General features: G+C 65.5%; 55 protein-coding genes and 2 tRNA genes (1 of these 57 only partly in view). 22 read left to right on the plus strand and 35 right to left on the minus strand.

The window, feature by feature from the left end:
- The coding region (locus P0R31_RS08090) for an OmpA family protein (RefSeq protein WP_275513621.1) at positions 1-1,628 on the plus strand (1,628 nt) is incomplete at its 5' end.
- Between the two features lie 50 nt (positions 1,629-1,678).
- Here P0R31_RS08090 and P0R31_RS08095 read toward each other — a convergent pair.
- Positions 1,679-2,635 (minus strand): homocysteine S-methyltransferase family protein, encoded by a 957-nt coding sequence (locus tag P0R31_RS08095; protein WP_275513622.1) that lies wholly within the window; start codon positions 2,633-2,635, stop codon positions 1,679-1,681.
- 232 nt (positions 2,636-2,867) lie between these two features.
- Between P0R31_RS08095 and P0R31_RS08100 the strand changes: the two genes are divergently transcribed.
- Positions 2,868-3,488, plus strand: coding sequence for a TetR/AcrR family transcriptional regulator (locus P0R31_RS08100; RefSeq protein WP_275513623.1), 621 nt, complete (start codon positions 2,868-2,870; stop codon positions 3,486-3,488).
- 90 nt (positions 3,489-3,578) lie between these two features.
- On the opposite strand, the gene P0R31_RS08105 is transcribed toward P0R31_RS08100, so the two are convergent.
- The 8 genes from P0R31_RS08105 to P0R31_RS08140 all read right to left on the minus strand — a co-directional run bounded on the left by P0R31_RS08105 (position 3,579) and on the right by P0R31_RS08140 (position 11,778).
- Complete coding sequence (locus P0R31_RS08105) at positions 3,579-5,336, minus strand: alkaline phosphatase (RefSeq protein ID WP_275513624.1); 1,758 nt, start codon at positions 5,334-5,336, stop codon at positions 3,579-3,581.
- A gap of 114 nt (positions 5,337-5,450) precedes the next feature.
- Positions 5,451-6,788: an argininosuccinate synthase gene (argG, locus tag P0R31_RS08110; protein WP_275513625.1), complete on the minus strand. Its 1,338-nt coding sequence runs from the start codon at positions 6,786-6,788 to the stop codon at positions 5,451-5,453.
- Positions 6,789-6,880: 92 nt separating this feature from the next.
- The gene (locus P0R31_RS08115) at positions 6,881-7,657 is read right to left on the minus strand and encodes a phosphatase PAP2 family protein (RefSeq protein ID WP_275513626.1); all 777 of its coding nucleotides are present in this window, start codon (positions 7,655-7,657) and stop codon (positions 6,881-6,883) included.
- A 132-nt stretch (positions 7,658-7,789) separates the two neighbouring features.
- Positions 7,790-8,284, minus strand: coding sequence for a hypothetical protein (locus P0R31_RS08120; protein WP_275513627.1), 495 nt, complete (start codon positions 8,282-8,284; stop codon positions 7,790-7,792).
- Between the two features lies 1 nt (position 8,285).
- Complete coding sequence (locus tag P0R31_RS08125) at positions 8,286-8,741, minus strand: hypothetical protein (RefSeq protein WP_275513628.1); 456 nt, start codon at positions 8,739-8,741, stop codon at positions 8,286-8,288.
- Positions 8,742-8,782: 41 nt separating this feature from the next.
- Positions 8,783-9,985 carry a 23S rRNA (adenine(2503)-C(2))-methyltransferase RlmN gene (gene rlmN / locus P0R31_RS08130; protein WP_275513629.1) on the minus strand — a complete coding sequence of 401 codons (1,203 nt, stop codon included), beginning with the start codon at positions 9,983-9,985 and terminating at the stop codon, positions 8,783-8,785.
- Between the two features lie 168 nt (positions 9,986-10,153).
- The gene (locus P0R31_RS08135; RefSeq protein WP_275513630.1) at positions 10,154-10,822 is read right to left on the minus strand and encodes an invasion associated locus B family protein; all 669 of its coding nucleotides are present in this window, start codon (positions 10,820-10,822) and stop codon (positions 10,154-10,156) included.
- Between the two features lie 116 nt (positions 10,823-10,938).
- A complete protein-coding gene (locus P0R31_RS08140) occupies positions 10,939-11,778 on the minus strand; it encodes an SDR family oxidoreductase (protein WP_275513631.1) in 840 nt (279 codons plus the stop codon).
- A gap of 222 nt (positions 11,779-12,000) precedes the next feature.
- On the opposite strand from P0R31_RS08140, the gene P0R31_RS08145 reads away from it, so the two are divergent.
- Positions 12,001-12,975 carry an NADPH:quinone oxidoreductase family protein gene (locus tag P0R31_RS08145; RefSeq protein WP_275513632.1) on the plus strand — a complete coding sequence of 325 codons (975 nt, stop codon included), beginning with the start codon at positions 12,001-12,003 and terminating at the stop codon, positions 12,973-12,975.
- Between the two features lie 29 nt (positions 12,976-13,004).
- On the opposite strand, the gene P0R31_RS08150 is transcribed toward P0R31_RS08145, so the two are convergent.
- Positions 13,005-13,397 carry a YkvA family protein gene (locus P0R31_RS08150; RefSeq protein WP_275513633.1) on the minus strand — a complete coding sequence of 131 codons (393 nt, stop codon included), beginning with the start codon at positions 13,395-13,397 and terminating at the stop codon, positions 13,005-13,007.
- A 100-nt stretch (positions 13,398-13,497) separates the two neighbouring features.
- Positions 13,498-13,788: a 4a-hydroxytetrahydrobiopterin dehydratase gene (locus P0R31_RS08155; protein ID WP_275513634.1), complete on the minus strand. Its 291-nt coding sequence runs from the start codon at positions 13,786-13,788 to the stop codon at positions 13,498-13,500.
- A 152-nt stretch (positions 13,789-13,940) separates the two neighbouring features.
- Here P0R31_RS08155 and P0R31_RS08160 point away from each other — a divergent pair, with 152 nt between their 5' ends.
- The 3 genes from P0R31_RS08160 to P0R31_RS08170 all read left to right on the plus strand — a co-directional run bounded on the left by P0R31_RS08160 (position 13,941) and on the right by P0R31_RS08170 (position 17,918).
- Positions 13,941-15,386: a TAXI family TRAP transporter solute-binding subunit gene (locus P0R31_RS08160; RefSeq protein WP_275513635.1), complete on the plus strand. Its 1,446-nt coding sequence runs from the start codon at positions 13,941-13,943 to the stop codon at positions 15,384-15,386.
- 170 nt (positions 15,387-15,556) lie between these two features.
- On the plus strand, positions 15,557-17,098 hold the full coding sequence (locus tag P0R31_RS08165) for an alkaline phosphatase D family protein (RefSeq protein WP_275513636.1): 1,542 nt from the start codon (positions 15,557-15,559) through the stop codon (positions 17,096-17,098).
- Between the two features lie 199 nt (positions 17,099-17,297).
- The gene (locus tag P0R31_RS08170; RefSeq protein ID WP_275513637.1) at positions 17,298-17,918 is read left to right on the plus strand and encodes a hypothetical protein; all 621 of its coding nucleotides are present in this window, start codon (positions 17,298-17,300) and stop codon (positions 17,916-17,918) included.
- A gap of 4 nt (positions 17,919-17,922) precedes the next feature.
- Here P0R31_RS08170 and P0R31_RS08175 read toward each other — a convergent pair whose 3' ends face one another.
- Positions 17,923-18,297: a response regulator gene (locus P0R31_RS08175; RefSeq protein WP_275513638.1), complete on the minus strand. Its 375-nt coding sequence runs from the start codon at positions 18,295-18,297 to the stop codon at positions 17,923-17,925.
- Positions 18,298-18,476: 179 nt separating this feature from the next.
- Between P0R31_RS08175 and P0R31_RS08180 the strand changes: the two genes are divergently transcribed.
- From P0R31_RS08180 to P0R31_RS08205, 6 genes are all read left to right on the plus strand, one after another.
- Entirely contained in the window at positions 18,477-19,241 is a 765-nt protein-coding gene (locus tag P0R31_RS08180; protein WP_275513639.1) for a Crp/Fnr family transcriptional regulator, read from the plus strand.
- A 77-nt stretch (positions 19,242-19,318) separates the two neighbouring features.
- Positions 19,319-20,035, plus strand: coding sequence for a prolipoprotein diacylglyceryl transferase (locus tag P0R31_RS08185; protein ID WP_275513640.1), 717 nt, complete (start codon positions 19,319-19,321; stop codon positions 20,033-20,035).
- Positions 20,032-21,474, plus strand: coding sequence for a radical SAM protein (locus P0R31_RS08190; RefSeq protein ID WP_275513641.1), 1,443 nt, complete (start codon positions 20,032-20,034; stop codon positions 21,472-21,474). Before P0R31_RS08185 ends, P0R31_RS08190 begins: the two co-directional genes overlap by 4 nt.
- Positions 21,471-21,767: a hypothetical protein gene (locus P0R31_RS08195; RefSeq protein ID WP_275513642.1), complete on the plus strand. Its 297-nt coding sequence runs from the start codon at positions 21,471-21,473 to the stop codon at positions 21,765-21,767. The genes P0R31_RS08190 and P0R31_RS08195 overlap by 4 nt, the downstream gene beginning before the upstream one ends.
- Positions 21,768-22,005: 238 nt before the next feature.
- Positions 22,006-23,832, plus strand: a complete 1,827-nt coding sequence (typA, locus tag P0R31_RS08200; RefSeq protein ID WP_036002847.1) for a translational GTPase TypA — start codon at positions 22,006-22,008, stop codon at positions 23,830-23,832.
- 174 nt (positions 23,833-24,006) lie between these two features.
- Positions 24,007-25,254, plus strand: a complete 1,248-nt coding sequence (locus P0R31_RS08205) for a flavin monoamine oxidase family protein (protein ID WP_275513643.1) — start codon at positions 24,007-24,009, stop codon at positions 25,252-25,254.
- Between the two features lie 23 nt (positions 25,255-25,277).
- On the opposite strand, the gene P0R31_RS08210 is transcribed toward P0R31_RS08205, so the two are convergent.
- From P0R31_RS08210 to P0R31_RS08225, 4 genes are read right to left on the minus strand one after another with little or no spacing between them, the layout of a single operon-like run.
- On the minus strand, positions 25,278-25,685 hold the full coding sequence (locus P0R31_RS08210; RefSeq protein ID WP_275513644.1) for a thiol-disulfide oxidoreductase DCC family protein: 408 nt from the start codon (positions 25,683-25,685) through the stop codon (positions 25,278-25,280).
- Positions 25,686-25,745: 60 nt separating this feature from the next.
- Positions 25,746-27,065, minus strand: coding sequence for an SDR family oxidoreductase (locus P0R31_RS08215; protein ID WP_275513645.1), 1,320 nt, complete (start codon positions 27,063-27,065; stop codon positions 25,746-25,748).
- Between the two features lie 8 nt (positions 27,066-27,073).
- Positions 27,074-27,541: a DUF2269 family protein gene (locus P0R31_RS08220; protein ID WP_275513646.1), complete on the minus strand. Its 468-nt coding sequence runs from the start codon at positions 27,539-27,541 to the stop codon at positions 27,074-27,076.
- A complete protein-coding gene (locus P0R31_RS08225; RefSeq protein WP_275513647.1) occupies positions 27,538-28,437 on the minus strand; it encodes an alpha/beta hydrolase family protein in 900 nt (299 codons plus the stop codon). The genes P0R31_RS08220 and P0R31_RS08225 overlap by 4 nt, the downstream gene beginning before the upstream one ends.
- 267 nt (positions 28,438-28,704) lie before the next feature.
- Here P0R31_RS08225 and P0R31_RS08230 point away from each other — a divergent pair, with 267 nt between their 5' ends.
- Together P0R31_RS08230 and ppa are read left to right on the plus strand one after the other, a co-directional pair.
- Positions 28,705-29,214 (plus strand): GNAT family N-acetyltransferase, encoded by a 510-nt coding sequence (locus P0R31_RS08230; protein WP_024338772.1) that lies wholly within the window; start codon positions 28,705-28,707, stop codon positions 29,212-29,214.
- Positions 29,215-29,393: 179 nt separating this feature from the next.
- Positions 29,394-29,930: an inorganic diphosphatase gene (ppa, locus tag P0R31_RS08235; RefSeq protein WP_036002867.1), complete on the plus strand. Its 537-nt coding sequence runs from the start codon at positions 29,394-29,396 to the stop codon at positions 29,928-29,930.
- Positions 29,931-30,038: 108 nt separating this feature from the next.
- Here the strand turns inward: ppa and folD are convergent, their stop codons facing one another.
- From folD to P0R31_RS08250, 3 genes are read right to left on the minus strand one after another with little or no spacing between them, the layout of a single operon-like run.
- Positions 30,039-30,923 (minus strand): bifunctional methylenetetrahydrofolate dehydrogenase/methenyltetrahydrofolate cyclohydrolase FolD, encoded by an 885-nt coding sequence (gene folD, locus P0R31_RS08240; protein WP_275513648.1) that lies wholly within the window; start codon positions 30,921-30,923, stop codon positions 30,039-30,041.
- A gap of 10 nt (positions 30,924-30,933) precedes the next feature.
- On the minus strand, positions 30,934-31,284 hold the full coding sequence (locus P0R31_RS08245; protein WP_275513649.1) for a DUF167 domain-containing protein: 351 nt from the start codon (positions 31,282-31,284) through the stop codon (positions 30,934-30,936).
- Positions 31,285-31,299: 15 nt separating this feature from the next.
- Complete coding sequence (locus tag P0R31_RS08250) at positions 31,300-31,590, minus strand: YggT family protein (protein ID WP_036002872.1); 291 nt, start codon at positions 31,588-31,590, stop codon at positions 31,300-31,302.
- A 204-nt stretch (positions 31,591-31,794) separates the two neighbouring features.
- Here P0R31_RS08250 and P0R31_RS08255 point away from each other — a divergent pair.
- Positions 31,795-31,870, plus strand: a tRNA-Ala gene (locus P0R31_RS08255).
- A 104-nt stretch (positions 31,871-31,974) separates the two neighbouring features.
- On the opposite strand, the gene P0R31_RS08260 is transcribed toward P0R31_RS08255, so the two are convergent.
- The 7 genes from P0R31_RS08260 to P0R31_RS08290 all read right to left on the minus strand — a co-directional run bounded on the left by P0R31_RS08260 (position 31,975) and on the right by P0R31_RS08290 (position 39,759).
- Complete coding sequence (locus P0R31_RS08260; protein ID WP_275513650.1) at positions 31,975-32,787, minus strand: enoyl-CoA hydratase; 813 nt, start codon at positions 32,785-32,787, stop codon at positions 31,975-31,977.
- Between the two features lie 150 nt (positions 32,788-32,937).
- The gene (locus P0R31_RS08265; RefSeq protein WP_275513651.1) at positions 32,938-33,732 is read right to left on the minus strand and encodes a glutamine amidotransferase; all 795 of its coding nucleotides are present in this window, start codon (positions 33,730-33,732) and stop codon (positions 32,938-32,940) included.
- 129 nt (positions 33,733-33,861) lie between these two features.
- Complete coding sequence (locus tag P0R31_RS08270) at positions 33,862-34,641, minus strand: SDR family NAD(P)-dependent oxidoreductase (RefSeq protein WP_275513652.1); 780 nt, start codon at positions 34,639-34,641, stop codon at positions 33,862-33,864.
- Positions 34,642-34,830: 189 nt separating this feature from the next.
- Positions 34,831-35,352, minus strand: coding sequence for a TerB family tellurite resistance protein (locus tag P0R31_RS08275; RefSeq protein ID WP_275513653.1), 522 nt, complete (start codon positions 35,350-35,352; stop codon positions 34,831-34,833).
- Between the two features lie 179 nt (positions 35,353-35,531).
- Positions 35,532-36,941 carry an adenylate/guanylate cyclase domain-containing protein gene (locus P0R31_RS08280; protein WP_275513654.1) on the minus strand — a complete coding sequence of 470 codons (1,410 nt, stop codon included), beginning with the start codon at positions 36,939-36,941 and terminating at the stop codon, positions 35,532-35,534.
- A gap of 50 nt (positions 36,942-36,991) precedes the next feature.
- The gene (locus P0R31_RS08285) at positions 36,992-38,362 is read right to left on the minus strand and encodes a cytochrome P450 (protein ID WP_275513655.1); all 1,371 of its coding nucleotides are present in this window, start codon (positions 38,360-38,362) and stop codon (positions 36,992-36,994) included.
- A gap of 35 nt (positions 38,363-38,397) precedes the next feature.
- Entirely contained in the window at positions 38,398-39,759 is a 1,362-nt protein-coding gene (locus tag P0R31_RS08290) for a hydrolase (RefSeq protein WP_275513656.1), read from the minus strand.
- 137 nt (positions 39,760-39,896) lie between these two features.
- On the opposite strand from P0R31_RS08290, the gene P0R31_RS08295 reads away from it, so the two are divergent.
- On the plus strand, positions 39,897-41,585 hold the full coding sequence (locus P0R31_RS08295) for an MFS transporter (protein ID WP_275513657.1): 1,689 nt from the start codon (positions 39,897-39,899) through the stop codon (positions 41,583-41,585).
- 117 nt (positions 41,586-41,702) lie between these two features.
- On the opposite strand, the gene P0R31_RS08300 is transcribed toward P0R31_RS08295, so the two are convergent.
- Entirely contained in the window at positions 41,703-41,918 is a 216-nt protein-coding gene (locus P0R31_RS08300; RefSeq protein ID WP_275513658.1) for a cysteine rich repeat-containing protein, read from the minus strand.
- A gap of 133 nt (positions 41,919-42,051) precedes the next feature.
- Complete coding sequence (locus tag P0R31_RS08305) at positions 42,052-42,345, minus strand: hypothetical protein (RefSeq protein ID WP_275513659.1); 294 nt, start codon at positions 42,343-42,345, stop codon at positions 42,052-42,054.
- A gap of 252 nt (positions 42,346-42,597) precedes the next feature.
- Between P0R31_RS08305 and P0R31_RS08310 the strand changes: the two genes are divergently transcribed.
- Positions 42,598-43,653, plus strand: a complete 1,056-nt coding sequence (locus P0R31_RS08310) for a polysaccharide deacetylase family protein (RefSeq protein ID WP_275513660.1) — start codon at positions 42,598-42,600, stop codon at positions 43,651-43,653.
- 72 nt (positions 43,654-43,725) lie between these two features.
- On the opposite strand, the gene P0R31_RS08315 is transcribed toward P0R31_RS08310, so the two are convergent.
- The 5 genes from P0R31_RS08315 to P0R31_RS08335 form a co-directional block, all read right to left on the minus strand.
- On the minus strand, positions 43,726-44,118 hold the full coding sequence (locus P0R31_RS08315; RefSeq protein WP_275513661.1) for a hypothetical protein: 393 nt from the start codon (positions 44,116-44,118) through the stop codon (positions 43,726-43,728).
- 141 nt (positions 44,119-44,259) lie between these two features.
- Positions 44,260-44,335 (minus strand) — tRNA-Thr (locus P0R31_RS08320).
- Positions 44,336-44,434: 99 nt separating this feature from the next.
- Positions 44,435-46,234: a heme biosynthesis protein HemY gene (locus tag P0R31_RS08325; protein ID WP_275513662.1), complete on the minus strand. Its 1,800-nt coding sequence runs from the start codon at positions 46,232-46,234 to the stop codon at positions 44,435-44,437.
- 36 nt (positions 46,235-46,270) lie between these two features.
- Entirely contained in the window at positions 46,271-47,491 is a 1,221-nt protein-coding gene (locus tag P0R31_RS08330) for a COG4223 family protein (RefSeq protein WP_275513663.1), read from the minus strand.
- A 63-nt stretch (positions 47,492-47,554) separates the two neighbouring features.
- Complete coding sequence (locus P0R31_RS08335) at positions 47,555-48,301, minus strand: uroporphyrinogen-III synthase (protein WP_275513664.1); 747 nt, start codon at positions 48,299-48,301, stop codon at positions 47,555-47,557.
- Positions 48,302-48,458: 157 nt separating this feature from the next.
- Between P0R31_RS08335 and tsaD the strand changes: the two genes are divergently transcribed.
- Genes tsaD through P0R31_RS08350 form a run of 3 tightly spaced genes read left to right on the plus strand, consistent with a single transcriptional unit; the run spans position 48,459 to position 50,925 of the window.
- The gene (gene tsaD / locus P0R31_RS08340) at positions 48,459-49,526 is read left to right on the plus strand and encodes a tRNA (adenosine(37)-N6)-threonylcarbamoyltransferase complex transferase subunit TsaD (protein ID WP_275513866.1); all 1,068 of its coding nucleotides are present in this window, start codon (positions 48,459-48,461) and stop codon (positions 49,524-49,526) included.
- 2 nt (positions 49,527-49,528) lie between these two features.
- Complete coding sequence (locus P0R31_RS08345; protein WP_275513665.1) at positions 49,529-50,509, plus strand: NAD(P)H-dependent glycerol-3-phosphate dehydrogenase; 981 nt, start codon at positions 49,529-49,531, stop codon at positions 50,507-50,509.
- 2 nt (positions 50,510-50,511) lie between these two features.
- A complete protein-coding gene (locus P0R31_RS08350) occupies positions 50,512-50,925 on the plus strand; it encodes an EVE domain-containing protein (protein ID WP_275513666.1) in 414 nt (137 codons plus the stop codon).
- Positions 50,926-50,996: 71 nt separating this feature from the next.
- On the opposite strand, the gene P0R31_RS08355 is transcribed toward P0R31_RS08350, so the two are convergent.
- Positions 50,997-52,112, minus strand: coding sequence for an adenylate/guanylate cyclase domain-containing protein (locus tag P0R31_RS08355; protein WP_275513867.1), 1,116 nt, complete (start codon positions 52,110-52,112; stop codon positions 50,997-50,999).
- A 101-nt stretch (positions 52,113-52,213) separates the two neighbouring features.
- Here P0R31_RS08355 and P0R31_RS08360 point away from each other — a divergent pair, with 101 nt between their 5' ends.
- Entirely contained in the window at positions 52,214-52,669 is a 456-nt protein-coding gene (locus P0R31_RS08360) for an SRPBCC family protein (RefSeq protein ID WP_275513667.1), read from the plus strand.
- Positions 52,670-52,715: 46 nt separating this feature from the next.
- On the opposite strand, the gene P0R31_RS08365 is transcribed toward P0R31_RS08360, so the two are convergent.
- Positions 52,716-53,885, minus strand: coding sequence for a DNA topoisomerase IB (locus tag P0R31_RS08365; protein WP_225174083.1), 1,170 nt, complete (start codon positions 53,883-53,885; stop codon positions 52,716-52,718).
- A gap of 391 nt (positions 53,886-54,276) precedes the next feature.
- Here P0R31_RS08365 and acs point away from each other — a divergent pair, with 391 nt between their 5' ends.
- Positions 54,277-55,038, plus strand: partial view of an acetate--CoA ligase gene (gene acs / locus P0R31_RS08370; protein WP_275513668.1) — the start only. It continues 1,185 nt past the right edge of the window; the window shows 762 of its 1,947 coding nt (coding positions 1-762); its start codon is at positions 54,277-54,279; its stop codon lies beyond the right edge, outside the window.

The raw sequence follows: 55,038 nt of genomic DNA on the forward strand, positions 1-55,038 counted from the left end.
CTCCTGCAGCGGCTCCGCCGGCCCGGCCAACTCCTGCGCCTGCGCCTGCGCCGACGGCAACACCGCCTGCTCCGACAGCCGCGCCCCCGGCCCGCCCCGGCGCGCCGGCTCCAACGGCGACACCAACACCGACGACGACACCTGCGCCAACCGCAACGACGGCTCCCGGCAGCACGCCCGGCGCACCGCCGGCTGGTCGCCCCGGTGCACCTCCGCCCGGCGTACGTCCTGGCGCGCCGCCGCCCCCGGCGGGATCACCCGCACCCGGCGCCACGCCCGCTCCAACGGCAACGCCCGCTCCAACGGCAACGCCCGCGCCCGGCAGCACGCCGCCGCCGCCCGGACGTCCGGGGTCGGCAACGCCCGCGCCAGGCGCAACCCCGGCCCCGACGGCGACGCCAGCCCCGGGACAGCAGGGTGGAACGCCTCCTGCCGGCGCGCCCGCCGCCGGGACTCCGGCTGCGCCGCCGCAGGCTGGTGCGCCGGCCCGGCCCCCGGCACCTCCCGCCGGCGCCGCGGCTCCGACCGTGGTGCCCGGCACGCCTGCCGCAGCGCCGCCGCCCGACCGGGCACAATACAGACCGCCGACGGTTGCGCCGGCTTTCCGGGCCGCGCCGACAGTCGCAGCGCCCTTGCCGCCGCCGCCGCGTCCGCAGCAGCGTGACCTGACGCCGCTCGCGATCGGCGCGGGCGTGGTGGCGGGCGCCGTGATCGGCGCCACCATCGCCGATCTCCATAGCCAGCGGCGCGAGGTCGTCGAAGGCGGCCGCACCGTCTACACCGAGCCGGACCGCATCATCATCCGCGATCCGGGCGGACAGGCCTATGTCCGCGGCAACGATCTCTATCGCTTCCGCTATGGCGCCCGTGACATCCGCACCGACACCGTCGGCGGCGAAACCCGCACCGTCGTGATCCGCCCCGATGGCAGCGAGGTGATCACCGTGGTCGGGCCGGACGGCTCGCTGCTGCGTCGTATCCGCCGGGACCCGCGCGGACGCGAGATCGTGATCATCGACAACACCTACCGCGATCCGCGGGCAGTCGGCGGCTTCTACGTCGACGTGCCGCCGCCGGTGGTCAGCATTCCCTATGATCGCTACATCGTCGACGCCCAGGAGGCCTCGCCGCAGGTGATCTACGAGACGATGCGGGCTCCGCCGGTGCAGCGGATCGATCGGCGCTACTCGCTCGACGAGATCCGCTACAGCCCGAATGTTCGCATGCAGATGCCGAGCATCGACGTCAACACGATCAACTTCGAGACGGGATCGTGGACCATTCCGCCGGACCAGGCGGCGCGGCTGCAAGTGATCGCCGACGGCATCAACCAGGCGCTCCAGGCCAACCCGCAGGAGGTGTTCCTGATCGAGGGTCACACCGATGCGGTCGGCAACGAGGTCGACAATCTGTCGCTGTCCGACCGCCGCGCACAGGCCGCAGCCGAATTGCTGACGCAGCAATTCAATGTGCCCGCGGAGAACCTGACGTCGCAGGGTTATGGCGAGCAATATCTGAAGGAGCAGACGCAAGGCTCGAGCCTGATCAACCGGCGGGTCACCGTCCGCCGCATCACGCCGTTGCTCAACGGCGGCCAGGCCAATGCGGCGCCTCCGCCGCGCCAGTAAGTCCTTCGCAAGAAGACAATGGCCGGGAGCGATCCCGGCCATTTTTCTTGTCACGCCGTCATTGCTTCCGACGGCAGACATGCCTCACAAACCGCGGCAACATGCCGGTGATCGGTGCCGCAACAGCCGCCGAGAATGCGCATGCCGGGGAATGCGCGCCTGAGCAAATGGTAGCGGCGGCCGAGATCTGCGGGATCACCACTGTCTAGCGCCTCCGATTCGTCGAGCTCGGCGTGGCTCTTGGCCGATGCATTGGCTCTGATGCCGTGGATGCGCTGAACCCACGCCTCGCCTGCGGCGAGAGCACTCTCGAAGTGAGTTGGGTGCGCGCAATTGATCAGGAAGTATTCGCAGGCACGTTCAGTTGCGTCGTCGACCGCCTCGATCGCCTCGCGCAGCGACTCTCCCCGGACGAGGCGACCATCGGTTTCGACCGTGAAAGAGATCGCGACCGGAATGTCCTGCCTCTTGGCTGCACGGACCACGCCCACGGCTTCGTTGATGCTGTTCAGCGTGAATGCAGTCACCATGTCGGCGCCGGCGTCGGCGAAGGCCGCGATCTGGCCCGAGTGGTAGGCTTCCGCCTCCGCCGCGTCCATGTTGCCGGCCTTGTAGCCGTCGCCTCGCGGACCGATCGCGCCGTTGATGACGAAAGGCATGCCGGGCAACTCCCAGGCGCCGCGCAATTCGTCGAGGAAGCGGATGGCGCGCATGTTGATGGCCGCGAGCCTGGCCGCATCATAGCCGAGCTTGGCGCCCCAATCAGGGTTGGCGCGCCAGGTCGGACTGTCGAGGACAAAGCCGAGCCCATGCTGCCGCGCGACGCGCAGATAGGCCTCGTAGTACTGCCTCAAATGCGCGCGGCCATCCGCGCTGTCGAGCAGCACGAATGCCGCAAAATGGGGCAGCTCCAGCCCGTGCTGAAAGATAAGAGTTGTTTCCATGCCGCCGTCGGTCAGGAAAATGCCGCCGCCGCGCTGCGGCAGACCATGTCTGTATCTGGCCATCGATCGCTCCATCATGTGGACGGGCCCGCTCCCATCACTCGGTCGCGCCAGGCCCGTGTTCGGTCGCGGCATTTGGTGCCGCATAATGTCGCGTCGCTCTAGAAGGCGCGTAGTGCGGCTGAACTTCCGCCCGCAAGCTGAGACAAATCAAAGATTTGCACGAGTCACGCGGAGAGGCGCTTGGCCCTGAGGGGCCAATTTCCGCACCTTCGGTACAGTTCTGGAGACATCGATGGGAAAGGGCGAAGCGACGCGCGAGCGCATTCTCGAGATCGCGGAAGCGGCGGTGCTGGCAAAGGGCTTCGGCGCCACCTCGATCGAGGAGGTCATTGCCGAGGCCGGACTGACCAAGAGCGGCTTCTTCTATCACTTCAGGGACAAGAACGCGCTCGCACGGGAGATGCTGCGCCGCTACGTGGATACGAATGATCGCCTGTTCGACGAGATCTTCAGGCGCGGACGCGAGCTCTCCGACGACCCGCTGCAGTCGTTCCTGATCTCGCTGAAACTGCTCGCCGAAGTCATGGCCGATCTGCCGAACGGCCATCCCGGCTGCCTGATCGCCAGCATCTGCTACCAGGAGCGCTTATTCGACCGCGATGTTCGCGATCTGACTGCGCAATCGGTCCGGAGCTGGAATGCGCACTTCCGCGAGATTCTCGACGGCATCGCCGCGGTCCATCCGCCCCGCGAGCCGATCGACCTCGACGATCTCGCGGAGATGATCTCGTGCGTGGTCGACGGCGCAATCATCATGTCCAAGACGCTCAACGACCCGAAGCGGCTGGAGCGGCAGATCATGCTCTTCCGCAGCTGCGTGAAGCTGGTCTTCACGCCGCCTCACGCGTCGTGAGATTCACAGAACGTGAGCGAACCAGGGCGGCCGCCCTGCCGTGCTCGCCCGCGGCAGGAGCTGTGCCGAGGTCGGCAATCCAACCTTCCATCATTGTCGCGCAGCCAATCCCAGCGCATCGGCCATGACACGGAACACTTCGGTGTTGTCCATCGAGCCATACACGCGCTCGCTCCCCGGGCCCGTCGCCGTGACAATGACGTCCTCGCCCGAATGCACGCTGGCGCCGACCAGCGACGACAGATTTCCGGGGCGCAGCACCGCGCCCGGGACCTCCTTGTATTTGTCGTTGGCCTTGAAGGTACCGTCGTCGCCAGCCTTGACGGTCGGCTCGTTGGGGTTGTCGAGCTTCGGACGGAACGTCTCGTAGTGATCTGGCAGGCTCGCCGAGAAGATGGCAAGCCGCCGGCTCACGTCGACTCGTGACGGATACCCCTCCGCATCCGGCGCGGGATAGTTGGGAAATCCAGCCTGATCATAGACCCCGACGCGCTCGCGCAAGGGCACGTTGGGCGTCGTGCCCATGTCGTCATTCACCGTGCCGACGAGGCTGTTGGGATGGTTGTGATCGGCCAGCACCAGGATCAGGGTGTCGTCACCGCGTGCGCGCGCCCATTCGCGCGTCTGACGCACCGCGTTGTCGAGCATGATCGTGTCGTAGACGGCGCGTTCCATGTCGAGCAAATGCGCGTATTTGTCGATCATTCCGGATTCGACCATCAGGAAGAAACCGCTCTCGTTCTTCGAGAGGATTTTCAACGCCGCCTGCACCTGCTCGGTCAGATCAGGCTGCTCGGGGAATTTCTTGACGCCGCCGCCCTTGAGGAATTTGCGATCCAACGCGCCGTCCATGTTGCCGGTCGCGAACAGGCCGAGCAGCTTGCTCGTCTCTTGCTTGGCGGCGGAGGCGCTGAGCTCGCCCGCGGTGGTCGCCACCTGATAGCCGGCATCGCGAAACTTCGCGATATAGTCGGTCTCGTCCTTGCGCTTGGAGCCGGCAGCCGACTTCGGCAAAAAATTCGCGCTGCCGCCACCCATCATCACATCCGGCTTTGCCGCGAAGAACTGATCGACGATGTCGTCATAGGCGGCACGCCGGCGGGTGTGCGCGACCATCGCCGCCGGCGTCGCGTCTTCGATCTCGGTATTGGTGACCACACCGATCGCCATGCCGAGCCGCCTTTTGGCGAGGCTGGTGATGGTTTCGACCTTGGGATCGTCGAGCGGGCTTGCGCTGCGGTCGGCGTAGACGCCGAGGGCATTGACGGCGCTCTTGTGCCCGGTCGCATAGGCGCTGGCCGAGTTCGCGGAATCCGTGATGATCGAGTCCGAGCCGGCAGTTGCCACCAGGGCCATATGGGGCATGTCGTCGATGGCGAGCTTGCCGCGGCTCTTGCCTTCCGAAATACCCTTGGACAGGATTCGCGCGGCGACCCGATGCGCCGGCGACATGCCGTCGCCGATGAACAGGATGACGTTCTTCGCCTTGCGCGGGCCGGTGTCGTAGACCGTCCATGTGACGCTGCGCTGGCGCGTGCCGTCGCTCACGTCCACGTTTATGCTGCCCGGCTTGGTCAGTGTGACGTCGCGCAGGACCAGGGCCGACTGCTCCTTGCCGTCCTCGCGCTCGACGAAGGTTCCGGAGCGGCCGAACGCCGCCGCATAATCCGCGCCGTTCACCGTCACCTTCAACTTGGCGGGATCGACCAGCCCGGGGAGCTCGACCTTGAAGTCGAACTTGGCTCCCGCCAGGATCTCGGCGCGATCGATGGGATAGATCGTCTGCGCCGACGATGATGATGTCCAACAGAGAACAATGAGAGAGGCGAGTGCCGATCCCCTGACCATGTGCGATGCTCCGCAATCCCGTTTCCAACAGTGGAAGCGTAGCGGCCGAGAATGACAGCGTCATTAAGCTCGGAGCCCGGACGGAGCGAAGCGCAATCCGGGCTACGGAAAGCCTCAGCCCTTGTCGCTCTCGAGCCGGAAGATCTGCGAGCCTTCGCTGCCCGACAACAGGCCGGTCTTGGAATAGAGACCGAGCTTGGTGCGGGTGTCGGCGATGTCGAGGTTGCGCATGGTGAGCTGGCCGATGCGGTCGGCCGGCGTGAAGGCGGCGTCCTCCACCTTCTCCATGCTCAGCCGCTCCGGCGCATAGGTAAGGTTGGGGCTCTCGGTGTTGAGGATCGAATAATCGTTGCCGCGGCGCAGCTCGAGCGTGACTTCGCCGGTGACGGCGCGGGCGACCCAGCGCTGCGCGGTCTCGCGCAGCATCAGCGCCTGCGAATCGAACCAGCGGCCCTGATAGAGCAGGCGTCCCAGGCGCATGCCGCTGATGCGGTACTGCTCGATCGTGTCCTCGTTGTGGATGCCGGTGACGAGGCGCTCATAGGCGATGTGCAGCAGCGCCATGCCGGGCGCCTCATAGATGCCGCGGCTCTTGGCCTCGATGATGCGGTTCTCGATCTGGTCGCTCATGCCGAGGCCATGGCGGCCACCGATCGCATTCGCCTCGAGGAACAGCGCGACCGGATCGGAGAAGGTCTGGCCGTTCAGGGCGGTCGGCTGACCTTCCTCGAAACGCACCACGACCTTCTCGGCCTTGACGGCACAATCGTCGCGCCAGAACGGCACGCCCATGATCGGGTTGACGATCTTGATACCGCTGTCGAGGCTCTCGAGATCCTTCGCCTCGTGCGTGGCGCCGAGCAGATTGCTGTCGGTCGAATATGCCTTCTCGGCGCTCATCTTGTAGGCGAAGCCCTGCGCGGTCATGAACGCAGACATCTCGGCGCGGCCGCCGAGCTCGTCGATGAACTGCTGGTCGAGCCAGGGCTTGTAGATCTTCAAGCCGGGATTGGTGAGCAGGCCGTAGCGGTAGAAGCGCTCGATGTCGTTGCCCTTGAAGGTCGAGCCGTCGCCCCAGATGTTGACGCCGTCCTCCTTCATGGCCGCGACCAGCATCGTGCCGGTGACGGCGCGCCCAAGCGGCGTGGTGTTGAAATAGGTGATGCCGCCGGTCGAGATATGGAAGGCGCCGGACTGGATCGCGGCGATGCCCTCGTGGACCAGTTGCGTGCGGCAATCGACCAGGCGCGCGTTCTCGGCGCCGAACTCCAGCGCCTTGCGCGGGATCTCGTTGTAGTCGGCTTCATCCGGCTGGCCGAGATTGGCGGTGTAGGCGTAGCAGCGCGCCCCCTTCTGCTTCATCCAGAGCAGCGCCGCAGACGTGTCGAGGCCGCCCGAAAAAGCGATGCCGACTTTCTCACCCTTGGGCAGGCTTTTCAGGATCGTGGTCATGGGGCTTCCAATCGGGTCTCGAGCTGATGTGGACGGGTGCGTTCGACCGCGCGAATATCAAATTTCGCAGGGCTCGGCACCCCTTTAATGGCTCAAACCGAGGGCTCGGGCCCGGTCTTGCGGCCGAACAGGCGCTGGCGGAGCCGGTAAGCGGGCATGTTCAGCCGGGTCAGGGCGGCATCCACCGCCTCGTCCGAGAACCGCGTCCGCGGCCAGCGGTAGATCAGCGCATAGGCGAACCAGATCACCAAGAAAGTGACAAGGCCGGCGATGGCGACGTCGGTGAAGAAGTGCCCGCCGAAGGCCATGCGCAGTCCGCTGGTGAGGGCGCCGAACACCACGGCGGCGGCATAGGCGAGCGGACGCCACGCCGGCGGCGCCAGCGCGGCCGGCGCCAGCGTCCAGAAGGCCGTCGCGCCCTCGCCGGAGAAGAACGAGCAGTTGCGCGCGCAGCCGCCGCGCGGATCCCACCACGGCACGAATTGCTGGTCGCCGGCAAATTCCGTCACCACCACGGGACGCGGCCGACCCCAATAGGTCTTGAAGGTCAGGTTCGTGAGAATGCCGGCTGACATCGTCAGCGTCACCAGCAGGAAGATGACCGTGCGCCCCCGCACCATCAGCGGCCGGTCGGGCCGGATCATCTTGACCACGAGCGCGACGATGGAGGGAAGGGCGAAGGCCCAGGCGATCCACATCGCCGCATCGCGCGCAAAGCCGGCCCACCCGTTCAGCTTGAGCGGAAACGTCTTGGTCTCCGCGTCGAAGAACAGCGAAGCGAGCTTGAGGTCGAGCTCCGGATAGAGGCCGAAGACGACGCCGATCACGAGCCACAGCGCCAGGGCGATGAAGAGTCCGGTACGGTTCATGGCGCGCGGTTTAGCGGAGTGGGAAGAGGTTGGAAACCCTTGCGACGGTCATTCCGGGATGGCGCGTAAGCGCCAGACCCGGAATTCGAGATTCCGGGTTCGATGCTTCGCATCGCCCCGGAATGACGGAGCCTACCGCGCATCCGGCCTTGAATTCGATGGCAGCGGTGGCGGCGGCTTGCGCGGGGGCGGCGGGATGCGCCAAGCACCGGCGTTGCGACCAGCGATCAACCAGTAGACGACGCCGGCAACGATGCCGGCCCCAGTCATGATTTCGAGATGGCGCCGCACGATGCCCTCGAACTGCAGCGTATCGGCGTGGAAGGGAACAAGGCCGAGATAGCAGGCGAGGCCGACGAGGCCCCCGCCGACGGCATAGGCGATTGCACTGCGGATGTAGAGCGCCTCGGTGATCGCGACGATCACCGCCGCCGGCACCAGTGCAAAGCCCGACACGAAGATGAACCCAAAGCCGAGCAGGATGTCGATCGTGCCCTGATCGACGGGACCGGCGCCGAGATCGGCGAATTCCGGAAACAGCAGCGCGACGACGATGATCATGCCGCCGACGAAACAGGCGGCGAGAAAGCCGATGAAGATGACGACGAGTCGGCCGATCAGGGACATGCTAGTCCCGGGCCAATGCTACAGACCGCACCTTGGAACTCCAGTCGCCGGCACGACAGCCTGCAAGTCGCCAGAACACATATCCCGCAGCCATCCCCGCAACGGTGACAATCAACAATTCGCTAAGATTCAGCCCATGACAAAATGACCTCATTTGTACGAGGTCATACCGCGAGCACATGACGTCCAGCATGAGCGCTCCGAAACCCGCAGCAAGAACATAGAACCACGCACTACGGATTCTGAGCGTCTCCGTCAGAATCAGCGCTACGAGGGTGGGCAGCAGCGCATTCCAACAAAGACCTAGAGTATAGAACGCGACCACCAACAAGTAGACGGCCGGTGGGCTCCAAATCTCGGTCTTGAAGTAATAGTCAAAATTGCTGAAGTCAGAGAGAACTTTCCCGGCCAACAGGATGTGCAGGGCCACAAAATTGCCGGCGACAAATGCCGCCAAGATTGCCGACGCTCGTCGGAGCGACGCCATCGGGAAAACCCTCAATCCGTCATCGCCATGGCGCGCAGCGCCTGGCGCTCGCGCGCCGAGAGCTTTTCAGTTTCCGACTTGAGCTGGCCGCAGGCGGCGAGGATGTCGCGGCCGCGCGGGGTGCGCACCGGCGAGGAATAGCCGGCATTGAAGATGTACTCGGAGAACTTTTCGATCTGGTCCCAGTCGGAGCATTCATAGGCGGTGCCGGGCCAGGGATTGAACGGGATCAGATTGATCTTGGCCGGGATGCCCTTGAGCATCTTCACCAGCAGCTTGGCATCGTCGAGCGAATCGTTGACGCCCTTGAGCATCACATATTCGAACGTGATGCGGCGCGCGTTCGAAGCGCCGGGATAGTCGCGGCAGGCCTGCAACAGCTCCTTGATCGGATATTTGCGGTTGAGCGGCACCAGCTCGTTGCGCAACTCGTCGCGCACCGCGTGCAGCGAGATCGCAAGCATGACGCCGATCTCCTCGCCGGCACGCACGATGTTCGGCACCACGCCCGAGGTCGACAGCGTGATGCGGCGGCGGGAGATGCCGATGCCCTCGTTGTCGCCGACGATCAGAAGCGCATCGCGCACCGCGTCGAAATTGTAGAGCGGCTCGCCCATGCCCATCATCACGATGTTGGTGACGCGCCGCGTGCCGTCCTCGCGATCGGCCCAGTCGTTGAGACGGTCGCGCGCGACCATCACCTGCCCGACGATCTCGCCAGCGGTGAGGTTGCGCACCAGGCGCTGGGTGCCGGTGTGGCAGAAGGCGCAGTTCAGCGTGCAGCCCACCTGCGAGGAAACACAGAGCGTGCCGCGGTCGGTCTCGGGGATGTAGACGCACTCGACTTCATGCGCCTTCTGAACATTGTCGCCGCTCGGCAGGCGCAACAGCCATTTGCGGGTGCCGTCGTTGGAGATCTGCTCGGCCACGACCTCGGGACGGTCGACGGTGAAATGCTGTGCGAGCTCGGCGCGGATGCCCTTCGAGATCGAGCTCATCTCGTCAAAACTCTGGGCGCCGCGGAAATAGGTCCAGTGCCACAGCTGCTGCACCCGCATCTTGCGCTGGGCCGGCGCGACGCCGATCTCGCCGAGCCGATCGGCAAGCTCGGTGCGCGATAGCCCGATCAGCGACGGCTTGGCCGGCGGCACGTAGGTTTCGAGCGGGGTCTTCTCCACCAGGAGGCCGCTGTGCGGCTCGGTCGTCGGTTGCATCGAAATGGACCTAATGGCTTTGGTCGTTCCGGGGCAGCTCGAAGAGCTGAACCCGGAACCTCGAGATTCCGGGTTCGCGCTTCGCGCGCCCCGGAATGACGGAGGAAATCTGGAACGGCCCCTATATAGCAACCGGAACCGCCGATTGCGACTTTATCGGCCGCAGTCTTAACGCCTACAATCCTGCGCGATCTTGTCGAGCGCCTGGGCGAGGCCCTTCAGCGAAAACGTGTCGGTGGTCTCGGTGCCCTTGGCCGAGACGCCCTTGACGACGAGATCGGCGGATTTGCGCATGGCTTCGACCATCCGCTCCTCCTCGGCCGCGTTCTTGATCCAGAGCCCGTCGCCCTGCGTGTACATGGCGAAGGAGGCGCCGCCGACCTCGGCGGTCGATTCCGAGCCAGGCTTCAGTGCATAGCCGATCATGACCGAGACTTCGTTGTTGACCTTCTCGGCCGGCCGGGTCGAGACGAAGGCATAGGCGGGGTCGCGCGGCCGGTTCGGCGGGTTGGTTTTCGACGACGACGGCTTGGCCAGCGCGAAGCAAACCTTCTTGCCGTTGGGCGCCGCCGAATAGGCACCCCAGGTGCCGAACTGGCCGATCAGGGTCGGCTCCGCGCCCCCCGCAACGGCCGCAGCCGGGGCCGCCGGCTTGCTCTCGGGCTTCGGGGCCGCCTTTGCGTTGGTGTTGGCCGGCGGTGCGGCCGGCTTGGGCGTCGCCTCTTTTGGAGCAGAACCGGACTTGGGCGCCGGTTGCGCCGTCTGCGCCCGCGCAGACACAGCGATTCCCCCGGCCGCCACGCCAGTCATCAAAGCTAAAATCAGCACCCGCCACATGCCGCGTTGGTTCCCTCAATATTGTGACTGGAAGATGGCCCGAGTGCGCTTTGTCCCCGGGCAGGGATAGCCGGGAAAGTTCAATTTGGGAAGGCAGTTAGCGGTATCGGCGGCGGCTAGGCCCTGGATCGGGCGGCGCGTTGCGCGGCCCATTGCGCCTCGGTCCAGCCGAGCAAATCCTCGGCGCCGGAACTGCGCAGATGCGCGCCGCCGTCGATCACCACCATCTCGCCATTGATGTAGGCGGCGCGGTCCGAGACCAGGAAGCTGGCGAGATCGGCAAGCTCGCCGTGCTCGCCGGTGCGGCCGAGCGGATTGCGCGCGGTCCAGCCTTCGTCGCGGCCTTCGGGACGAAGCTGCCCGGTGGCCCCTGCGGTCGGAAACGGGCCCGGCGCGATCGCGACGGTGCGGATGCCCTTTGGACCCCACTCCACCGCAAGGCTCCTGGACATCGCCAGCAGTGCGGATTTCGCCATCGCCGAGGGAACGGTGAAGGCGCGGCCGGTGATGGTGGAGGTCGAGAGGATCGACAGCACGACGCCGCGATGGTTGGCCTCGATCCAGCGCCTGCCGGCGGCGAGCGTGCAATACATCGCGCCATGCAGTGTCGGCGCCAGGATCGCGTCCGCGGCGCGGAAGGAAAGATGCTCGCTCTGCGCGATGAAGGTGGCGGCGGCATTGTTGACGAGGATGTCGAGCGGCGCCTCGCGCCAGATCGCATCCATCATGCCGTCAACCGCCGCACCGTCACGGATATCGCAGGCGATGGCGGTGACCTTGCCGCCGGTTTCTTCACGCATCTCGCGCGCCGTCGCCTCGAGCCGGTCGAGCTTGCGGCCGCAGATCACGAGCTCGGCGCCCAGCGCGAGGAAGCGACGCCCCATCGCAGCCCCGAGACCCGAACCACCACCGGTAATGAGGATGCGCTTGTTCTTCAGCAGGCTTGTTTCAAACATCGTTTGAATCCTCCCCTTCTTCTTGTTCGTCATTGCGAGCGCAGCGAAGCAATCGAGACTATTTCCGCGGCACGGATTCTGGATTGCTTCGCTGCGCTCGCAATGACGGGAGGATAGGTCTGTGCATCGCTTTGGGCAAAGAATCCGGATTGTCGCCACGGCCTAAATCCGGCAGAAACGGCCAAACTATAATTCCACCCGAAACGCCCTCAAGGTGCCGCCATGAAAGCCATCCTCTGCTCGCAATATTGCCAGCCCGACGACCTCGTCCTGACTGAGGTGCCGGATCCGATGGCGGGGCCCGGCGAAGCCGTGATCGCGATCAAGGCGGCGGCGCTGAATTTCTTCGACATCCTGATGATCCAGGGCAAGTACCAGATCAAGCCGCCGTTCCCGTTCTCGCCGGCCGCGGAAGTTGCGGGCGTGATCGAGAGCATCGGCGCTGGTGTCACTGATCTCAAGGTCGGCGATCGCGTGGTCGCCTCCTGCGGCCACAACGGCGCACGCGAGAAGATCGCGCTGCCGGCGGCCTCGATCGTGAAGATCCCCGACAATCTCGACTACGACCGCGCGGCCGGCATCATCATCATCTACGGGACCGCGCTGCATGCGCTGGAAGATCGCGCCAGCCCCAAGCCGGGCGAGACGCTCGCTGTGCTGGGCGCAGCCGGCGGCACTGGCCTTGCGGCCTGCGAGCTCGGCAAGCTGATGGGGTTGAAGGTGATCGCCTGCGCCTCGTCGGACGAGAAGCTCGAATTCGCCAAGGCGCACGGCGCCGAGCTGACGCTGAACTACGCCAAGGAGGATCTGAAGGAAGGCCTGCGCAAGCTCACCGGCGGCAAGGGCGTCGACATCATCTTCGATCCGGTTGGTGGCGCTTACGCCGAGCAGGCGCTGCGCTCGATCGCCTGGGAGGGCCGCTTCCTCGTCATCGGCTTTGCCGCCGGCGACATTCCGAAGATGCCGCTGAACCTCGCCTTGCTGAAGGGCTGCGACATCCGCGGCGTGTTCTGGGGCGCATGGACCCGGCTCAACCCGGCCAAGAACCGCGCCAATCTGGAAAAGCTCGTGAAGTGGACGGCGGAGGGCAAGATCTCATCGCATGTCGACCGCACCTTCCCGCTGGCGCAGACGGCCGATGCGTTGAAGGTGCTGGCGGGACGGCAGGCCATGGGCAAGGTGATCTTGCATCCGTGAGCTGATGCAGGTGGTTGAAGTCGCGTAGGCTACGCGACTTCTGCTTTGCCGTCCGCCTCATCTACGCCGCGCCTCAGCACGGCGCGGGCGGCCTCGCGATGCTCGTGCGTGATGTGGCCGGCAACCATGCGGATGGCGGTGGCGAGCACGGCGGCGTCATCGGCGAAGCCGAGCATGGGCATCACGTCCGCGACGAAATCGAACGGCAGGACAAAATAGGCGATTGCACCGAGCAGCGAAGCCTGGACGTGACGCGGCGTCTGCCGGTCGAACGCGCAGTAATAGGCGGCAAGCAGATCCTCCGCGAACGGCAGATGCGCAGCGACCCGCTTCAGCTTGCGCCAGAAGCGGCGGCGCACGCTCTCGCGATCTTCCGCGAGCCGATCGGCCGGCTCGAAGCCAACGCTGTGCTCGGCAGCCATGCTCAAATGCTCCCCGTTCTGCGGGAGGCGGAGGACAGCCCGATCCCGGCTGATCACAAGATGGGGATGCAGCCGGTCCCTGCAAGACGTCTGCCTGGTATCAGCCTGCGATGGCGTTCATCGCCTTGGCTAGCGCCATGTCGCGCGCGGTGACGCCGCCGGCGTCGTGGGTCGACAGTACCACCTCCACCGTCTTGTAGACGTTGCGCCATTCGGGGTGGTGATCCATCTTCTCGGCGACCAGCGCGGCGCGGGTCATGAAGCCGAACGCCTCGTTGAAATCCTTGAAGACAAAGGTCTTCCCGATGGCATCGCGGCCTTGGACGTCAGTCCAGCCGGGCAATCCGCTCAACGCCTGCCTGCGCGCCTCCGCCGAGAGCCGTTCTGCCATGACCATCTCCATCCTTCAGGGGAACTTTACCCTAACACCGTGCCGACGCCCGGGTTCACACGGGAATTTCGTCCATCCGCTAACCATGACGGAGATGTAACCCCGCCGGACAAGAAATTTGCTACAATTGCGGGCGTAAATCGCCGGCCAAGATGAAACTGAGCCCGAAGCGCCTGTTTGGGAGACCGATGACCGGGGGATTGGACCTGGCCGAAACGCCCCCTCCGCCTTCGCCGCGATCCGCGGCGCGGAAGACCGCGCTCGTGTCTCTGGCGTTCCTGCTTGCGATCGTCGGCGTGGTCGCCGGCGGCTATTATTTCGCGATGCGTCCCGTGACGCTCAGAATCGCGGTCGGCCCCGCCAACAGCGACGACGTCAAGGTCGTGCAGGCGCTGACGCAAGGCTTTGCGCAGCACAAGAGCTACGTGCGGCTGCGGCCGATCCAGACCGACGGCGCAACCGCCAGCGCCAATGCGCTCGCCGAGGGCAAGGTCGATCTCGCCATCGTGCGTGGCGACCTCGACGTGCCGAAGAACGCACAGGCGGTCGCGACCCTGCGCAAGAACGTCGTGGTGCTGTGGTCCGTGCCCGCCAAGGGCAAGAAGAAGGGCGCGAAGATCACCAAGGTCGCGCAGCTCGCTGGCCACCGCATCGGCGTCGTCGGACGCACCCAGGCCAACGTCAATCTGCTCAAGGTGATCCTGCAGCAATACGGCGTCGACCCGGCCAAGGTCGAGATCGTGCAATTTCCCGCCAACGAAGTTGCCGAGGCGATCAAGGCGCAGAAGACCGACGTCTACCTCGCAGCAGGTCCGGTCAACAGCAAGATCACCGCGGACGCGATCGCGGCATCGATCAGGGAGGGCGGTTCGCCAACCTTCCTCGCCATCGATTCGGCCGACGCGATCGCGCAAAATCATCCGGTCTATGAAGCCTCCGAGATTCCCGCCGGCACTTACGGCGGCTCGCCCGACCGTCCCGAGGACGAGGTCAAGACCATCAGCTTCGCGCACCACATCGTGGCGCGCAAAGGCGTGTCCGAGGCCGGCATCGCAGCGTTCACGCGCCAGCTGTTCGCCGTGCGCCAGCAACTGGTGACCGAATTCCCGCTGGCCGCGAAGATCGAAACACCCGATACCGACAAGGATGCCGTGATCCCGGTGCATCCCGGTGCAGCTGCTTTCGTCGACGGCGAGGAGAAGACCTTTCTCGACAAGTACAGCGATTACATCTGGTGGAGCCTGATGGCGCTCTCGGCCATGGGCTCGATCGGCGCTTGGTTCGCCGGCTATCTGAAGAAGGACGAGCGCGACAACAGCAATCACCAGCGCGAACGCCTGCTCGACATGATCGCCGCGGCACGCAAATGCGAGACGACCGAAGAGCTCGACCAGATGCAGACCGAAGCCGACGAGATCCTGCGCGACACGCTGCGCTGTTTCGATCACGGCGCGATTGAGGAAGCCGCGCTCACGGCCTTCAACATCGCACTCGATCAATTCCACGCCGCCGTCGCCGACCGCAAGACGGTGCTGATGAGCTTGCCGCAGAACCTGCAGCGAGCCGGCGCGCAATTCCGGGCCGCCGGCAACGCCTGAGCCGCGCTTGCTGCGCGTTATTGCTGCGTCACATTGTCTCAATATGACAATTTACCGTCATTCCGGAGCACGCGAAGCGGGAATCCGGAATCTCGAGATTCCGGGTCTGGTCCTTCGGACCATCCCGGAATGACGGCGCGAGATGCGCGCAACACAGCGAGCCATCCTTCATGACCATCACCTTCTCCCGCCGCCGCTTTCTCGCCTCCAGCGCCGGTGCGCTCGGCACGATGGCGATGCCGTATCTTTCGCGCGCGGCAGACCGGCCGGCGGTCACCCACGGCGTGCAATCCGGCGACGTCACCGTCGACGGCGGCGTGGTGTGGGCGCGAACCGACCGGCCCGCGCAGATGCTGGTCGAGGTGGCGACGGCTGAGTCGTTCAAGGACGCCCGCGCATTGCCGCCGATCGCGGCGCTGCCCGAGAGCGACTTCACCGCCAAGATGCTGGTCGAAAATCTTCCGGCCGGCCAGGACATCTTCTACCGCGTCCGCTTCCGCGATCTCTCCCACAGCGCGATCGAGGGCGAGGCGGTGACCGGCCGCTTCCGCACCGCGCCGGCCGACCGACGCGACGTCAGCTTCGTCTGGGGCGGCGACGTCGCGGGGCAGGGCTGGGGCATCAATCCCGACGACGGCGGCATGGTCACCTTCTCGACCATGCGCAAGCACCGGCCGGATTTCTTCCTGCACTCGGGCGACACGATCTATGCCGACGGTCCGATCCAACCCGAGGTGAAGCTCGCCGACGGCAAGATCTGGAAGAATCTCACCATTCCGGAGAAAGCCAAGGTCGCCGAGACGCTGGACGAGTACCGCGCCGCGTACAAATACAATCTCTCCGACGACAATCTCCGCGCCTTCAATGCCGAGGTGCCGGTCTTCGTGCAGTGGGACGACCACGAGGTCACCAACAACTGGTCGCTCTCGAAAGACTTGCCGGCCGCCTACAAGGTGCGCGACATCGCGCCGCTCGCAGCCCGCGCGGGCCGGGCCTTCCACGAGATGTACCCGATGCGGGAGAGCATCACTGAACCCGGCCGCGTCTATCGCCAGATCTCCTACGGCCCACATCTCGACGTGTTCGTGCTCGACGAGCGCAGCTATCGCGGGCCGAACGGCGCCAATCTCGAAGCCGCCTATGGCCCTGCCAGCTATTTCCTCGGCCCGGAGCAGATCGCCTGGCTCAAGCGCGGCCTGCTGAATTCGCGCGCGACATGGAAGGTGATCGCGTCCGATATGCCGATCAGCCTGATCGTCTCCGACACGCCGAAGGGCGGCTCGGAAGCCGTTGCGCAGGGCGACGGCCCTGTGCGTGGCCGTGAGCTCGAGATCGCCGACATCCTGCGCTTCATCAAGATGGCGCCGATCAGCAACACCGTGTGGCTGACCGCCGACGTGCATTACGCCGCCGCGCATTATTACGATCCCAACAAGGCGCAATTTCAGGAGTTCGAGCCGTTCTGGGAATTCGTCTCGGGCCCGCTGCATGCCGGTACGTTCGGCCCGAACGCGCTCGACAATACCTTTGGCCCCGAGGTGCGCTTCGTCAAGGCACCTAGCAAGGACAGCCAGAACCTGCCGCCGTCCGCCGGCATGCAGTTCTTCGGTCACGTCAAGATCGACGGCGCCTCGGGCCAGATGACGGTGACCCTGCGCGATCGCGCCGACGTCGCGCTGTGGTCGACGACGCTCGCTCCGAAGCTCGCGTAACGGCCAATTCGAAGCCGGATGAACCATCAGGCCGGCCCGGACGACAATTGGAGGCGCCCGCGCATTTTCGAGGGCGTGATGCCGTCCGAGCCGTTTTCGAGTTGATGCCGTGCCGTTCAGCCGCCGAACGATCGTTATTGCGCTCCTGCTGAGCGCAGCATCCCCCACATGCGCCCAGACCCAGGACAAAGCGACGTTGGTGCGCGAGGCGTTCGCTTCGCCTTACGGCAAGGCGCTGACCGCCGAGCTCGGCAAATCACTGCGCGCAAGCGCCGACCCGGCATGCCTTACGGACAAGGGGTTGGCTGCCGACCAGCTCGAATCGCGCGGCCGCGATATCGTCGTCACATGGGGCACGCATATGCTGGAAGGCGCATCGGCGTTCATCGACCGGCAGAACTCCGACAATCCATTTCCCGGCGCAGCCGAATTGGAAAGCCTGAAGAGCAATCCGGATGTGAAGCGCTATCTCGCGATGGAAGAGCCGATACGTCAGGCGAAGATCCTGGATCTGATTTTCGAGCATTTCGACCGCTACAACGTGGTTGCCCGCGTGAAACTTGGAGCGGTCTATCCACTGGAGACCGGCAACGAAGCTCTGCTCCGTCTCAATCCGACCGATGCAACGGAAGAGCGGTTGGAGACGTTCGTCAGCAAGAGTCGCTCGAAGGGGCTGAAACGTTTCCTGCAATTGTCCGATCAAGAGGCGATTGCGCAGAGTGCGGCGATCAAGAAGGCCTCATCGCCGCCGTTTCCGCACACATTCTTCAAGGGCGTCGAGACCGACCTGGCCGAGCTCTGCATTCGCTCCGGCAAATAGGCGATCAGGTGTCCCGCGCCTGCAGCGCCGCCTCCAGCGCATCGCTCGAGCACGGCTTCTGCAGCCGCGGCCGGCCCGCCAATTCGGACGGAATGCGCGCCTCGGCGCCGTAGCCGGTGACGAACACGAACGGAACTTTCAGCGCGATCAGCCGCTCGGCGATCGCAAAGCTCGTCTCACGGATCAGCTCGACATCGAGCAGCGCGAAATCGGGTGTCCGTTTCGCAATGGCGTTCAACGCCTGCGTCACCGAACCCACGGTCCGCACGGCGGCCACACCAAATCCGAGCAGGCGATCCTCGAAATCGATCGCGATGATCGGATCGTCCTCGACGATCAGAACATCGGCCGGCCAGCCATTGGAGTTTGCAGGTGCCATGATCGCATCTTGGTTCGGGGGGTTTGGGATCAGGACTGCCGCGACACGATGCCTGCGCCCAGCGCATCGGAGGGTTCCCGGAACGAAACTCACCACATCCTCGTTCTCTGGTCTGTCCACTTGTGCACACAGGAAACGGATGGAACTCGTTAAGGTGGGAGGAAGGGTGGGAGTTCAGGATGGGTGCGCGTATCGGCAAGGTCACCGAGGTCGAGAGCCGGCCGGCCAACAATCTGCTGCGGCGTTTGAGTCAGGTCGACTACGGCCTCCTGACGCCGCACGTGACCGTCGAAGACTCTGCAGCCGGGCACTTGCTCTACAATCCCGGCGATGACGTGCAGGTCGTCCACTTCCCCTGCGGCCCGTCGCTCGCGACTTTCCTCGTCCCAAACGAGGATGGCCGCGACGTCGAAACCATTCTGGTCGGCCGCGAAGGCGCGGTGGGCGGCATCGTCAGCGAGGGGTTTCTGCCGGCCTATACCCGGATCTGCGTCAAATTCGGCGGGCCGTTTGCTCGCATTCACGTTGCCAAGCTGGAAGCAGCCAAGCTGCGCTCGGCGTCGCTGCGCAACGTCTTTGCCCGCTATGCCGATTGCATGCTGGCGCAGATCTTCCAGTCGACCGCCTGCAACGCCATCCATTCGATCGAGCAGCGCACCGCCAAATGGATCCTGGCGGCGATGGAGCGGACCGGCGACGAGACCAGCGTGCCGCTGACCCACGAACAGCTTGCGACTTTGCTCGGCGTGGGGCGCTCCTATGCCAGCCGCGTGCTTCAGTCGTTCAAGGCCGAAGGCGTGCTCGACACGCGGCGCGGCTCGATCCTGGTCCGCAACCGAGACGGCCTGAGGCTGCGCGCCTGCCTCTGCAACGACGCCGTAAAGATGCATTTCGAGGAGGTGCTGCGCGGGGTCTATCCGACCGAGGAGCGGGAGGCCGGGTAGCTTCTTCCTTCTCCCCTTGTGGCGCTATAATGCGCGGGCGCGCCGTTCTAACCGCGGTCGTGCTATACTGCCCCCGCATGAGCGGGGCTTTGCTTCACACTCTCTTCGACATCCTGGCCTGGCTGGCGGCGGCTGCCGCCGTCTATTGGCTGTCGCGACGGGGCTTGCAATTTCCCTCGCAATCCTTCGCGCTGCCCTATGTCGCCGCGCTGGTGTTTGGCGCAGGCGTCGGCGCCTATCTGTTCGGCTCCGCCAATCTGTGGCTGTCGGGGCAGAGCGGCATTGCGCGCTCGATCGAGGGCGGGCTGGCGGGCGGCATCGTGGCGATCGAGCACTACAAATGGTCCGCGGGCGTCACGGTGCGAACCGGTGCGCGCTTCGCGCTGCCGCTGGCGCTCGGCATCGCGATCGGCCGGATCGGCTGTTACCTCGCGGGCCTCGACGATTTCACCTATGGCACGCCGACGACGCTGCCCTTCGGCCATGATTTCGGCGACGGCGTTCGCCGCCATCCCGTGCAGCTCTACGAGAGCGCGGCCATGGCCCTGTTCGCGCTCGTCTATGTGGTGGCGGTCTTGAACCGGCACGCGTTCACGATCACCAATGGTTTCTACCTGGTGCTCGCCTATTACGGAACGCAACGCTTCCTATGGGAATTCCTCAAGCCCTATGGCACGCTGATCGGGCCCCTGACCCTGTTTCACCTGCTGTCGCTGTCCGTCCTGCTCTACGCCGCATTCATGCTGGCGACTGCACCCAAAGCGAGACGCTTACAAAAAGAGTCACTTGCATGAACGCGCCGTTGCGTAAGTCGCGTCCCTACATCTTCTGGGGCCAGACCCAATCTCTTTGCGAGACCTGCCTGAAGCTGGTGCCGACCAAGATCCAGATTCTCGGCAACGAGGTCTGGTACGAAAAGCGCTGCAGGGAGCACGGCGTGCAATCGACGCTGGTGTCGACCGATGCCGCCTATTGGCGGCTGTGCAAGGATTTCATCAAGCCTGGCGACCGGCCGCTGCAATTCCAGGAACGAACCCAATTCGGCTGCCCCTATGATTGCGGGCTCTGTCCCGATCACGAGCAGCATTCCTGCCTGGCGCTGATCGAGATCACCGAGCATTGCAACCTCACCTGCCCGGTCTGCTTCGCGGAGTCCTCGCCGGCACGAACCAAATTCACGCCGCTCGCGACGGTGGAGAAGATGCTCGATGCGCTGGTCGCGAGCGAGGGCGAGCCCGATCTGGTGCAGATATCCGGCGGCGAGCCGACGCTGCATCCTGACTTCTTCGAGATCCTGGACGCCGTGCGCGCCCGGCCGATCCGCCACGTCATGATCAACACCAACGGCCTGCGCATCGCCCGCGAAAAGGACTTCGTGGCGCGGCTCGCCGAGAACAGACGCGGGCTGGAGGTCTATCTCCAGTTCGATTCGCTACACCGGGACGCGCTGATCAATCTGCGCGGCGCCGACTTGCGAAAGATCCGCCAGCAGGCGCTGGAGAATCTCGAGCAATACGGCATCTCGACCACGCTGGTCGCGACCATCAAGCGCGGCGTCAACGATTCCGAGATCGGCGACATCGTGCGCCACGCGCTGACCTGGAAGTGCGTGCGCGGGGTGACATTGCAGCCGGTCCAGGATGCAGGCCGCAACGAGAGTTTCGACAAGAATACCGACCGCATCATGCTGTCGGAGATCCGCAAGCGCGTCGTCGAGACCGGGGTGTTCGGGGACAAGGACATGATCCCGCTGCCCTGCAATCCCGAGAGCATCTCGATCGGCTATGGCCTGCGCAACGGCGAGAAGGTGCTGCCGCTGACCTCGCTGATCCCGCAGGAGCAGCTTGTCGCGGTGATGCCCAACACCATCAACCCGGAGAAATATCCGGTGCTGCGGGAGAAATTCCAGGAGAAGTTCTTGGAACTGTTCTCGCTATCGTCGGGCCCGCTCAACACGTCCGAGCGCGTGTGCGAATTGTTGTGCTGCCTGCCGAGCTTTCAGGTCCCGGACGGGCTCACCTACGAGAACGTCTTCCGCGTCACCATCGTGCAGTTTCTCGACCGCTTCAATTTCTGCGTCGGCAACGTCAAGCGCAGCTGCATCCATTTCGTGACCGAGCAGGGGGCGATCATCCCGTTCGACACCTACAATCTGTTCTACCGCAACGGAAAGATCGACGGCATCCGCGCGTCGCTGGCCGCGCCGGCGAGCGAGGGAGTCCTTCAGGCATGAGCATCAGCGACACTCCGCCGCCGGCGCCTCCGGCGCCGCCCCCTCCCGTCCCCACGGAAAAGCGCGGCGGCTGCCTCACCGCGCTGATGGCGATCGCCGGGATCTTCATGCTGCTGCCGGGTCTCTGCGCACTCCTGTTCGGCGGAATGTCGGTTGTCGAGGGTGGCCGAATCCCCGCCGACATTGCCTCCCTGATTTTTCTGGGACTGGTCATCGGCATCGGCGGGGTCGCCATGATCTGGGCGGCCATCAAGGGGCGAAAGGCTCCCAGCCGTCCCGGGACCGGGCCCTAAGCCCCGGGGATTCCCGGACAAAATTCAGTCAACCAACGGCCAAAGAACACATTGTTTTTTGGCCGTTTTTGCATATATTGCGCCGCAACGCGCAGGGCGCCCGGTCGATATGGCCGGGCTTCCTTTTTGGGCGGAAAGCGCCCCGTTTCCAGTCTTCCAGCGTTGTTTCGAGAAGAGGTCCCGGTCTGACCGGCGAGATCGCGCTTAACCCATTGTTCGACCGCAAAGAAGCTCACCCATGAATCTTCGTAACGTCGCCATCATCGCCCACGTCGACCACGGCAAGACGACCCTGGTCGACAAACTCCTGCAGCAGTCCGGCACGTTCCGCGAGAACCAGAAGGTGACCGATCGCGCCATGGACTCCAACGATCTGGAGCGCGAGCGCGGCATCACCATCCTGGCCAAGGCGGCCTCGGTGCAGTGGAAGGACACCCGCGTCAACATCGTCGACACCCCCGGCCACGCCGATTTCGGCGGCGAGGTCGAGCGCATCCTCAACATGGTGGACGGCGCCCTGGTGCTGGTCGACGCCGCCGAAGGCCCGCTGCCGCAGACCAAATTCGTGGTCTCCAAGGCGCTCAAGGTCGGCCTCAAGCCGATCGTCGTCATCAACAAGGTCGACCGCCCCGACGCGCGCCCGACCGAAGTCATCAACGAGGTGTTCGACCTGTTCGCGGCGCTCGATGCCAGCGAGGAGCAGCTCGATTTCCCGATCCTCTACGGGTCGGCCAAGCAGGGCTGGATGGCGGATAGCCCCGAAGGTCCGCAGGACAAGGGCATGGAGCCGCTGTTCGACCTGATCCTGCGCCACGTCGCTCCGCCGAAGGTCGAGGAAGGTCCGTTCCGCATGATCGGCACCATCCTCGAAGCCAACCCCTATCTCGGCCGCATCATCACCGGCCGCATCTCTTCCGGCACGCTGAAGCCGAACCAGCAGGTCAAGGTGCTGAACGCCGACGGCAAGCTGGTCGAGTCCGGGCGCATCACCAAGATCCTGGCGTTCCGCGGCCTCGAGCGCACGCCGCTCGACGAAGCCGAAGCCGGCGACATTGTCGCCATTGCGGGCCTCACCAAGGGCACCGTCGCCGACACCTTCTGCGACCCGACCGTCGAGGTGCCGCTGCCGGCGCAGCCGATCGATCCGCCGACCGTGTCGATGTCGTTCATCGTCAACAACTCCCCGCTCGCCGGCACCGAAGGCGACAAGGTGACGAGCCGCATGATCCGCGACCGTCTCCTGCGCGAAGCCGAGGGCAACGTCGCGCTGCGCGTCGTCGAATCCGCCGACAAGGACGCAATGGAAGTGTCCGGCCGCGGCGAACTCCAGCTCGCGATCCTGATCGAGACCATGCGCCGCGAAGGCTTCGAGCTCTCGGTGTCGCGTCCGCGCGTCGTCTACCAGAAGGACGAAGCGACCGGCGCCACCATGGAGCCGATCGAGGAGGTCGTGATCGACGTCGACGAGGAGCATTCCGGCGTCGTCGTGCAGAAGATGAGCGAGCGCAAGTCCGAGCTGATCGAGATGAAGCCGTCCGGCGGCAACCGTCAGCGCCTGGTGTTCTACGCGCCGACCCGCGGCCTGATCGGCTACCAGGGCGAATTGCTCACCGACACCCGCGGCACCGCGATCATGAACCGCCTGTTCCACGGCTATGCCCCTTACAAGGGCGAGATCCAGGGCCGCCGCAACGGCGTCTTGATCTCCAACGACCAGGGCGAGGCCGTGGCTTACGCCATGTTCAAGCTGGAGGACCGCGGCCCGATGATGATCGAGCCGGGCTGGAAGGTCTATCGCGGCATGATCGTCGGCGAGCACACCCGCGACAACGATCTCGAGATCAACGTGCTCAAGGGCAAGCAGCTCACCAACATCCGCACCACCTCGAAGGACGAAGCGGTGCGCCTGACCCCGCCGATCCGCATGACGCTGGAAAAGGCGCTCGCCTATATCGAGGACGACGAGCTGGTCGAGGTCACCCCGAAGTCGATCCGCCTGCGCAAGAAGCACCTCGACCCGAACGAGCGCAAGCGCGCGGAAAAGGCCAAGGAAGCGGTGGCGTAAGGCCGCGGTACACACTCATTGTCATGCCCCGGCTTGACCGGGGCATCCAGTACTCCGCGGCTTCTCGGCTCTACAACGATCGTCTCTGGAATACTGGATCGCCCGGTCAAGCCGGGCGATGACAGCTGCGCGTGGCGGCTTCAGCACTCTTCACGAACGTGCTAGAGCCCGCCCATGACCTCCCTCCCCTCCTCCGTCGACGTCGCGATCATTGGCGCCGGTGCCGCCGGCCTCGGTGCGGCCCATGCGCTGACGGACACCGGCCTCTCCGTCATCGTGCTGGAGGCGCGTGACCGGCTCGGCGGCCGCGCCTGGACGGTGCAGGCCTCACCCGAGGTGACGTTCGACGTCGGCTGCGGCTGGCTGCATTCGGCCGACAAGAACTGCTTCGTGCCGATCGCGCGACAGCTCGGTTTCGAGCTCAACAAGGACCTGCCGCCCTGGCGCGAGCGGGCCTACGGCAATGCCTTTCCGGAAAGCGAACGCGACGATTTCATGCGCGCGATGGACGCGTTCTATGAGCGTCTGTGGGAAGCGGCGCAAACAGGTAAGGACGAGCCCGCCAGCTCGCATTTGGAGCCCGGCAATCGCTGGAATCCGATGATCGACGCGATCTCGACCTATATCAACGGCTGCGAGCTGAAGGATATGTCGACGCTGGACTGGGATGCCTATGAGGACACTAACTTCAATTGGCGCGTCCGCCGCGGCTATGGCGCGCTGATTGCGGCCTATGGTGCGCCCTGCCCGGTGGCGCTGAACTGCAACGTCGCGCTGATCGATCATTCGGACAAGCGCATCCGCATCGAGACGTCGCGGGGCACGCTGACCGCGGACAAGGTGATCGTCACCTTGCCGACCAATCTCATTGCCGAGGAAGCCATCCGCTTCTCGCCGCCGCTCCCCGCAAAGGTGAGCGCAGCGGCCGGCCTGCCGCTCGGCGTCGACGACAAGGTGACGCTGGCCCTCGATGACGCCGAGACCTTTCCGACAGAGGGCAACTTACGCGGCGCCACCATGCGCACGGAGATGGGCACCTATCACATCCGCCCGTTCGGCCAGCCCTGCATCGAGGGTTTTTTCGGCGGCAGCTTTGCCCGCGAACTCGAAGCTGCCGGCGACGGCGCCATCGCCGCTCAAGCCATCAACGAGATAGCGGGTTTTCTCGGCAACGACATCAGGCGCAAGCTGAAGCCGCTGTACGAATCGCGCTGGGCCCGCGATCCGTTCGCGCGGGGGTCGTATTCGCATGCGCTGCCCGGGCACGCGGGGGATCGCGCAGTGCTGGCCGCGCCGGTCGATGGGCGGCTGTTCTTCGCGGGAGAGGCGACGTCGCCGAATTTCTTCACGACCGCCCATGGCGCGCGGGATAGCGGAGAACGGGCGGCGGGGGAAGCGCTGGCGGCTCTGGGCAAGCCATAACCCGCAAGCTCCGTCATTGCGAGCTATTCGATCACCCGCGCCCGCAAATCGGCATCCGGCACGAAGCAGGCATCATACCTGCCAAAAATACGATAGCGGTTGCGCGCCACGAGGTTGTAGACCGCGTCCCGCAGCGGCTTCGGCACGGCGAACAGCCCACGCACCCAGCCCCAGCCTGGGAGCTGCGACAGCACCGTCAGCGCAGCATCCGACTTCATGAACACCTCGCCGCCGTGGACAACCGCGTTGGTGTCGGGATCATCGGGGTCGATGCCGAACGTGCGCGCGAGCCGGGCGCCATAATCCGACTGGATCGGCGTGAACCGAAACTGCCTCGCCGTGTCGCGCTTGGCGACGAAGCGGACCCAGCGTGAGCAGAAGATGCAGACGCCGTCGAACAGAATGACGTCGTCGTCAGGCCATTTGGGCATCGGACTCTCTTTTTGACGCGTTTTCTTCACGCGAACCGGAATCCACTTCGCTCGAAAACGCTATCGGTTATCCAGCATCAGGAGCGCGACGACCATCAAGACGATCGCCGGCCCGGTCTTCACCAGCGCGCCAAGCGGCTCGATCCAGAGGTCGGGCGTGAGAATCGCCGCGCCAAGCATATAGCCGAGCGAAGCGAAAATACCCGCGACCAAGCCGATCGCAGCCGTCCGGCGGAAGGCGATCAAGGCACCGAGGCTCATGTCCATCAGGCTGGTGCCGATGGTGATGGGATCGACCAGCGCGGGCGGAAAGTTGTGCGCGGTCAAAATGCCGGCGGCGGCATGGTAGGACACGAACAAGGAGATGAAACCGGAGACGACCCAGAACGCGACCAGGCTTGCGAAAATCAACGCCTTGACCAGGAACAGGCGCGCGAACCATTTGTCCTGGATGCTGGCAGGATGGCGTCCGATCGCCTCAGCCAGATGCTTCGGCGCGATGCCCGTCGCGGCGATCCACGCTGACGGATCGCCTGCCACGCCGCGACGGAGCTCGGCAATGGCGGTAGAGCGCATCGGCGGCGTCCAGCCGAGATAGCTGGCGACATCGCCGAGCTTCGCGCCGAGATCGAGCATGAAGCGCGGCATTGCGATGCGCGGCCAGCCGGCCGTGCCGAACGCATGGCGGAACGGCTTGATGACGCCGGCCATGGTGACCGGTTCGGCCTGCATCAGATCCCAGCTCACCGCCCTCAACGAGGCATCGTCGATGTCGCGCGCGGCGAGCCAGGCGATGGTCGCCGAAATATCCTCGATCGCTACGGGCTGGAGTGGCGTTGCCATGTCCTTGGCCGGCAATTCGATCGGAAAGGCTGCAAGCGCGCGGAGCAGGGCGCTGCCGCCATAGGCTGCCGGCGCGACCACGAAGCCGGGCCGCAGGATGGCATGGGGGATGCCGCTGGTGCCGATCATGCGCTCGGCCTCGCGTTTGGTCGTGGCGAAGGCGGTGCGGTCCGCCTCCGCGGAGCCGGGGATCGAAATGTGCACCAGCCGGATTGCGCGGCCGCTGCCACCGATCGCCTGAAGCAGGTGCGCGACGAAATCGCGATGCACCGCGCTCGTGTTGCTGCCGGGGCCATCCTGGAGCACGCCGAGGCAGTTCACGACGACGTCCACCGCATGCTCGTTGAAAAGACGTATCAGCGCGGCCGCGTCGAGGACGAGGATCGGCAGCTCGACGTCCAGTGCGCTCATCCTCTGCGCCGACGACAGGCTCCGCGCCACGCCGACGACGCGAAAGCCCCGCATGCGCAGATCGTCGGTGACGAAGCGGCCGATCAGGCCGGAGGCGCCGAGCACCAAAACAGTTCGCTCACTCATCGCTTCTCTCAGAACGGTTTCGCGATCATCAGCCACAGGATCAGCACGGTCGCCCCAAAGCCAGGGGAGCCGAACGCGAACCAGCGGCGGAACAGCACGAAATAGCGCGGTGGCAGCGCACTGCTCTGCGCAGCAGCCTTGCGCGCGAGGTCTCGCATCTCGATCTGCATGAACACGACCGGCACCCAGAACAAGCCGGCAATCGCATACAGCGCGAGCGAGGTAAGCAGCCAGCGCTCCGTGATCGACGTCGCCGACAGTATCATCAGCACGCCGCCGCTGACCGGCTGGAGGATCACGGCCGACAGCGTGAAGATCGCATCCGCGATGACAACCACCGAAGCGGTGCGGGCGATGAACTCCGGCTGCTGCGTGCGATGCGCCATCAGCATGAAGAAGGCGATGCCGGTCCCGGTGCCGAGAATGACGATGGCGCCGAGGACGTGAATAAATTTGACCAGGAAATACAGCGTCATGGCTTCTTGGTCGCCACAGGCCTGCTCGGGTTCAGCGCGCGCGCGAGCTCGCCGCTGGCGGCTTCGACGCCGGCTTCGGTTTCGATCATCCAATGGCCTTCGCTGCCGACGGCCGGCAGCGGACGAAACCTGGCCTTGCCGCCGGTACCGCGAAACGCATCGACGAGTTTCTGCGAGAATGCTGGCGCGAAATAGCTGTCATTGAGCGCAACGAGCCATGTGACGGGAATGCGCGCGGTCTTGCCGAATTCCGCTGCGGCGGCGAGCAGGATGTGCGGCGCGCAGATTCGGTTCGGCTCGTCATTGGCATGGCCGCCGCGTCCCGCTGCAAACACGGTGATGGCGGAGATCACCTTCGGATCGGCACCGGCGAGCGCCAGCGCTCCCCATCCCCCGGCGGAATGGCCGATCACGATCGCGCCATCCTTGCGGATGAAGTCCTGCTTTTGCAGATGGACCAGCGCCAGCTTGATTGCGTCGGCCGTTGCGCGGCCCGAGCGCGCGTAGTCGGCCTCGTCGCAGCCGCCCTGATCCTCGAGGTAGCGGCCGCCGGTAGCACCATGGCCGGGCCGCTCCGGCACCAGCACGGCAAAGCCGCGCGCGACGAGATAGGCGGCGAGCGGGCGGTATTCCGGCTGCGGCATTTGCGCCCGACGCAGCGTGTTCTGCGTCGAGGCGTGTGCGATCACCGCGAGCCGGAACGGACCTGGGCCCGAGGGGCGAAACAGCAGGGCATGCGCAGCAAGGTCGGTATCCGGCGTGGGCACGCGCCATTCCTGCCGACGAAACGGCTCGCCCTCCTCTCCGGATGGACCGAACCCGACTTGCGCGCACAGAGGCGGCGCAGTCAGCAAAGCCAGCAGAGGCAGGAGCGCGATGGTGTTGAGGAGCCGCATGAATTGGCGAGAGCGAACAAGAACAGCGACAGCCACACTAGTAGGAACGAATCACCATGGGCGGACTTTCTGCGGTGCCCATCTCCGTTCCTTCGTTGCCGCAACAGGAGTTTTGCACCGAGGCACGGCCCGCCGGTGCCCTCGGCATCGGGCCCTGTCCTTTTTCGGTACAACATGGTTAAAATACTGATGCAGAAAGTCCACAGGTTAACCGATAATTAACGATAGGTCTTGCCGCCGACGCGGCGACTTGGTTTGATCGCGTCCATGAGCACAACCCTGATCGAGGTCCGGCCGGCCAAAGCTGCAGATGCAACTGCGGTGGCGTCGACCCATGACGAAGCCTGGCGTTCGGCCTATCAGGGCATCATTCCCGGTGCCGAGCTGGAGAAGCTGATCAACCGCCGCGGTCCGCAATGGTGGGACAGCGCGATCCGCAAGGGCAGCCGCGTCAGCGTGCTGGTGTTCGGTGACAAGATCGCCGGCTATGCCAATTACGGCCGCAACCGAGCCCGCAGCCTGCATTTCGACGGCGAGATCTACGAGCTTTATCTGCGGCCCGAATTTCAGGGCCTCGGCTTCGGCCGCCGCCTGTTTGCCGCCGCCCGCCGCGACCTGATGCAGAGCGGGCTGAAGAGCATGGTGGTGTGGGCGCTCTCGGACAACGACCCCGCTACCGAGTTCTACCGCGCCCTGGGTGGCCGCATGGTGGCGCGCTCGTCGGAGCGGTTCGGGCCGAAGGCGCTCGACAAGGTTGCCTTCGCTTGGACCAATTGAGCTGCTGAAACCCTAACCGGGCAGCGTTCCCATCCGTCGATACCGCAGGCCGCTCGCGGCGGTGATCGCCGGATTCATTATTTCACAAAAACGCGATGGATCAGCGGGCCAAGCCCGCGTATGACAGCGCCAAAATCGCTGCCGGGCGCGATTTATCCTCGGCAACAACGGAGCCTTGAATGCGTATCGATGCGGTCTCGATCGGAAAGAACGTCCCCCACGATGTCAACGTCATCATCGAGGTCCCCGTGGGCGGTGAACCGATCAAGTACGAGATGGACAAGGAGGCCGGCACGCTGGTGGTCGACCGCTTCCTCTACACGCCGATGCGTTACCCCGGCAATTACGGCTTCATCCCGCACACGCTGTCGGATGACGGCGATCCCTGCGACGTGCTGATCATCAACACCCGCGCCATCATCCCCGGCGCCGTCATGAGCGTGCGTCCGGTCGGGGTGCTGTTCATGGAAGACGAAGCCGGCGGCGACGAGAAGATCCTGGCGGTGCCGTCGTCCAAGCTGACGCAGCGCTACGACAAGGTGAAGTCGTATTCCGATTTGCCTGACATCACGCTGCAGCAGATCCAGCACTTCTTCGAGCACTACAAGGATCTCGAAAAGGGCAAGTGGGTGAAGATCCTGCGCTGGGGCGGCCCGGAGGAAGCGCACCAGCTGATCCAAGAAGGCATCGAGCGCGAGAAGAAGAAGAAGGGCTGAGCTTCCGTGCCCCGGACGCAGCGCAGCGTGAAACCATGCGCTGCTGAGCCGGGGCCCAGCACAGTGCGCCATGGGTCCCGGCTCAGCGTCCGGGACACGAGAGCTTACTTACACCGCCGGCTTCGGCAGGCCGGCGATCGCACAGGCCGCGCGGAGCGTGTTCACCAACAGGCACGCGACCGTCATCTGGCCGACACCGCCCGGCACCGGCGTAATCGCGCCGGCAATTGCAAGCGCTTCCTGATAAGCGACGTCACCGACGAGACGCGTCTTGCCGTCCTCCTTCGGGATGCGGTTGATGCCGACATCGATCACGGTCGCGCCCGGCTTCAGCCAATCGCCGCGCACCATCTCTGGCCGACCCACCGCTGCATAGACGAGGTCCGCCTTCTTCACGAGGCCGGGCAGATCGCGCGAGCGCGAATGCGCGATCGTCACCGTGGCGTTCTCGTTCAGCAGCAATTGCACGAGCGGGCGGCCGACCAGGTTGGAGCGGCCGATGACGATGGCGTTCATGCCTTCGAGCGAGGCGTGCACGCTTTTGGTCAGGATGATGCAGCCGAGCGGCGTGCAGGGCGACAGCGCCTCGAAGCCGCCGGCGAGCCGGCCGGCATTGTTCGGATGCAGTCCGTCAACATCCTTGGCGGGATCGATGGCATTGATGACCGCTTCGGTGTTCAACCCCTTCGGCAACGGCAATTGCACGAGAATGCCGTGCACGGCGGGATCGCGGTTGAGCTTTGCGACCAGCGTCAGCAGATCTGCCTGCGAGACGTCGGCCGGCAGCTTGTGCTCGAACGAGGCCATGCCCGCGGCCTGGGTCTGGGTGTGTTTTGAACGGACATAGACTTCGCTGGCGGGGTCGTTGCCGACCAGGACCACCGCAAGGCCCGGCACCAGATTGTGCTCGCGCTTGACGCGGGCGACCTCCTCAGTGACGCGGCCACGGAGTTCCGCCGCAATGACTTTTCCATCGATGATCTCAGCGGGCATGTCCGTTCTCTCAATCTGTCGGTTTGGCCGATGTGAGCTGGCGCAGGGTTTCGCCAAGACGCGCCGGATCGCCGTCGACCGCAATCTGCTTCAGCCGCGACGTGGCTCCGGATAGCAGCTTTACGCTGCTCTTGGGCACGCCAAGCGATTTCGCCAGCAGCGCCAGAACGGCCTTGTTGGCCTCACCGCCATCGGCAATGGCGCGCACCCGCACCTTGAGCACGTTGCGGCCATCCGAAAGCTGCTCGATCCCGTCGATGTCGTCGCGGCCGCCGCGCGGCGTCACCCGCAGCGCGATGCTGATTCCCGCGGCCGAGTAACGCCAAGGCTCCTGACAACAAGGCTCCTTGCTGGCAACCAAGGCGTTCCCGCCCGCTCAGACCACGTTCGGGTAGATGTAGTACAGGATCACCCGCTCGATGAACATGATGATCAGGATCAGGATGATCGGCGAGATGTCGAGACCGCCGAGGCTGGGCAGGAAATTGCGGATCGGCGCCAGCAACGGTTCGGTGATCCGGTACAGGAACTCCGCCACGGCCGAGACGAACTGGTTGCGGGTGTTCACCACGTTGAAGGCGATCAGCCAGGACAGGATCGCAGAGGCGATCAGCAGCCAGACGTAGAGGTCGAGCACGATGATGACGATGTCGAGAACGGCACGCATGGCTTATGAGGCCTCTGGCTTTTGGAAACTCTGGCTCGGTCGGGATTGACGCCCCGTTTGCTAGATATCGGTTCCGTCAGGCCCAAACAAGGGAAGTCGGCGCCCGGATGGGTAAAACCGGGTTACAGGCGTCCTTGACTTGACCTTGGCGGGGACTTAAATGGCGCCCGGTTGTCGGCCGCGTTCACCAGAGCGGCCAGCAAAGGGGCCATAGCTCAGCTGGGAGAGCGCGTCGTTCGCAATGACGAGGTCGGCGGTTCGATCCCGCCTGGCTCCACCAGCCTTCGCGAGCTACGGCTCGGCAAGCCAGCCGCGCTCTTTCGTAGCGAAGTGAGCGAGGGCTGCCGCGGCGAAGCCCGCAGGGCGAAGCCGGGCTCTCTCCCCCTACCTTCCCGTAAACCGCGGCGGCCGCTTCTCCATGAAGCTCGCCACGCCCTCCCGGAAATCACTCCCGTTCAGCGCCACCATCATCTCGCGGTTGGCCTCGATCGTCGCCTCGGCCAGCGTCTGGAACGGCACCTCGTAGAGCTGGCGTTTGATCACGGCCATCGCACTCGGCGAAACGAAATCGGCGAGATCGCGCGCATAGGCATAGGTCTCCTCGCGCAGCTTCTCCGGCGAACAGAGCCGGTTGACCAGCCCGATCCGCAACGCCTCCTCGCTTCCCACGCGCCGCGCCGAGAGCAACAGATCCAGCGCATTGGCGTGGCCGACGATGCGCGGCAGCATCCAGCTGATGCCGTGCTCGGCAATCAGGCCACGCCGCGCGAAGGCGGTGGTGAACACGGTGTTGTCGGCGGCAAAGCGCAGGTCGCAATAGAGTGCATGCACCAGTCCAATGCCTGCCGTCGCGCCGTTGAGCATGGCGATCACAGGCTTCTTGATCGAAGGATAATAGCCGTACCGCGTCTGCCAGTCCGGCCGGCGATTCATGTCGAACGGCGGCAGCTTCGAGGCGCGCCCGACGTCGTTGGGATCGAGGCCCTTCAGTGCATCCATGTCGGCGCCGGCGCAGAAGGCGCGGCCCGCGCCGGTGAGGACGATGACGCGGACATTGTCGTCGGCGCTCGACGCCTCCATCGCATGGCGCACGTCGCGCTCCATGATCGGCGTCCATGCATTCATGCGATCGGGGCGGTTGAGCGTGATGGTCGCGATCTTGTCGCTCACCTCATAGAGAATATGTTCGTAGGCCACGGCGCTCTCCCTTGTTTGCCGGCACGCATTCGCACGCGCTCGTTAGAAGCGAGCCTAGCATATTCAGGGAAGAGGCAAGGACTTGCGCCAAGGACCTGCGCCAAGGACCTGCGCCAGGGACCTGCGCCAGGGACCTGCGCGAAGGCGCGATCACTCTGCGGCTTGCGCCAGCATCGGCCGGCGCTCCAGCCAGCCGTCGAGGAAATGATCGAGCCAGGCGCGTTCGGCGACATCGTAGACGGCACGATCCGCGAAATGATGATGACGCTGCCGTGCACCGGGCGCGCTGAACCCGTCATAGCCGCGCGTGGTCCAGCGGCACATCATCGCGTAGGTCACGTCCGGGTGGAACTGAATGCCGAACGCATTGCCGGTGCGGAACGCCTGCACCGGGAAATCATCGCCCTCGGCGAGCAAGTCGGCGCCTGCAGGCAGCTCAAAGCCCTCGCGATGCCAGTGATAGACCTGTGCCGGCCAGTGCGGGCAGAGCGCGCGGCCCGCGGCGGTCGGCCTGATCGGGTAGTACCCGATCTGCGTCAGCGCCTGCACATGCGGTGCGACACGGGCCCCGAGCTGCATCGCCAGCATCTGCGCACCTAAGCAGATGCCGAGCAACGGACGCTGCTCGCGGAGCGGAATTTCGATCCAGTCGATCTCGCGGCGAATGTAATCGTCGGAATCATTGGCGCTCATCGGTCCGCCGAAGATCACGGCGCCGGCATGCTGATCGAGCGTCTCGGGCAGGGGATCGCCGAAGCGGGGACGGCGGATGTCGAGGCGATGGCCGAGCGCGCGCAACGCATTGCCGACGCGGCCGGGTGTCGAGCATTCCTGATGCAGGACGATCAGAACCGGCAGCCGGTTTTCAGGGGCGGCGGCGCACGGCGCCCTCTGTGGGAAGGCGACCACCTCTGCGCCACCAAACCTGTCCGTCCGGAACGACATGGCCTCTGCGAGTGCTATCGGTTCAGACCGCCAGCATAACTAAGCGACGGTTAACATCGTGTGAGTTTGCGCACACACGCGCACGTCTTGAAGCAAGCTCCGGGCCACTACGGACGCGGGCGGCGGCGTTCAGCGCCGCTGCCGCTGGAACCGGCTGGTGGCGGCCAGGATGAAGCCGCGCGGGAAGAAGCGCAGCGCGAACGGCACAATCTTGATGCCGAGACCCGGCAGCACTGCCCGTTTGTTGGCCATCAGGCCGCGATAGGCTTCCCGCGCGACCTCGGCGGCAGAGACGTTGAGCATGGCCGTATCATGTTGCGATCCAACGCCAGCGCGGGCCTGGAATTCCGTGGGCACCGGGCCCGGGCAAAGCACGGTGACGCGGACGCCGCGGGGCGCGAGCTCCGCCCGCAATGCTTCGGTGAAGGAGATCACATAGGCCTTGGACGCGTAGTACACGGCCATGCCGGGGCCGGGCAGGAAGCCTGCGACCGAGCCGACATTGAGAAGACCGCCCTTGTTCCGGATGAGCTGATCGGCGAAGCGCAGCGACAGATCCGTCAGGGCCCGGACGTTGACGTCGACGATGCCGAGCTGCGCAACGCGATCGCGCTCGATGGCATCGCCGAACACACCGAAGCCGGCATTATTGACGAGATGATCGAGCTCGACGCCTTCGGCGACAAGTGCTGCGGCGATCCTCTCGCCGGCATGCGGGTCCTCGAGATCGCAGGCGATCACGATCGGCTTCTTGCCACCCTCGGCGGCGAGCTCGTTCGCGAGCGCTTCGAGCCGATCCGCCCGTCTCGCCGTCAGTGCGAGGCGATGTCCATTGGCGGCGAACACACGCGCCAGCTCCATGCCGATGCCCGCCGAGGCACCGGTGATCAGGGTTACCCGCTCAGTCACGATCGAAGTCTCTTGAATTGAACACTGTGGCCCCGGCAATTTCAGAACGAGAGCATAAGCCGTGCGCGGCAGGCAAGCGGCGGCGGCGGCATGGCTGCTTGTGAGGGCGACAGGGGACGCAGGAAAGACCGGTATTTGCAGTCGAATCTGCAAAAGCGGGGAACCACCGGGGCTTATATTAAAGTTTCGTCATGTGGGCCGCAGGCCAGGCAATCCACCCGGGACCGGTCCGACGGCGCGATCCTTGACCTGTCCACCGGCACGCTCCGCAACGGCGTGCTTCAGCTCGATCCGGTCGCGCTGGGCGATGCCGAGCAGGTCGGACGCGCGCCAGACCACATTGTCCTCGAACTCGCTGACCTCTCCATCGGCATAGACCAGCTCCCACATCATCTGCACGATCCGTTTGCGACCCGCTTCGTCGAGCGAGCGCATGATGACGCTGGTGAAGTGATAGAGGTCGACGGCCTCGCCTTCGACCTGGGTGGCGTCGGCGATGAGACGGTCAGCGGTGCCGCGGTCGAGCCCGAAATGGTTTTCGATCAGGTTGTGCAGCTTGCGCTGCTCGGCCGCACTCGGCTGTCCGTCCAGCGAGACCACATGGACCAGCAGCGCGGTCGCGGCCAGCCGGTAATCGCTGTCGCCGAATGCGCGGTCCTGGGCTTGGGGACTGACAATATCGGCGATGAATTGGCGCAAGCCGTCGAGCATGGGTCCTACCGAGATCGATGACGCCGCAAGGAGCGCGGCCGTTACCACCACTATATGAGCAGGAAACCCAACCGGCGCAACGTGCGTCAGTTCCGCGCGCGTATTACGTTTCGGCAATCTGTTCACCGTCATTCCGAAGCGGATGCGCCAGCATCGAACCTGGAATGATGAATGATCCCTCACGGTATCTCGTACACCACCATCTTGTCGGCGATGCCACGGAGCGCGGCCTGCTTCTGGATCGGCTTGATGGCGCGCTGCTCGAGCACCTCGGCGACTGCGGGCGCATCCAGCACCGGGCCGGTGATGTGAATCTCCTGCGCGGTCGACAGGCTCTGCACGCGGGCGGCGATGTTGACGGTCTGCCCGAAATAATCCTGCCGCTCGTTGAGCATGACCGCGAGACAGGGGCCTTCATGGATGCCGATCTTGACGATGAGGTCCGTCGTGCCGCGCGTCTTGTTGAGCTCGTCCATGGCCGCGCGCATCCGCAAGCCCGCGACGATGGCGTGCTCGGGGCGGACGAAGGTCGCCATCACGGCATCGCCGATCGTCTTCACCACCGCGCCCCTTTCGGAGGAGATGATCTCGAGCAGCGCATGGAAATGCGCACGCACGAGATCGAACGCGGCGAGGTCGCCGACGCGCTCGTAGAGCGCGGTCGAGCCCTTGAGATCGGTGAACAGGAATGTCAGCGAAGTGATCTGAAGCCGCTGATCGAGGCTGAGATTATCCGCCTTGAAGACGTCGCGAAAGGTCTGGTTCGACAGCATGCGCTTGGCGGTGAGGAACGGCTTGCGCTTGCCGATGAGATGGTGAAGCGCCTCGGACGCGATGAAGACCGAGGGCAGAACGCGCACGCCGGCCTGGTTCTCCAGCGACAGACGCAGCGGGCCCGGCCGCATGGTCGTGGTTCCCGTCGGGGCCTGCACCTTGTTGTACATGATGGCGAGCTGCTGGCGATCCCTGGTCGGCTCGCCCTGGACGTCGATGAAATGCGCGGCGTGGGTGACAGGCTCGAAGATGATGACGAAGTCGCTCGGCAGCTGCAGCGACATGGTCGCTTTCTCTCCCGCCGGCAGCTCCATCGTGTCGAGCGTCACCTCGTTCGCGAGCGTCGCAAAGGAGTCCTTGTTGAAGTCGACGCCCGAACTCCAGAACACCTGCTTGAAATAGTCCCAAACCGGAAGCGTGTCAGGGTCGTGCGCCGCGATGCGCCGGACGCGCGGATTCACGGTGAAGGAGACCTCGACTTGGTCGTCGACCGAGGCCTTGTAGCCGCAGGCGCAGAGCGCGCAATGATAATCGTCCGGCTTGAGCGCCTTCAGCGTGGAATGCGCCCCCAAGACGCCGCCGCAGCCCGGGCACAGCACGTTCCAGCCGAGATCGAACAGGCCGAGCCGAGCCGAATGCAGGAAGGCCGAGATCACGCGCTCCTCGTCGAGGCCATTCTGGCTGGAGAAATCGAGCACGTTGACGCGGTTGAGCTCGTGATCCTCGCCATCCTCGATGAGACGCGCAATCGCATCGACCACCTTGGGATCGGCGGTCTGCTTCAGAACGGAGAACTGGGCCTGGATGTCGCTCATGGCGGTACTCTATGTAGGCTGGGTCACGCCAGCGGCCAGGCGCGCGCCTGTCACCGACGCGTGATGCGGAACAGGGGCGAATGGTCCGGCTGGGTGGTGACGACGCCGAGCGGGATCACGGGGGTCGCGGAGTCGGCAAGCTCGATTCGGAACGCTCCGATCAGCCGCGCCAGCGCCAGCACGGATTCGGCTTGGGCAAACGGTGCGCCGATGCAGACGCGCGGACCTGCGCCGAACGGCAGGTAGGCAAAACGGTCCGGCGCCTCCTTCGACATGAAGCGCTTTGGAATGAAAGCGTTCGGCTGATCCCACAGCTTCTCGTGCCGGTGCAAGAGCCAGGGCGCGATCATGATGATGTCGCCCTTGCCGATCTCGACGCCCGCCGCATTGTCCTTATCGCGCGCGGCACGCGCGACCAGGAAGGCCGGCGGATAGAGCCGCATGGTCTCGTCGATCACGGCGCGGGTAAACTTCTGGCGGTCGATGTCGGCCATGCTGTCGAGGTGCTCGCCGCGGGCCTCGGACGCCACCTCTTCCTGCGTATCAGGGTCGAGTGCGAGCAGGTAGAGTGCCCAGAACAGCGCCGTCGCGGTGGTCTCGTGACCGGCAAGGATCATGGTCGCGACTTCGTCGACGAGCTGCTCGTCCGAGAAGCCCTGGCCCGTCTCGGGATCGCGTGCCTCGTCCATGAGATCGAACAAATCGCGCGGCGGCGCACCGTCCTTCTTGCCCGCCTTACGCCGCTCGGCGATCAGCATGGCCACGAACTCGGTCCAGCGCTTGCGGAAACGGGCGCGGGCAAAATCCATCGGGCTCGGCCAGGACACCGGCAGCACCATGTCGAGGAAATAGGGACGCCCCAACCGCGCGGCATATTCCATGATGAAGTTGCGCAGGGTTGCGCCGTGCTGGTCCATGCCGAACGAGAACATCGTGCGCCCGGCGATCTCGAGCGTCATGCGCTGCATGATCGCGCGCAGGTCGGCCGGCTCGCCGGTTTGCGCGTCCAGCTTGGCGATGGTCTCGTCGAGCACCGCCGTCATGTGCGGAACGAGGTTTGCGGTCGCGCGCGGCGTGAAGGCCGGCGCCAGCGTGCGGCGCTGAAACGTCCAGGAATGACCTTCCGCGATCAGAAGGCCGTCGCCGAGCACGGGGCGCAGCATGCGGATGCCGGCCGGCGTGCGCGTGTAGTTCTCGTAATTGCTGAGCAGCACGTGCCGGATCGCGTCCGGCTGGTTCAGGATGAAGCTGTTGCGGAAGAAGAAGCGGCCCGGGATGACCTCTTCCTCATAGGCGCGTTGCCCCCAGGTCGCGATCATGTTCTGCCTGATGACCGCGAGCCGGCCGAAGAACGACATATCGTCGGGCGCCCGCGGGGGAGCCGGAGGGATGATGGGCCGACGCACGCTGGCGATATTCATGGCTCTCTCCCGCAAGATGGGACGCAGGTAAATAGCTAGTAAGTCAGCTCGGCGATGGCAATCCGGTTCTCGGACGCAGGCCAGGTGCGTGCCACAATCCGTTCTTCGCCGAATTGGGCGACGATGTTACGTCCGACCTCGCTGGCCGGAAGCCGCAGGGTTGCTGCCGCATCCGTGGGCACACCCGGCTTGACATCGGCCGGCTCCTTGCCGTCGAGCAGCACCACATCGCGCGGCAGGCCGAAATAGCCGCGCGGGCGCGACATAATCACGACGGCGCCGGCGTCCTTGTCGGCCGGCCCGAGCGGGCGCGCGGGCCGCAGATGCACGACCTCGGACGAGCGCGGGAAGGGCGAGCGGTAAATGTGCGTCGTCGGCGCATCCGGCGAGGTCAGCACGAATTCCAGCGACCAGGCGGGATCGACCTGCGCCGGCCCCCAACGGCCATCGGAGCCCGTCTTCGAGCTGTACAGCGCACCGCCTTTGCGCTCACCGGTATCAGGATCGACACGGAAGACATCGACGGTTGCACCCGCGACCGGACGATTGGTCGGCACGCCGCCGGGCGTGCCCGTGACGAGGCCGCTCAATCTCACGCTGGTCTCCGGCACGATCGCGATGCGCGCAGGTTCGCTCCCTGCGATGAACTTGTAAATCTCCCGGAACGCGCGCGGGTGAAACGCCACCTCGCGATGATCGAGCGCGCCGAGCACCATATTGGTGGCGCCCTTCAGCTCCGGCCCTTGGGCGGTGACGTTGGTCGGCGTGCCGGGCTTGCCGATGAAGCGGCCGTCGCTCTGCGCAAATTTGTCCATGCCATCGCTGCGCAGCGTGAGGAAGGCAACGCCCGGCGTCACCTCGCTCTCGCCTTCGTTCAAGCTGCGCAGGAACGTGCCGCGGCCGTTGAACTCGTTGTTGGGTTGGTCGTCGGTCGCGAACACACCGTGATTGGGCGTACCGCACAGCACGGCATGGCTGACATCGCCGGCGCCACCGTTCTTGATGACGTTGCGGATCGCATTGCCGCCGCGCGAGCTGCCGACCAGCGCCACGCGAGGCGCGCCGGTGCGGCGCTTCAGTTCGGTGATGGCGGCAGCAAGCTCGCGGCGCTGGTCCTCGGTCGAGGAGCGGCCCGCCTGCTCGACCTTGTCGTCGTTGCGCGCCAGCGGATCGGTGAAATTGATCGCCATCATGCGATCGCGCGCAACGCCATTGGACTCCATCCGCCACAAAGTGGTGATCCAGAGCGCGCCGTAATCGCCATTGCCGTGGACGAACAGAATCGGCGGCAGCTCCGTGCCGGGCGCGGTCTGGGCCAGCGCGCCCGTCCGCAAGCTCGCAAGTGCGAAAGGCACGCTCGCCGCCCCTTGCAAAATCGTCCGTCGCGACAGCTTCATCTGTTCCTCCCCGGCAAGCCTGCCTCTTTGCACCGCTTATACCGGCCTAAGCACTGGACAGCGAACGACTTTCGCGGGCATCACTGAATTGGCCGGAATCACCACGACCACTTCTGCCATCCGATATGGAAGGGGATATGACCGAGCAGCCGAACCGCCCGAAAATGGCCGCCGACGGCATCACTGCGCCCCTGCGATACACCGTGTTCCGGCGGATCTGGCTCGCCAGCCTGCTCTCCAATCTCGGCCTCCTGATCCAGGGCGTGGGCGCGGCCTGGGCGATGACGCAGATGGCGGCCTCGGCCGACAAGGTGGCCCTGGTCCAGACCGCCTTGATGCTGCCGATCATGCTGATCTCGATGCCGGCCGGCGCCATCGCCGACATGTATGACCGGCGCATCGTCAGCGTGATTTCGCTGTCGATCGCGCTGATCGGCGCGAGCGCGCTCACCGTGCTGGCCGGCTTCAACCTGATCACCCCCGAATTGCTGCTCGCCTTCTGCTTCGTCGTCGGCAGCGGCAATGCGCTGTTCGGCCCGGCCTGGCAGTCCTCGGTCAGCGAACAGGTACCACCCGAGGCGTTGGCGTCCGCGGTGGCGCTGAACGGCATCAGCTACAACATCGCACGCAGCTTCGGTCCGGCGGTCGGCGGCGTCATCGTCGCTGCGCTCGGTGCGGTGGCTGCATTCGCCTTCAATGCAATCCTCTATCTGCCGCTGCTGGTGGTGCTGCTGCTCTGGCGCCGCAGCAACGAGCCGTCGCGCCTGCCGCGGGAGAAGCTCAACCGTGCCATGGTGTCGGGCGTGCGCTACATCACGAATTCGCCGCCGATCAAGATCGTGCTGTTGCGCACGCTGGTGATGGGCCTGATCGGCGGCGCCGTGATGGCGCTGATGCCGCTGGTCGCGCGCGACCTTTTGCATGGTGACGCGCAGATGTACGGCATCATGCTTGGCGCCTTCGGCATGGGCGCGGTGATCGGCGCGCTGAACATTCACGAATTGCGCAAGCGCATGAGCGGCGAGGCCGCGATCCGCGCCTGCACCATCTCGATGGCCTTCGCGATGGCCGCCCTCGCTTTGAGCACGGAGCCGGTGCTGACGGCGACCGCGCTGGTGCTGGGCGGCGCGGTCTGGATGGCTGCGATCGCGCTGTTCAACATCGGCGTGCAGCTCTCGGCGCCGCGCTGGGTCGCGGGTCGCTCGCTCGCGGCGTTCCAGGCCGCGATCGCCGGCGGCATCGCGATTGGCGCCTGGGGCTGGGGCCATCTCACCGATTATGCCGGCGTCGAGATCGCATTGCTGACGGCGGCCGGCCTGATGCTGATCTCGCCGCTGCTCGGCATCTGGCTCACGATGCCGCGCGTCGGCGCCCGCAACGAGGATGCGGACATGCTGGCCGATCCCGAGGTGAAGCTGTCGCTGACCGGGCGCAGCGGGCCGCTCGTGGTCGAGATCGAATATCGCGTCGCGCAGGAGAACGCGCGCGCCTTCCACAACGTGATGCAGGACGTGCAGCTCTCGCGCCAGCGCAACGGCGCCTATGGCTGGTCGATCGCGCGCGACATCGCCGACCCCGAGCTGTGGACCGAGCGCTATCACTGCCCGACCTGGCTCGATTATTTGCGTCAGCGCAACCGTTCGACCCAGTCCGAACGCGCGCTGCATCAGCAGGCGATCGATTTCCACATCGGCCCCGAGCCGGTACGGATCCGCCGCATGCTGGAGCGACCCTTCGGTTCGGTGCGCTGGAAGGACGAGACGCCGGACCGCGCCAATAGCGAGGTGCTGCCGGTGGTCGCGACCGCGGCGGGAAGCAGTACGTAGGCCTCTCGTCATTCCGGGGCGCGCCGTAAGGTGCGAACCCGGAATCCATTTATCTCAGGAGTTGGTCGCGCGATGGATTCTGGGGCTCGCGCCTAACGGCGCGCCCCGGAATGTCGGTCACTGCCCGTGGTCCGTCAGCACCTTGTCGCAGCCCTTGCTGAGCCGGGTGCGGTTCTGCTTCAGGCAGGCGAGCACGGCGCCATCGCCATTGTTCATCACGGCGCGGCAGAAGCGGCTGACATCGCGCGCGCAGGCATCATGTCCGGGCTGCTGTTGCGCCGACGCAGCCGAAGCGCACAAGAGCAAAGGAATGATGAAAAGAAGTCTGGTCATCGCGGAATGCCTCTTACCCGGAATAATGTGCGGGCGAAGCTAGTGCGACGATCCCAGGGCTGCAACGGCTTTGGGGCCGGGGCACACGCGGAGGAGCTCACTGTCGCAACGGTCGCGGCGTTGCTGCCGTCTCTTACTGCTTGTCCTGAGCGTCAGCGACCTTGCGCGAGGCGCCCTTGGCGAGGTCCTTGTCCATCACCGCGCGGCAGCCGGCGCTCAGGTCCGAGCGATGCTTGATCATGCACGCGGTGATCTTCGGGATATTGGGGATCTCCGCCGAGCAGAGACGGAAGGCATCGCCCGTGCACATCTGCTGCGCCTCGGCCGTGAAGGCGAAGCTCGCACCCGTCGAAGCGATCGAGACGATGGCGGCAAAGCCGAGGGCCAGGCTGGTGTCGCGGATCTTGCTGGTAAACGACTTGGTCATTTGAAGCTCCCATTGGCGCCGCCACAGCGGGCCCGTTGTCGATGGGAGCTACGATGCTCCAGCAAATCCGTTTCCACTGTGATGACGCTCACGGGAGACCCGTCCTCTGTGATCCCAGTCACTCAGACGCAGCCCACTGAAATTCCTTCGCAACCGCTGTCGTGTTGGTGTCACGTTAACTCTTACTTCGCATTAATGGCTCGTCGCGCGGGAAATTCCGCCGGTTTGGTTGCGTAATTGGAAAGAGTAGCGATGCGTAATGCGTTGGGCCTGATGCTGGCCAGTGTAGTTGCGGCGGTCGTGATCGCCGCCGGCGGTTGGTTTTATTATTCCGCGCGCGCCGACCAGGGCGCTCCCAAGACAGTTGCCGCCCGTGCCGCCGACCCATTGCCGGCACAGGCGAAGCTCGCCGCCAAGGACGACGTCGAGACCACCGCGGCGGTCGCGGCCAAGCCGGCCGCAGCAGCTCCAGCACCTGCCCCCATGCCGGTCATGCCGATGCAGCCGAAGCAGGCCTGCGCCAATCCGAACGCGCTGGGCGTGTCCCGCGTCGTCGAGATCGACACGACGGGCGGCCCCGGCTTCGGCTTCGAACATTTCAAGCAGTTCGACTTCCTGACCGAGAAGGAGGTCGTGCTGACCTTCGACGACGGTCCGTGGCCGGTCAACACGCCTACGGTGCTGAAGGCGCTCGCGGACGAATGCACCAAGGGCCTGTTCTTCTCGGTCGGCAAGCACGCGACCTACCATCCGGAGATCCTGAAGCAGGTACTGGCCCAGGGCCACACGGTGGGCACGCACACCTGGTCGCATGTCAATCTGAACAGCAAGAAGTTGACCGAGCAGCAGGTCAAGGACGAGGTCGAGAAGGGCTTCAGCGCGGTGAAATTCGCGCTCGGCACCAATCCGGCACCGTTCTTCCGCTTTCCGCAGCTTCAGCACAATCCCGCGATGGTGAGCTATTTCGGCACCCGCAACGTCGCGATGTTCTCGACCGAAATCGACTCCTTCGACTTCAGGAAGGGCGCGACGCCGGAGAAGATCGTCGAGACCGTGATGACGAGGCTGGACAAGCTCGGCAAGGGCATCATCCTGATGCACGACTTCCAGAAGAACACGGGCCTCGCCCTGCCGACGCTGCTCGCGCGGCTGAAGGCCGGCGGCTACAAGGTCGTGCAGATGAAGGCCAAGACGAGCCTCCAGACGCTGCCGGAATATGACGAGGCGCTGATGAAGGACATGAAGGTGCCGACCGCAGGCACGAACACGCGCCCGATCGGAAGCGTGGTGCAGACGGTCTCGCAATAAGCGTCACCATCGCTTCAAACGAACAATGGCCGGGCTCTCGCCCGGCCATTTGCTTTTGAAGGAGAGGAGCGCCTACCAATAGATGCCGTGGCGATGCAGCTCGCTGATGATGCGGCGCTCGGTCCAGCTGCGCTTGGGCTTGGGCTTGTCCGCTTTTGTCGTCGTCTTGGTGGCGGGCTTTGTCGTCGTGACCGGCGCGGAGGCCGTCGCCGGTGTAATCACTGCCGCAGTGGTCATCGCGGCCGGCGCGGAGAGCGACACCGCCGGCGGACGATCGGAATATTTCGGAGCCTCGGCGGCCGGCGCGGCTTCGCTCACCTGCGCCGTTACGGTGCTTGCCGATGTCGTGGTTTGCGGAGTGGCGGTCTGTTCGCCTGCCGCCGCCAGCGACAGACCGCGGGAGCCGCCTGCCTGAGCGGAGGCAGAAGCCAGGAGCATGGCGGCAATCAGAATGATCTTGCGCATGTGAAGTCTCCCCGTGTTGGCGTGACAGGACGTTAGGGGAGCCATGTCTGCGATTATGTGATCGCGATCACGCAGCCGAGCGAGCCCTGATGCAGGCTGATGCGTCGATGGGAGTACTTGGGGGCCGGACAAAAGGGGCGCTGGTGCCGCAAGAGGGATTCGAACCCCCGACCCCGTCATTACGAATGACGTGCTCTACCGACTGAGCTATTGCGGCGAACCTGCCGGGACCAAAGCAATGCCGGCCCCAATACGCGCGCCCCTGATATCGGGCATGGCCCGAATTGGCAAGGACAAGCGGGAGGCGAAATACCGCTCACGCGCCCCAGCGGGACCAGAATCCGCGCCAGCCGCCCGCCTGGGCTTTGGGCGTGCCGATTTGTTCCGTAAATTCGTCGCTTGGGCCGTCGTCGTCGATCCCGGGATCGTCGGGTGCGCGGACGATCGGGATGACGGTCTGGGTCGGCGCCGAGGCGGGCTTACTGAGGTCGGCGCGGGTCCGGAAGACCGGCGTCGGCGCCGCCGGCGATGATTCGGCGGGCGCCGAAGCCGGATTCGCCGGCTCGGCGGGCGTGACGACCGGCTCGTCGACCTTCGCAGTTTGCTCCCCGGTCTCCTTGGCCACTTCCTTGGCAGCCTCCTTCGCGGCGTCCTTGGCCTGAGGGGGTGAATTGTCCTGCGCGGCCGGTGCCGGCAGCGGGGCCACCTCCGGCGGTTCCACCGCGGCCTCGCTGGGAGCGGCGGTGACCCGCTTCGGCGGCGGAGCGGCCAGCATGGCCTCCTCGAAGGCCGAGGATTCGAGCGTGGGGCCCTTGTCCGAGGGCAGGCTCGCGACCGGCGCCTGCCACTGGAACGCATCGAGGCGGCCGGTGACCGGGGAGACCGGACGCCAGCGGTCGCTGACATAGCCGTCCGCGGTCCAGGCGGGATCGAGCCGGGCGCGCACCGCGCGCAAGGTCCAGGCGCGGGCGCGGCCGCCGTCACCATGCTCTGTGCGCTCGATCTCGGCCATCAGCAGCGCGACGCGCTGGGTCGGATCCTTGAGATAAGGCGCGAGCACCTCGCGTGCGCGGGCGAACTCCGAGGCCTCGATCGCAGCACGCGCGATCGCGAGCTGCCCTTCGACATAACCGGGCTTGTCGGCGGGGGTCTTCGCGGCGAGGGTCTCCACCCGCTGCAAGCGGTGCCATGCGGAATCGCCGAGCTTCACATGCGCATAGGCATCCGCGAGATCGGGATGCGGATTGGCGAGCCAGGCGGCTTCGACCAGCTTCATGGCACGGCGCACCTGATGCGCCTCGCTCTCGAATTTTGCCGCCAGCACGGCCGCCGGCACCAGGGTCGGGGCGAGCTTGACCGCCTCCATCACGCTCTCGCGCGCGACGTCGCGGTCCATCGTTTCCAGCTCCAGCGCACGCGCGGCGAGCAGCACGCCGCGCTGCCGGCGATAGGTCTGCTTGTCGATCAGGCCCGCGGACAGATTCGAATCGAGGATCGCGAGCGCGCCGCTCCAGTCGCCGCGCGCGCAGCGGAAGCCGAGCACCGCGTGCGAGGCCCAGGTCGCGGACGGCGACAGCTTGATCGCTTCCTCCGCGATCATCACGGCGCCGACCGCATCATCGGCGCGCTGCGCCTCGATGAAGAGACCGCGCAGGCCGAGCAGCCGCGTATCCTCGCGTTCGGCCATGGCGCGGAAGACGCGCTGCGCCTCGTCGCGATTGCCTTCGAGCTGCGCCGACTGCGCGTGCAAAAGCAGCGCGAGCGGATCGTTCGGTGCATGCCGCCGCGCCGCCTCGGCGTGCCGGCGCGCGAGCGCGGAATCGCCGTGGCCGATCGCGAGCAGGCCATGGGTGATGGCATGACGGCCGCGGGCATGGCGCTTGTCATGACGGCGGCGGCGCAAGCGCCCTGGCATGCGCCAGATCATCGTCAGGATGCTCCAGACCAGCACGACGGAAGCGGCGAAGAGGCCGAGCAAGAACACGAACCTCGGCAGCGTCGTCGAGATGCGGAAGCTGCCCGCGGTCAGGACGAGATCGCCGGGCTGGTCGGCGACCCAGGCCGCGCCGGCCGCCGCCAGTGCGATCAAGACGAGAAAGAGGACGATGCGAAGCATGGTCGATCCCTATACGCGCCGATTGTTGCGCGAATCTTATTGAGTAGATTTGGCGAGATCCGCCATGGCATCGTCGGCGAATTTGCGGGACGCGGCGAGCGCGGCGTCGCGGGCGTCGGCTTTGTCGAGCCAAGCCTGCGCCGGAGCACGATCAGCCTCGGGCAGCGTCTTCAGCTCGCGCCGCGCTTCGGCGAAATCGCTGCGGAGCGCCGCCGCCGTGACGCGCGTCACGATGGCGCCGCGATCGTTGCCGACGCCATCGGTGCGCTCGATCCGCACCAGCTTTGACGCGCCCGCCTGGAGCCGCTCGACAATACCGGCCTCGCTCGACGGAGCTTCAGCCGGCGGCGACAGCTTCGGCACGATATTGAGGAGCTCGCGGCTCAGAGCAGCCGATGTCGGGATGCCGGACGATGCAAACACCTCGAGCGGCTTGAGCATGTCGGGCTTGGTCGCCAGCGACCGCGCCGCGGCCAGTTGCGATTGATAGGGATCGCCGTGGCGAACGGCAACGTCGAGCAGGGACGCCGCCACCACATAGCGTAGCGGCTTGTCGTCCATCGTCTTGGCCTCGGCGATCTTCTCGCCCTGCTGCGCGAGCTCGGCCCGCTCGGTCTTGCTCGCGCGCTCGAGCTGAGCGATGCGGTCGGTGAGCGCGCCAAGATCGGGCGCGGCACTCGGCGGTGCGGATTTCGCATCGTTCAGCGCGCTCGCCGTCTTGTCGAACTGCGCGCGCAAATTGGCGATGTCGCCGCGCAGTGCGCTCGCCGCTTTCTCCAACGCGTCGATCCGCGCGACTTGGGCCGGATCGGCCGCGGGCCTTGCGGCCCTGGCTTCGACCGCGGCAACGCGTCCGCTCAGCACATCGACGGTCGCACTGGTGACCTGCGGCGCGGCCGGCGGGGCCTGCACCGCGGGCCAGCCCAGCATCCAGCCGACTGCGATCACGACCGCAGCCGCGGCAACGCCGGAGAACGGCGCGATGACCCAGGGGGAAATCGGCGCCGATACAGGCGCCGCCGCGGAGGCCTGCTGCTCTGCCGATTCGGACTGAGGCTCGGCCTTGACCTGTTCCGAGCCGGGCTGTTCCACCCTGGCCTGCTCCTGCGCGACATGCTCGGATGCCTCGGGCTCGGCCGCGACCTGCTGCGGCTGGGTCGAGACTTCCGTCGCCTCGAGGTCGATGGTGGGCGGGGTGCGCTTGGCACGACCCGGATCGGGCGCCAATCCTGCGTCTTCAGGCTTGTCGTCGGCCATCGTGACGGTTCCTCACACTTCCATACCAGGGTGGACTAGATTGCGTCGGATTCGGCCCGACCTTTACGCCAAACGGGTCCGCAACGCACGCTCCAAGGTGTCGAATAAGGCAGTTTCGTCCGGCGTCGCAGCCACCAGAACCTGCGACGCGCCGGCATCGCGCAGCACGCCCGTAACGGTCTCGGACAGGCAGCAATGCGGGATCGCCAGCGCCGAAATTTCGACACCTTCGTCCCGCGCCGCATCGAGGAACGCACGTGCGCTACGCCGGGAGTAGTGCAGCACCGCCTCGATCCCGTGGGCGACAAAGCCTTCGCAGACCTCGCGCGGCAGATGCTTCACCGGCGCCATGCGGTAGGTCGTCTGCATCACCACGCGGAAACCTCCCGCGCCGAGCTCGCCGCCGAGGTCGCGCGACAGATCCGCGCCGGCGAGATACAGCAGCGTGCTGCTTTTCTTCAGCACCTTGTCGCGCGCGCTCTGCATCACCTTGTCGCGCAAGGACGCGGCGTCGCCCCCGGCGACGATCACCTCGGCAAAGCCGGCCTCGCGCGCCGTTGCAGCCGTATGCTCGCCGACCGCGAACAAAGGCAGCTCCAGCAGACCGAGGTCCGGCAATTGCGACGCTATAGCGCGGATTGCATTGGCCGAGGTGACGAGAACGGCATCATAAGAAACTTCGCTCTCGCCTTGGAAGGCGACCGGCTCGAGCTTGAGCGCCGGCGCAAGCAGTACCGCATGCCCGCGCGTGCGCAGCTTGTCCGCCGTCGCCGCATTGTCTGGATGCGGCCGTGTGACAAGAATGGACATCGCTGCTGTTCCCGGACCATTTGGCGGTGACGCATTGACCAGAACGGCTGCGCGTGACGATTGCGCAAGCCGACCCCGGGATGCTACCGGACGTACCAGAACTCTGCTTTATGGATGAGCGCAAGGGCGCAAATTGGATAACAATTCGCCAATGCTGGTGCTGGGCATCGAAACCACCTGCGACGAGACCGCCGCGGCCGTGATCGAACGCGCGGCCGACGGCAAGGGCAAGATCCTGTCCAACATCGTGCGGTCGCAGATCGCCGAGCATGCCCGCTTCGGCGGCGTGGTGCCGGAGATCGCCGCGCGCGCGCATGTCGACGTGCTCGACGGGATCATCGACCACGCCATGAACGAGGCCGGCATCGATTATGCTCAGCTCGACGGAGTCGCGGCGGCTGCGGGGCCCGGGCTGATCGGCGGCGTTATCGTCGGACTCACCACCGCGAAGGCGATCGCGATGGTGCACGACACGCCGCTGGTCGCGGTGAACCATCTCGAGGCGCATGCGCTGACGCCGCGTCTCACCGACGGCATCGAATTTCCCTATTGCCTGTTCCTCGCCTCCGGCGGCCATACCCAGATCGTCGCGGTCACTGGTGTCGGCCAATATGTGCGGCTTGGCACCACGGTCGACGACGCCATCGGCGAGGCCTTCGACAAGGTCGCGAAGATGCTGGGCCTGCCCTATCCCGGGGGCCCGCAGGTCGAGCGCGCGGCGGCAGGTGGCGATGCCACGCGCTTTGCGTTTCCCCGGCCGATGCAGGGGCGCCCTGATGCCAATTTCTCGCTGTCGGGACTGAAGACGGCGGTGCGCACCGAAGCGAGCCGGCTGGCCGAGCTCATGCCGCAGGACATCAGCGATCTCTGCGCGAGCTTCCAGGCCGCCGTGCTCGATTCAACGGCCGACCGGCTGAGCGTCGGCCTGAAGCTTTTCCGCGAGCAATTCGGCGCACCGCGCGCGCTGGTCGCCGCCGGCGGGGTCGCCGCCAATCAGGCGATCCGCGGCGCGCTTGACGATGTCGCGAGGCAGGCCGGGACGCAGCTGATCATGCCACCGCCCGCACTGTGCACCGACAACGGCGCCATGATCGCCTGGGCCGGCGCCGAGCGCCTGGCGCTCGGCCTGACCGACACGATGGACGCGGAGCCGCGCGCACGCTGGCTGCTCGATGCCAACGCGACGGCGCCCGCGGGCTACGGCAAGACTCGGGCGGGATTCTAGGGATGACCGCGTTCCAATCCGTCGCAGTGATCGGCGCGGGCGCCTGGGGTACGGCGCTGGCGACGGTGGCGGCGCGAGCCGGGCGAAACGTGACGCTGTGGGCACGCAATGCCGAGCATGGCGCGCGGATCGCATCGACGCGCGACAATCCGCGGCTGCCCGGGATTCGGATCGTGCCTGAGATCGTCGTGACGAGCGATCTGGCGCTCGCCGCGCGTGCCGACATGCTGCTGGTCGCGACGCCGGCGCAACATTTGCGCGGTGCGGTCAACATGCTGGCCTCGCACATCACGAAGGCGGTGCCGATCGTTGCCTGCGCCAAGGGTATCGAGCACGGCACCCATAAGTTCATGACCGACGTGATCGCCGAGGCCGCGCCGCACGCGCGGCCGGCGATCCTGTCGGGGCCGAGCTTTGCCGACGATGTCGCACGCGGCCTGCCGACGGCAGTGACCCTGGCGACAAGCGATGAGGCGCTCGCCAGCAGCCTGGTGCAGGCGCTGGGCTCGCCGACATTCCGTCCCTATCACTCCACCGACATCCGCGGCGTCGAGATCGGCGGCGCCGCCAAGAACGTGCTGGCGATCGCGGTCGGCATCGCGGTCGGACGCAAGCTCGGCGCCTCCGCGCAGGCGGCGCTCACGACCCGCGGCTTTGCCGAGCTGACGCGGCTCGGCCGTGCGCTCGGCGCACGCAGCGAGACGCTCACCGGCCTGTCGGGCCTCGGTGATCTCATTCTGACCTGCTCGAGCCCGCAATCGCGCAACTTCGCGCTCGGCCTCGCGCTCGGACGCGGCGAGCAGCCTCCCGCCGGCAAGCTCGCCGAGGGCGAGTTCACCGCCCCCGTGCTGATCGAGCTCGCCGCTTCGCAAGACATCGAGTTGCCGGTATCTGAGGCGGTCGCATCGATCCTGAGCGGCCGAAGCACGATCGATGCCGAGATCTCGGCGCTGATGACGCGCCCCTTCAAGGCAGAGGAATAAGCATGGCGTACTGGCTCGTGAAATCCGAACCGTCGGTGTGGTCCTGGGACCAGCAGGTTGCGAAGGGCGCCAAGGGCGAGGCCTGGACCGGCGTGCGCAATTTCACCGCGCGTCAGAACCTCGTGAACATGAAGAAGGGCGACAAGGCGTTCTTCTATCATTCCAACGAGGGCAAGGAGATCGTCGGCATCGCCGAGATCACCAAGGAGGCCTATCCCGATCCAACCGACAAGACGGGCAAATTCGTCTGCGTCGACATCAAGGCCGACAAGCCCCTGAAGACGCCGGTGACGATGGCCGCGATCAAGGCCGAGAAGAAGCTCGCGGATATGGCCCTTGTGAAATATTCGCGCCTCTCCGTGCAGCCGGTGACGGCAGAGGAATGGAAGATCGTCTGCAAGATGGGCGGGATGTAGTTACGTCGTTTCGTAGGCCGGATGGAGCGCAGCGCAATCCGGGAAAGCCTCGATTGAAGCCCGATCCCGGATTACGCTTCGCTCCATCCGGGCTGCGATATCCGGGCTTGTGACTCCGCCAGCGTAAACACCTCGCACGGCGCGGCAATCCCGCGCAGCTCATGCGTCCCGAGCGCAACCAGCGGCATCTCCGTCTCGGCGGCGAGTGCGCCCGACACCAGCACCGTCCGGCCCAGCGGCTTGCACAATCCCTCCAGCCGGCTGGCAAGGTTGACGGCGGGACCGATCGCGGTGAAGTCGAGCCGGTTGGCGGCGCCGATATTGCCCCAGAGCATCTCGCCGAGATGGAGCGCGGCGCCAAACGACAAAGGCGGCAGCCCTTGCGCGCGGCGCTCCTTGTTGAGGTACGCCATCCCGGCTTCGGCTGCGCTTGCCGCGCGCAAAGCAGCGTCACAGGCGCGGCGCGGGGACGCCTCGAGCACCGGAAAGATCGCGAGCACGCCGTCGCCGATGAATTTCAGCACCTCGCCGCCGAAGGCGTGAACCGCGCCGGCGATGCGATCGAACCACGCGTCGAGCGCCGCGATGACGTCGGCCGGCGGGGTGGTCTCCGACAGGCTCGTGAAATTGCGCAGGTCCGCATAGAGCAGTGCGGCCTGGATGGTCTCGCCGAGATCGCGGCGCAGAGGCGCCGCCAGTACCCGCTCCGCGCTGCGCGTGCCGAGGTATGCATCGAGCGTTGCCCGCAAGGTGGCGCGCGCGGCGAGCACGGCAAGCGGCGTTGCGGCGAAACGCGCGGCCTGACGCAATTGCTCAATCTCACCCGCCGTGAACGGACGCGGTCCGATCCAGCCCAGCAGCGGTCCAGCGGGCCGTCCGGCGACATCTTCGTGCACCTCGCCGCGCGCGGTATCGCGCAGCCAGCGTCGGCCAGCGTCCTCGGGTGGATCGGGCGCGAGGCCGCCCGGCGCGAAGCCGAGCGCTTCGATCACCTGGCCGCTGTCGGCACGCCACAGCCAGGTCCGCTTCGCGATCAGCGGATGCGGCACCTCCAGCGTCAGGGCGCCTGCCGCGAGCGGCACGCCATCGGCGGCCAGATGCGCGCCGAGCTCCGCGAGCAGGCGGTCGGCCCCGTGACAATCCGAGGCCGCGTCGAGGAGCCAGGCGAGGGTCGGGGAGAGCTGCATGAGGCGATCATGGCGAAACAGGGCCGTCTTTGCCACGGGCAATCCTTGACGGAGCGCAGGGCCGCCGCCATGTCCCATCGTCAGACCAGGGATGATCGCCGATGCCCGAGCCATTCATAGTGCGACGCGAGACCCAGATCGCGGCGCCGCGCGCCACCGTCTTCGCCTACCTCACCGACCCCGAAAAGATCCTGAGTTGGATGGGCTCCGACGCAACCACCGAGCCCTATCCCGGCGGGCTCTACCTGCTCAAGGGCGTCAGCCCGGACGGCGCCGCCGCCCGCGGCGCGTTCCGCGAGGTCGTGCCGGTGCATCGTCTGGCCTACACATTCGGCTGGGAGGGCGGTCAGGAAGTGCCGCCCGGCTCGAGCCTGATCGAGATCGACCTGATCGAGCAGGACGGCGGCACGCTGCTGCGCATGACCCATAGCGGCCTGCCGAACGAAGCGCAGGCGGCCGCCCATGCAACGGGTTGGGCGCACTATCTGGAGCGGCTCACGATCGCAGCCGCGGGCGGCGATCCCGGTCCTGACAAGGGTGTCTCGGCCAAGTCGTAGCTCAAGTCGTAGCTCTTGTAGCAACCAAATTGCTACGGCAGTGTCGTTACACCGCCGCGGTCGCCACCACCTGTGCCAGCAGCTGCTCGCGCCTGGCCTGCGAACGCTGGCCCGTCATGGTCGCGGCGAAGCGCTCGAGGATGCCCTCCTCGAAGGCGGTGACGATGGTGTCGTGGACGTAGCTCTTGCGGCAGATCGCCGGCGTGTTGGAGAGCTGGTCGGCGGCGGCGCGGATCGCATCCAGCACCTGCTTCTTGCGGCCGCGCTGGCTGCTCGCCGGCGTGATCCGCGACAGCGATTCCACCACGACGGCGGACGCCATCAGCGTGCGGAAATCCTTCAGCGAGATCTTGATGCCGGCGATCTCGCGCAGAAACGCGTTCACCTGGGTGGTATTGACCGCGCGCACGATGCCGGAGGCATCGCGATACTGGAACATGCGCTTGCCGGGAACGCTCTGCAAAATGCCGATGGCGCGCACCAGCTTGGCGGCGTCGCACTCTTTGCGCACCGCTTTGCCGCCCTTGGCCTTGAAGGTCAGCACGAAGCAATCGTCTTCCAGCGTGACGTTGGACTTCAGCAGCGTGGTCGCGCCGCGGGTGCCGTTGAGGCGGGCGTAGGATTCGTTGCCGGGGCGTATCGCGGTGCGCGCGATCAGCTCGATCACGGCCGAGAGCGCGAACTCGCGTGTCGGCTCGTCCCCGGACAGGAACGCCGAGACCTTGCGCCGGATCTTCGGCAACGCGCCGACGAGCTTTGCCAGACGATGCGCCTTGCGCTGCTCGCGGACCTTCTCCCAATCGGCGTGATAGCGATATTGCAGCCGGCCCGCGGCATCGCGGCCCACCGCCTGAAGGTGCGAGTTCGGATCGGCGGAGTAGCGCACCTCGCGATAGGCCGGCGGCACCGCCATGGCGTGCAGCCGCCGGATGGTGCGGGCGTCGCGGATATGCGCGCCGTTGGGACGGACGAAGGAATAGCCCTTGCCGCGCCTGATACGACGGATGGTCAGCTCGTTCTGGTCGCCGAGCCGCAAGCCCAGCTCCTTAGCGAGGGCCTCGACCGTCGCCGCAGGCGCCGTGTCATAGGTCTTCTTGGGGCTCGGGCGCCTGAAACCGCCCGGTTTCGGCCATTGTCCGAGGGCCTTGGCCAGGGCAATGGCTGCAGGATCGGCTGAAGCGGGCCGTATCGTCCCGAGATTCTGCTGATCCATCATGGTCTTACGCCTTAGCCCTGTCCTGTTGTCGATCAATGCCGCTGTTGTAATTTTTGTTCCGAAGGGTCTCTTTGGACCCGGGTTGGCCATTTAGGGTGTTCCGAACACGATTGCGAGTCCCGAATCAGCGAGAAGCGGTTGCCAAATACCTCCAGCCGGCGCATGGGGCTCTGCAGCGTCCCTTCTGGCGGTTTGGGTAAAGAGCCGGAAGGTGCCCGTCGGCCCCGTTTCAGATTTGCGACAGCGGGCCTTCCGGACCTTGATCCTCCGCATGGCCGGCTGCCCGTCGAAGGTCCAGCTTGTGCTCCTTGTCGGGTCCGGTTAGCCCGACGCATAATCCATCAAATGATGATGTCGGCATTGCCTGAGCTTGCCGCATGTGGAGGGAAGCATGTCCGAGAAGATCTACGATATCCCCGCGGAGTGGGCGAAGCGCGCCTGGGTCGACCAGGCCAAGTACAAGGAGATGTACGCCCGTTCGATCTCGGACCCGAACGGTTTCTGGGCGGAGCAGGCCAAGCGCATCGACTGGATGAAGGCGCCGACGAGGATCGAGAACGTCTCGTTCGCGCCGGGCAACATCTCGATCAAATGGTTCGAGGACGGCGTGCTCAACGTCGCCTACAACTGCATCGACCGGCATCTGCCTGCGCGCGCCAACCAGACCGCGATCATCTGGGAAGGCGACGATCCCTCGCAGTCCAAGCACATCACCTACAAGGAGCTGCACGACGAGGTCTGCCGGATGGCCAACATCCTGCGCACCCGCAACGTCGGGAAGGGCGACCGCGTCACCATCTACCTGCCGATGATTCCCGAGGCCGCCTATGCAATGTTGGCCTGCGCGCGGATCGGCGCGATCCACTCCGTGGTGTTCGCGGGCTTCTCACCTGACAGCCTCGCCCAGCGCATCAACGACTGCAAATCCAAGGTCATCATCACCGCGGACGAAGGCCTGCGCGGCGGCAAGAAGGTGCCGTTGAAGGCCAATGTCGATGCGGCGCTCAGCAAGGCTGACGGCGTCGACTGGGTCGTCGTGGTCAAGCGCACCGGTGCCAAGGTCGACATGAACCCCACGCGCGACCTCTGGTACCACGAGGCCGCGGCGATGGTGACCACGGAATGCCCGGTCGAGCACATGCACGCCGAGGAC

This window comes from Bradyrhizobium yuanmingense (assembly GCF_029167105.1).
Classification (GTDB): domain Bacteria; phylum Pseudomonadota; class Alphaproteobacteria; order Rhizobiales; family Xanthobacteraceae; genus Bradyrhizobium; species Bradyrhizobium yuanmingense_A.

What these genes read in the sequence shown, in the direction of transcription:
- P0R31_RS08175 (WP_275513638.1), bottom strand. Translation starts at nt 18,297, where the DNA reads ATGGCACCTGCAAACTCCAATGGCTGGCCGGCCGATGTTCTGATCGTC.
- rlmN (WP_275513629.1), bottom strand. Translation starts at nt 9,985, where the DNA reads ATGCAACCGACGACCGAGCCGCACAGCGGCCTCCTGGTGGAGAAGACC.
- P0R31_RS08100 (WP_275513623.1), top strand. Translation starts at nt 2,868, where the DNA reads ATGGGAAAGGGCGAAGCGACGCGCGAGCGCATTCTCGAGATCGCGGAA.
- P0R31_RS08210 (WP_275513644.1), bottom strand. Translation starts at nt 25,685, where the DNA reads ATGCCCAAATGGCCTGACGACGACGTCATTCTGTTCGACGGCGTCTGC.
- ppa (WP_036002867.1), top strand. Translation starts at nt 29,394, where the DNA reads ATGCGTATCGATGCGGTCTCGATCGGAAAGAACGTCCCCCACGATGTC.
- P0R31_RS08315 (WP_275513661.1), bottom strand. Translation starts at nt 44,118, where the DNA reads ATGCGCAAGATCATTCTGATTGCCGCCATGCTCCTGGCTTCTGCCTCC.
- P0R31_RS08205 (WP_275513643.1), top strand. Translation starts at nt 24,007, where the DNA reads ATGACCTCCCTCCCCTCCTCCGTCGACGTCGCGATCATTGGCGCCGGT.
- P0R31_RS08350 (WP_275513666.1), top strand. Translation starts at nt 50,512, where the DNA reads ATGGCGTACTGGCTCGTGAAATCCGAACCGTCGGTGTGGTCCTGGGAC.
- P0R31_RS08195 (WP_275513642.1), top strand. Translation starts at nt 21,471, where the DNA reads ATGAGCATCAGCGACACTCCGCCGCCGGCGCCTCCGGCGCCGCCCCCT.
- P0R31_RS08360 (WP_275513667.1), top strand. Translation starts at nt 52,214, where the DNA reads ATGCCCGAGCCATTCATAGTGCGACGCGAGACCCAGATCGCGGCGCCG.
- P0R31_RS08155 (WP_275513634.1), bottom strand. Translation starts at nt 13,788, where the DNA reads ATGGCAGAACGGCTCTCGGCGGAGGCGCGCAGGCAGGCGTTGAGCGGA.
- P0R31_RS08330 (WP_275513663.1), bottom strand. Translation starts at nt 47,491, where the DNA reads ATGGCCGACGACAAGCCTGAAGACGCAGGATTGGCGCCCGATCCGGGT.
- P0R31_RS08120 (WP_275513627.1), bottom strand. Translation starts at nt 8,284, where the DNA reads ATGTCCCTGATCGGCCGACTCGTCGTCATCTTCATCGGCTTTCTCGCC.
- P0R31_RS08190 (WP_275513641.1), top strand. Translation starts at nt 20,032, where the DNA reads ATGAACGCGCCGTTGCGTAAGTCGCGTCCCTACATCTTCTGGGGCCAG.
- P0R31_RS08150 (WP_275513633.1), bottom strand. Translation starts at nt 13,397, where the DNA reads ATGGCTGCCGAGCACAGCGTTGGCTTCGAGCCGGCCGATCGGCTCGCG.
- folD (WP_275513648.1), bottom strand. Translation starts at nt 30,923, where the DNA reads ATGCCCGCTGAGATCATCGATGGAAAAGTCATTGCGGCGGAACTCCGT.
- P0R31_RS08300 (WP_275513658.1), bottom strand. Translation starts at nt 41,918, where the DNA reads ATGACCAGACTTCTTTTCATCATTCCTTTGCTCTTGTGCGCTTCGGCT.
- P0R31_RS08230 (WP_024338772.1), top strand. Translation starts at nt 28,705, where the DNA reads ATGAGCACAACCCTGATCGAGGTCCGGCCGGCCAAAGCTGCAGATGCA.
- P0R31_RS08185 (WP_275513640.1), top strand. Translation starts at nt 19,319, where the DNA reads ATGAGCGGGGCTTTGCTTCACACTCTCTTCGACATCCTGGCCTGGCTG.
- typA (WP_036002847.1), top strand. Translation starts at nt 22,006, where the DNA reads ATGAATCTTCGTAACGTCGCCATCATCGCCCACGTCGACCACGGCAAG.
- P0R31_RS08225 (WP_275513647.1), bottom strand. Translation starts at nt 28,437, where the DNA reads ATGCGGCTCCTCAACACCATCGCGCTCCTGCCTCTGCTGGCTTTGCTG.
- P0R31_RS08275 (WP_275513653.1), bottom strand. Translation starts at nt 35,352, where the DNA reads ATGCTCGACGGCTTGCGCCAATTCATCGCCGATATTGTCAGTCCCCAA.
- P0R31_RS08165 (WP_275513636.1), top strand. Translation starts at nt 15,557, where the DNA reads ATGACCATCACCTTCTCCCGCCGCCGCTTTCTCGCCTCCAGCGCCGGT.
- P0R31_RS08220 (WP_275513646.1), bottom strand. Translation starts at nt 27,541, where the DNA reads ATGACGCTGTATTTCCTGGTCAAATTTATTCACGTCCTCGGCGCCATC.
- P0R31_RS08305 (WP_275513659.1), bottom strand. Translation starts at nt 42,345, where the DNA reads ATGACCAAGTCGTTTACCAGCAAGATCCGCGACACCAGCCTGGCCCTC.
- P0R31_RS08135 (WP_275513630.1), bottom strand. Translation starts at nt 10,822, where the DNA reads ATGTGGCGGGTGCTGATTTTAGCTTTGATGACTGGCGTGGCGGCCGGG.
- P0R31_RS08355 (WP_275513867.1), bottom strand. Translation starts at nt 52,112, where the DNA reads ATGCAGCTCTCCCCGACCCTCGCCTGGCTCCTCGACGCGGCCTCGGAT.
- P0R31_RS08215 (WP_275513645.1), bottom strand. Translation starts at nt 27,065, where the DNA reads ATGAGTGAGCGAACTGTTTTGGTGCTCGGCGCCTCCGGCCTGATCGGC.
- P0R31_RS08335 (WP_275513664.1), bottom strand. Translation starts at nt 48,301, where the DNA reads ATGTCCATTCTTGTCACACGGCCGCATCCAGACAATGCGGCGACGGCG.
- P0R31_RS08145 (WP_275513632.1), top strand. Translation starts at nt 12,001, where the DNA reads ATGAAAGCCATCCTCTGCTCGCAATATTGCCAGCCCGACGACCTCGTC.
- argG (WP_275513625.1), bottom strand. Translation starts at nt 6,788, where the DNA reads ATGACCACGATCCTGAAAAGCCTGCCCAAGGGTGAGAAAGTCGGCATC.
- P0R31_RS08160 (WP_275513635.1), top strand. Translation starts at nt 13,941, where the DNA reads ATGAAACTGAGCCCGAAGCGCCTGTTTGGGAGACCGATGACCGGGGGA.
- P0R31_RS08105 (WP_275513624.1), bottom strand. Translation starts at nt 5,336, where the DNA reads ATGGTCAGGGGATCGGCACTCGCCTCTCTCATTGTTCTCTGTTGGACA.
- P0R31_RS08325 (WP_275513662.1), bottom strand. Translation starts at nt 46,234, where the DNA reads ATGCTTCGCATCGTCCTCTTTCTCGTCTTGATCGCACTGGCGGCGGCC.
- P0R31_RS08140 (WP_275513631.1), bottom strand. Translation starts at nt 11,778, where the DNA reads ATGTTTGAAACAAGCCTGCTGAAGAACAAGCGCATCCTCATTACCGGT.
- P0R31_RS08345 (WP_275513665.1), top strand. Translation starts at nt 49,529, where the DNA reads ATGACCGCGTTCCAATCCGTCGCAGTGATCGGCGCGGGCGCCTGGGGT.
- P0R31_RS08265 (WP_275513651.1), bottom strand. Translation starts at nt 33,732, where the DNA reads ATGTCGTTCCGGACGGACAGGTTTGGTGGCGCAGAGGTGGTCGCCTTC.
- P0R31_RS08250 (WP_036002872.1), bottom strand. Translation starts at nt 31,590, where the DNA reads ATGCGTGCCGTTCTCGACATCGTCATCATCGTGCTCGACCTCTACGTC.
- P0R31_RS08295 (WP_275513657.1), top strand. Translation starts at nt 39,897, where the DNA reads ATGACCGAGCAGCCGAACCGCCCGAAAATGGCCGCCGACGGCATCACT.
- P0R31_RS08310 (WP_275513660.1), top strand. Translation starts at nt 42,598, where the DNA reads ATGCGTAATGCGTTGGGCCTGATGCTGGCCAGTGTAGTTGCGGCGGTC.
- P0R31_RS08115 (WP_275513626.1), bottom strand. Translation starts at nt 7,657, where the DNA reads ATGAACCGTACCGGACTCTTCATCGCCCTGGCGCTGTGGCTCGTGATC.
- P0R31_RS08285 (WP_275513655.1), bottom strand. Translation starts at nt 38,362, where the DNA reads ATGAATATCGCCAGCGTGCGTCGGCCCATCATCCCTCCGGCTCCCCCG.
- P0R31_RS08290 (WP_275513656.1), bottom strand. Translation starts at nt 39,759, where the DNA reads ATGAAGCTGTCGCGACGGACGATTTTGCAAGGGGCGGCGAGCGTGCCT.
- P0R31_RS08365 (WP_225174083.1), bottom strand. Translation starts at nt 53,885, where the DNA reads ATGATGGATCAGCAGAATCTCGGGACGATACGGCCCGCTTCAGCCGAT.
- P0R31_RS08180 (WP_275513639.1), top strand. Translation starts at nt 18,477, where the DNA reads ATGGGTGCGCGTATCGGCAAGGTCACCGAGGTCGAGAGCCGGCCGGCC.
- P0R31_RS08095 (WP_275513622.1), bottom strand. Translation starts at nt 2,635, where the DNA reads ATGGCCAGATACAGACATGGTCTGCCGCAGCGCGGCGGCGGCATTTTC.
- P0R31_RS08280 (WP_275513654.1), bottom strand. Translation starts at nt 36,941, where the DNA reads ATGAGCGACATCCAGGCCCAGTTCTCCGTTCTGAAGCAGACCGCCGAT.